Consider the following 56,844-nt stretch of genomic DNA (forward strand, 5'->3'; position numbering starts at 1 on the left):
AAACGGCTTTGATCACCGGGGATACTCCTAACGCTGAACGTGACCGTATTATTATGGAATTTAAGCAGCGCCGACTAAAGTATTTAGTCAATGTATCGGTGCTCACCACCGGGTTTGATGCGCCTCATGTTGATTTTATTGCTATTTTACGCCCGACAGAGTCGGTTAGTTTATACCAACAAATTGTTGGTCGAGGCCTGCGTTTAAGCGAAGGGAAAACCGAGTGTTTGGTAATTGATTATGCAGGTAATGGCTTTGACTTATTTTACCCCGAAGTAGGAAGTAAAAAAGGCGATAGTGATAACGAGCCTGTACAAGTACTTTGCCCGGGTTGTGGTTTTGCCAATATATTTTGGGGAAAAACCGATACACAAGGTAAAGTGATTGAGCATTTTGGCCGTCGCTGCCAAGGTTTACTTGAAGATGATGATGGCTCAAAAGAGCAATGTGATTACCGTTTTCGCTTTAAAGAATGTGAAGCGTGTGGTGCGCAAAATGATATTGCCGCACGTCAGTGCCAATCTTGCCATGAGGTAATGGCTGATCCTGATGATAAACTACGTGCTGCATTAAATTTAAAAGATGCATTGGTATTACGTTGCAGTGGTTTAAGTGTTGTTAGCCTTGCAAATAACGAACATATTATTAAAGTTACTTATTATGATGAAGATGGTGCTAGTTGCGATGAAATTTATGATTTCTCAAAGTCCGGCGCCCGTTATGCGTTTAATAAACAATTTGCTCAGCGTACTGCTAATGGTCAAACACCCACAGAATATAAGTCAGCTGGACAAGTTATTGCTGGACAGATGCAGCTTGTTGCACCGGATTTTGTTATTGCTAGAAAGAGTAAAAAATATGGCTGGAAGGTTGCCGATAAACTATTTGATTATCAAGGTAACTTCAGAAAGGCAAATCAGCTAAGCTATTAATAAGCTTAACTGATTTTAGATTTAGGCGTCGTCGCCATCCATTAATCCCCAGCCATCACCATAACCGTTATAGCCATTTGCAATACTTTCTAAATATTGCTCTGTTTGGCCAAGTAAAGTGTGATCTGGCACCATCTCGACCTGAGTTACCACTTCCCAAATACCCGTGTCTGTGCATTGCACTAATTCGGTGGCAGGGGAGAGTTCATCTTCGGCTATCGCGGTGGCAAACTTTTCGGCATCTACTTTTTGCTCAAATAAAATATAGAAATCAATTTTGTGCATCTGGGTCAAATCTATACCCGCAGCGGCGATTTCAGCTAAAAGTTGGCCATTGTCATCATCAGGAAAGTGCATTTAAAAACTCAATAAAATTATTTCAAATTAGTATCGACTATTGTAACCAAAATAAAGCACATAAGCGTACTAATTTTCACATTTGAGTTACTGCGTGAAGTGACTTCAATATGGTACTATTTCAATAATTATCGGTAAATTGTTTTTAAGTAAGGAAATTACTTGCCTAGTTGGATATTAACTCGCTTTGCGGTTGTTTTATTTTTATTGTTTTCGTTTCATGTATTTGCAGCTGCGCAAGTGGTAACTAGTTATGAAATTAATGGTATTAAGGGCGATCTTGAAAAAAACGTTGCGCTGTACTTAAAACAATTAGAAGGTGACATTGCAACCAGTACTTTGTTAAGTCATGCAAAAAAACAAGTGGCGAGTAGTTTAAAAGCACTTGGTTATTATAAACCGACCATTAAGTTAAATTATAATAATGAAACACAAACCTTAGTGGCCACTATTGAGCGCGGACCTGTAACACGAATTGCAGACGTACGTATTACTGTCCAAGGTGATGGTAAAGATGACCCTCTACTCAAGCATAGCATCAGCACTATTAATTTAAATCAAGGGGATATTTTAAATCACAGTAACTATGATGCGGCGCGTAAAAAAATTGAAGGGCAATTGCTTGAGTTAGGATATTTTGATGTTAAATGGCTAGCACACCAACTCGCAATTTCATTAAAGAATAACAGTGCTGAAGTGATCCTAACGATCGACACCGGTGTTCGTTATCAATTTGGTGAGTTAGTTTTAGGTGAAGAAACTCGAGCTGAAAAATACATCCGTTCTATTGCAAAATTTCAGCAAGGTGAAGCTTATAAAGCAACCTTGGTATCTGAGTATAACTTAGCGCTTTCAACCACTCCTTATTTTGCCAGCGTACGTGTTTACGCTGATATTTCTAATCGTGCAAATAAGCAAGTGCCTATTAGGGTTGACGTGCTACACAAACCTGCCAATAGTTATGAAATAGGCGGCGGCTACAGTACAGATCTGGGGCCCAAAGTGCGTTTTAAATGGTCTAAGCCTTGGATCACTGAAAATGGCCACTACCTTGAAAGTAACTTAAATGTGTCACAGCGTCAGCAAGATATTTCACTTGGTTACACTGTCCCTGTTGATGATCCAAATGATGACTTATGGCGTTTTTCTGTTGGTTACAAGTTAGAAGATGAGTTAACTAACGACGTATACAGTAAAATTCTCACAGGGCAACTACAACGGCAATGGTTGACCAATGATAACTGGGTTCGTACCGCTTTTTTACGCCGCGATCGTGAAACATACCGAATTGGCGATACAGAGCAAAGCTCAAAAATGTTAATGCCCGGGCTCAGTTACGCTAAAAAAGTTACCGAGGGAGGCACAACACCATCATCAGGATATCAATGGCTGGTGTCGGCAGAGTTTGGCTTAAAGGACATGTTTTCAACCACTAATATCGTCAGAATGCAGATACAAAATGCTTGGTTGCAAACATACCTTGACCGACATCTGATTTTTTTAAAAGCAAATATTGGTGCAATGTTGGTTGATGGTATTGATAACGTACCATTTTCACTGCGTTTTTATGCTGGTGGTGATCAAAGCGTACGTGGTTTTGCATATCAATCAATATCACCTGAAGATGAAGCCGGTCGTTTGATTGGTGGTAAATATCTAATTACAGGTACTGTTGAATATAATTACCAGTTTGCAGAAAGTTGGCGAGCAGCCTTATTTGTAGACAGCGGTACAGCGACCAATGACTTTACTGACCGTGTAGAAGTGGGGGCTGGGTTTGGTATTCGTTATTTAACACCAGTAGGCCCTGTGAGAATTGATCACGCGTGGGGACTCACTAAAGAAAGTAACAGTACACGATTAAGTATTACCATAGGGCCTGAAATTTAATGTCAAGAATGAAAAAAATCATCACCGCACTCACAGTGTTTCTTGCCTCGGTATTCGTGCTGGTATTTTGTTTATTATTTACAGCACCGGGTAATCAGTTGATTGCCTATACCGCAAACAAACTAGTCGATGGCTTACACATAGATATTAACAATGGCCGTTTTTTATATAACGATTCATTTGATGTGCGGTTTCAACAAGGTGGCTTAGATTTTAATGCTAAAAACTTAAAACTCGATCTATATTGGTGGGGATGTGAAGGTATTTGCATCGAAAATATAAGTGCGCAGAGCATGGCACTGGTATTGCCCGATACTTCACAAAATTTAGCTGATGATGAAGCGACTGTTCCAGAGCAGCCAGTTGCCAGTAGTACTGATGAAATCAGTTTACCGATAGCAATTTCGATTAAACGTATCGCAATTGCATCGTTTAAGCTTGCTCATCCCAGCGCTGATGTCACAGTGACAAAATTTGCGCTGTCAGCCTCGGCAGAGCAATCCCTGGTGACGTTAAAATCACTCTCAATTGCTCAAGTTGATGTGCTGCTCAAAGAGACTCAATCACCTCCTAGCGAACCACTAACTGCACTTGCGGCGTTACCTGACATCCATTTTAGCTCGCCGCTTGCAGCAACACTTGAGCAATTATTGGTATCGAAAGTAACGATTGTACAGGGTGAGCAAAGTCATGAAATTACAGATATTAAAGGTGCTTTCTCAATTGCAAAAAACCAACTGATATTACCTTCATTCAGTGCTGACTATTTGCAATGGCATTTGAGTAGCCAATTAAAAGCCTCCTTAGTTGATGATACGCCGGTTACGGCAAAAATAACTATTAACAATCCAGAGCATCAGCTCAGTTTGGCTGTGGATGGTGATTTACACGATTTGCAACTAGATGTAGTCACCCAAGGGCAATATCCGCTAAGTGCAAAAATAAACGCAGATTTAAAAACGATAAACTTTCCTTTTTCAGTCAATGCAAATATTACTCAGTGGCAGCTTGAAGTAGATAACAACGCTTTAGAGATTAGTGATGTGCAGTTAGCCGGCAAAGGTAATGCTGATGATTATAAGTTACAGCTAATAGCACAAAGTCAGTTGGCGGCATACCCTAAGGTACAGTTAAAATCCTCTCTTAAAGGTGGCCTAACCCAGATCCACGTCGATGACTTGTCATTGTTAGCGAACGAGAGTAAAGCCACTATTACAGCTTCTGCGCGTTGGGATAAAGGTATTCATAGTGAGTTTTCAGGGCAATTAACTCATTTGAAAGCCCAGTACCTAACAGATGCGCTAACAAGTGATCTTTCAGGGCAATTTAACGGTGTTTTCAGTGCTAAGCAGCAGCAATGGCAGCTGAAAATGACCAATACTCAGCTAGCTGGTACGCTGAACGATATACCATTTAGCTTTGCCTCAGACTTTGATTTAAATAACTCACTGTATGCAAGCATTGACAAGTTTGAGCTTGCCAGTGGTGAGAATAAACTCACATTATCTGGTGATATTACTAAGCAGTGGAATATTAAAGGGCTGTTACATTTAAATAAAGCGCAGCAAAATGAACTCGAATTTACCGGTGTTGGTGAAGGTAAGCTTGCTATAACTGGGCAACGGTTGGAGCCGATAGTCAATCTAGATGTTGGCATCAGTCATTTAAGCTTTGCTGATATTGCGATTGAACATCTAGCGCTCAAAACAGACTTTAATTATGCCGCTGATTGGCAAACCAATGTGAGTTTAAAACTCACCGATGCGAGCGTATCTGGGCGTCATATCAACAGTTTTACTATAGCAGCTGCAGGTGATAAAGCTGATCATCAACTGCAACTTAATTTAGATGCCGCTGACGGAGAAGCTGAATTTGAAGTTGCTGGTAAATTTATTAATCAAGTATGGCAAGGCCGTGTCAGTGATGTATTACTTACTGATAATGTTATTCGTGTTAGCACACAACCGGCGGTTGCAATTGAATTTAATATCGACAATGGCGATTTTTCGGTGCAGCAACATTGCTGGAAAAGTGACAATAGCAAACTTTGCGTTGAGCAGCTTAGCCAAACTAACCAACAAGGTCAGTTTAAAGCGCAACTGGATAATTTTGATCTAGCCGAAATAAAACATTTATTACCTGAGAATATTATTACCGAAGGGGGCTTGAACGGCCAACTAAATGCGAATTGGCAAAACGCTCAATTACAAACTTTAACAGCAGCAATTAGCTCACATGATTTGGCGGCTACGCTTATAAATGAAGATAAACGCTATCGTTTACCAATAGAAACGTTTTCGCTTAACGCCACCGCGGGTCAACAAAATGCACAATTGCAGGCTCGTCTAAGCTCTAGTGTGATTGGTGATATCAGTGCTGACCTCAATGCTGAAGATTTAACTGGTCAGCAATTGCTTCGTGGTCAACTTATGATTGATAAGATTTTATTAACCGATTTACAGCCTTTTATGGGTACTCTAGAGCAATTAAAAGGCAGTATCAGCGGGCAAATTGCGTTAGCTGGCACGCTCAGTGCGCCATTGTTAAATGGTGAACTTGAGATTGCCGACGTGAATTTACAAGGCGAGCAACTTCCAGTCGCGATTGTGGATTCAAATATTAGTATCGCATTTGATAAAACCAAAGCGACCTTAGAGGGTCAGTTAAAAGATGCTGAAGGCGGTGACTTAGCACTGACCGGTGATATTGATTGGCAAGGGACTCAGCCTGCAGTTAACTTAGCGGTACTTGGTGAGCAGTTTTATGTGCGTGCGCAGCAAGGAGTGATTTTTAAGATCTCCCCAGACTTAAAAATAAGTTTAGTTGATCATGCTTTTAAACTAGCAGGGCAAGTGGTTGTCCCGTATGGTCGAATAGAAATCGAAGAGTTACCAGAAGGCGCTGTGCGAGTCAGTGATGATGAGATTATTATTGATAAGCAGACTAAGCAAACGCAAGCTGTGCCTTTTGATTACGATATAAACTTAAAGCTAATTGTTGAAAACGATGTGCGTATAAAATCTTTTGGTTTGGAGTCAAAAATTGAAGGTGATTTAGCGATTAAAATGGATCAACAAACGCCAATGATCACCACCGGTGAATTGAATTTACGACAAGGGACATATCGTTCATTTGGTCAAGATTTGATAATTCGCACCGGGCAAATTGGTTTTAGTGGCCCAATTGATAAGCCGTACTTAAATATTAAAGCGATCCGTAATCCAGCCAATACAGCTAATGATGTTATTGCCGGGATCACTTTAACAGGCAATATCGACCAGCCTGTATTCAAAGTGTTTTCAGAGCCAGCAATGGATCAAGCACAATCACTCGCTTACTTGTTAAATGGTCAACCATTAGGTGAAGGTGATAGCTCAACCGATGCGATGTTAACTCAGTTGTTGCTATCGCAAGGGGTGAGCCGCAGCGAAGGAATGGTTTCTAAAGTTGGTGAAACGTTTGGTTTATCTGATGTGAGTTTGAGCTCTAAGGGGAGCGGCGAGGAAACCAAAGTTGAAATTTCGGGTTACGTTGCGCCAGGCATTCAAGTGAAATACAGTGTGGGGATTTTTGACTCCCTTAGTGAAGTGGCTGTACGCTATCAGTTACTGTCGCAGTTATACATTGAAATCACCAGTGGCCTATATCAAAATGTTGATATTCTTTATAAATTCGATTTAGATTAATGGTCATGATGCATTGAGAGCCTATATTTTAGCTTATTTATTTTGTTTTTTTAGTGGCTTAGCTAACACGCAATTAAGTGTTAGCTAAGCCGAAGGTCATCCTTATCCTGCTGAGTTACTCGCACTGGTATTAAGTAAGTCTGCTATCACTATTGCGCAAGCTAATTTAAAAAATCGTCTAATTGTTCAGCTTCGCAATCCCTTATTGCCGCGCAGTGCTCCGATTCAGCAACAACAATTTTGGCTTGATAAAAAAGCCTTAACCCAATAATGTAGCACCACTAATAATAAAAAAAGTTGTGGGATATGTTGAAAAAATCATGCTTAGCTGCGGTTGCGTTAATCTTGAGTCAAACAAGCGTGGCAAACACGGTTGAACAACTAACAGTCAGTGATGTAATGAGTAATGTAAGCGCATCAGAATGGCGAATGGTAGATGCTGATAATATCATTAAAATTACTCTACCTTCGGGCGCGGCGTATATTGAACTTAATCCATTACTTGCACCAAAACACACACAGAATATAAAAAAACTTGCTCGTGAAGGCTTTTATAGAGGTTTGAGTGTTTACCGTTTTGTGGAAGGTTTTGTAGCCCAAGGCGGTGATGCCAGTGGTAAAAAAGTAATTAACACTGCAAGTAAAGCAGTACCTGCTGAGTTTTATTTAGCGACTAAAACGGCACTTAAAATTACCGAACTGGATAGAGAAGATGGTTACGCTGCAATCACGGGGTTTTTAAATGGCTTTGCAGTGGCACAAAATGAAGCGCAAACCCAAACTTGGCAAGTACATTGTAACGGTATATTTGCGATGGCAAGGGATAATGATATTAACAGCGGTGGCACTGAGTTTTATGTCACATTAGGTCATGGACCTCGTTACTTAGATAGAAATATTACCGTATTTGGCCGAGTGCTAGAAGGCATGGCTCATTTTAATCTGCTCTCACGCATAGAAACAGCTGGAGAGAAATTTAATCCAATAACGGATCTGCAAGTTTTAGCTGATATAAGCAAAGAGGACCGCAGTCAATTTAAGGTGCTAAAAACAGATTCTAATAGTTTTAAAATGTTGATTAAAGCGCGTCAAAATCGCAGTGAAACATGGTTTGTAGAAACGCCTAATTATGTTGATGTCTGCGGTATGTCAATACCAACTAAAAGAGTTAGTGAGCTAGAAAGTTAGCGAGTTGAAAATTAACCCCGAGCGGGCTCGGGGTTCTATACAATAAAATGGTTATTATTGGCGGTTTATTTTCACGTTAAATGGTATTGTATCGTGATCTGTGGATCTATATGGGTTGATATCAAGGCCACCACGGCGGGTGTAACGGGCATAAACTTCAAGCTTGGTAATCTTCAATTGCGTGATTAAGTCACAATAAATACGCTCAACACATTGCTCATGAAACTCATTATGAGTACGAAAAGAAATCAAATACCGCAATAAAGACTCTTTACATACTTGCTCACCGGTATAGCGAATAATAATACTCGCCCAGTCAGGTTGTGAGGTGATCAAGCAATTAGATTTTAATAAGTGACTGTGCAGTGTTTCAGTCACTGTATTTGTCGCGACCGCTTGTAAAGAGTTAGCATGTAAATGGTAGTTATCAATTTCAATGTCTAAGTCGTCAATGCACTCACCAGGCAACGGCGTACAGGGTAAACAGTTATAATCACTCGGGCTGTACAAAGTAACATTGACGGGCTTTGATATTGCTGTCGATAGATCCGCAGTTAGAATAGCCTGTACGTCATCAATTGAATCAAAACGGCTTTGATTAAAGCTATTTAAATATAACTTAAAAGACTTTGATTCAATGATATGGCTACTTTGACAAGGAAATTCAAAGGTGGCCACGGCAACCACAGGTTTACCTTTTGCGTTTAACCACGACAGCTCATAGCCAGTCCAAAGATCTTGACCCTTAAAGGGCAAGGCACTTTCATCAATGTTTAAATCATCGCGGTTAAGTTTACGTGCGATCGGAAACAATAAGCTCGGTGTGTAGGTATCTACATACTCGGTTGATTGGCCAAGTACGCTGCCTTTTAGTTCAGGTGAATTGCTGTAATCTGTCATGTTACGTCTTTTATAGTTACAATAGCGCCATTATACCTAAAGCTTATGAGTTTCACAGTATGAGTATTGCTACAGAATTAGAACAACTTCATCAACGATTTGCCCAGCGCCAGTTAGAGCAGACAGATTCATTACCATGTATTGAGCACGACAGTGATTGGTCAAGCCCTTGTGAGGTTGGCAGTGCGGATGCAAATGGTATGATCCAATGGCAGGCGACGCGTCGCAGTCCTACAGGCTCTTTAACTGATTTAGCAGCAGCCCTTGAGGTTGAATTTCCAGAAGCACTGAATGAGTATTATGGCGCGTTTTTCGCAGGAGCAATTACTGCCAAAATAAACCAACATAGCGTGGAGTTACTGCAAGCTTGGAATGAAGATGACTTTGATTTACTGCAGCAAAATATAACCGGGCATGTATTGATGAAGCGTAAGCTTAAGCAAGAGCCAACGGTATTTATAGGCTTAACGGATCAAGACGATTTATTAGTATCAGTATTAATTTCTTCAGGTGAAGTATGTTTGGAGTATGTCGGAAAGAAACCGCATCATACCTTAGCGGCTAATCTTGGAGAGTTTATTGCAGCACTTGAAATATAACAATGCTAAAAAAGGGAACTGCAGTTCCCTTTTGTTTTATTACTGAAAATCCCACGATATATTAGACACTAAACCACATGGTTCACATCTAAAATCAAATAAGCCAAACCATGATTCAGGTAACTTCCACTCGTTATTACAGCCTGGGCATTTACGTTCAAGCTCAGATGCTTTGTCTTTGCCACCAACCCGATACAAATAATAATAAACTGGCTTTTTAGTTAAAAAGCTAACACGTTTGGCAATATCTTTACCGCGACGAGAAAGATCGCTATCAATGTTTGATATTTCATCTAATGCAGGAAATTCACAACGCGTTGCACCATTAATTTGAATTTGGTCGCAAGCTTGCCAGTCTTCTTGCCATTTTATTAAAGTTTTATAATCACCATTGGCAATCGCGGGTATTTTAAACAACGGAACGGGTAAAAAATCATCACCGCAATACAGCGGACTACATGTATGCACATAGGTTGTATATAAAATATAGCTGGACGGCTCATGACACTCATCTGCACCATTAGAGTGAATATCTTGCCCGATCACTTTTACTTTTGGTGCCAGCAATCCAGCACTATGTAATTTATCAATGCTGTGTTTTACAAATGGACTGTTGTTGAGCGGGTGCATTGCATCATCAGTGGGACACATAACACGCGTTACAAAGTAGCCATCTTTTAATACTGTTGGGAATTCTTCTCCCATTATTTGCCCATTAAAGCGCAGTGCATTAACTAAGCGGTTTATCGCTTGTTCGGCATTTTCAAGGGTCGTATCTTGGTAACAATCAAACGTTAAATCAACAACAAACATGATGGATCTCTAATTTATTATTTTTCAAGTAGTGCCAGTAAGCGGTCTAGTTTTGCTTCGATGCGATCAAGTTGACTAGAGTTGTCTACAGTCTCACTTTTTTGCTGAGGTTGTTTTGCTAAATTATGGATAGAATCAGGGTTATTTTTATATTGGCTAACAGCAGCAATAATAACAGGCAATGGAATAGGTTGTGTCAGTTTACTTTTAGTTAAAGCTACAGTAGGAATTTTGCCTTCATCAAGAAGGGCTTTAATTGCATCAAAAACAACAGCATTCATTCGATTTTTAAACTCTTTAAAGTAAGGCATAGCACTAACATGTGCTGCGCCGGGTATAATAACAGGTGGTTGGCCGTAGCCAAATACTTTTACTGCTGACGTAAACGTACATCCAGTTCGTCAATCACTTCACTCCAATCACCATCTTCTGCTAATGATTCAGCAATAAAATGTTGTTGTGCTTGATCCCAAAAAGGGGCGTCTTGTAATAATGTTGTGGCAGGTAATGAATGAGCAGCAATGAAAGTGTCAATTTCAGTCTCTGAGCTTGGTAAGCCGAGTTGTTTGAATAATGTATTGATATCGTGTTTAGTGGTATCCATGTCATGCTCCTTGATGGTAACAGTTATAGGACTTTATGATGGGTTGTTAGAGTTTAACACCCGCTGAATTTGCCTTTTAACGCAGATAGGAATATACCTATAGTTGTTGATGTACAAAAAATCAAAATAATAAAAAGGACTAGCTATGACAGTTGAGACTGAAAATGAGACATTTCGAGTTCAATATATCGCTGCAGAAGACATCAGTATTGCTGCGAGCTTAATCTATCAAGCTTATCATGATGATCCGCTATTGCAACCAATGCTCAATTATAGTGAGGCGAATAAAGCCGCTTATGAAAAAAAATTACGTGCTCTGATCCGTGAAGAGCTCAGTACTTTTTGGCAAGAAAAACAGCCGCTGATTGGTTTATATAAAAATGATCGTTTAAAAGCGGTTGCGTGTGTATTCGAATCATCAAGTCAGCTGCAAGCACAGCGCTATTGGCACTGGCGTTTAAAGTTAATGCTTAGTGCTGGCTATTTACAAACAAATCAATTAATTGAAAAAGAGCAAACGATCCGTAATGCGCTCGCAGCACAAGGAAACTACTATTTTTTAGCCTTTATTGCAGTTGATCCTCATTTTCATGGTGAAGGCCTCGGCCGTCATCTACTACGTGGCTTGAATGATTTAGTTAGCGGTAATCCAGCTGCATCGGGTATGGCTGTATTTGTAACCCAAGAGAAACATACCGCGTTTTTTGCCAGTGAAGGTTTTGTGCACTTACAACAACTGACTTTTAACAATGTACAAGGTGAACTGCTATTTAAATCAGCTCAATAGCATTGATTTAAGATAAAGCGCCATAATGGAAATGTCACTGTGAGAGATATCTTACATTATCGTGCGCTTAAGCCTTTTATATCGCTGTGATCATGATTGATTTCATCGTAACAAACTGTTTTATAGTAAAAAAATTGTTTTTGCAAATTTGTTACATGAAAATTATTATTATTTATAACTACCGCTGAGTCCACTTTGCTTTAAACTTTACTTTGTCAAGACGACACAGACTCAATGAATGAGCTGCTGCCAAGGAAACGGATTATGGCAATTAAGCAAGATGCTTAGCAGGAAGCAAATGGACAAGTTAACACGGATGCAAGGATGAGTTAGGACACTGCGAGGATGCAGTACATTAGCGGAGCTAATGATAAGGATAGCCCAAAGGATTATATTACAGGAAGTAATAGGAGCGTTTGGAAACGCAGGACGGCCAGGTAGGCAAAGAGGATAACACTAGGATGTGTAGGATATTGCATAGATGCAATGTGAGGGTGTATTTGGATATATACCCGTTCAGGGGATAGATAAAAATGGTAGCTTCGGCGTAGGTATGGATGCCTTATTATGGACGAAGTCAGATTGGGGCGTAACTATATGTTACGCCTTAGTTTTTTATAGTTAACGTGAAATGATTAAATATCAGTGTGCGCTGCAAACTCGCTAACTCGCTAACTCGCAAACTTGCTAACTCACTAACTCACTAACTCACTAACTCACTACTAAATCTTATGCGGCGGCACTAAAACGCTTTTCAGCATTTCATTTTCCATAAATAACACCCCTTGATAAACGCTTTCACCATCACTGGAAAATTCAAAAATAAACTCGCTTTTGATACCAGGTTTGCCGCTTTTTAAAAGGCCAAAGCGGCGTTTAGTGCAGGCGACACTCATTAATTGCACTTGTAGCTGGTCGCTTTGACGTTTTGCGTGTGCGTTGGCAGCTTCAGCAACTTTACGATTAAGCCAAAAAAGATAAATTACACCACCAATGATAATGAATGTCCATAAACTTGCCATTTACGAGAATAACCTTCCAATTGCTCGCGCGAGAGTTTCGCTGCGATTTTCTTTACGAAGTAAACCTAATAAGTGTGGTCGAATACTCGGTATTGCAACTAAGTCAGCAAAAATACTTGGGAAAAGCTCTTCAATTTGCTGATGATGGGCGCAATTGTCCATAAAAATATGTAACCGCTCAGGATCAGTGAGCAAGTTAAAACAACGTCCAGCTATGGTCAGTAAAACATCCGATTCTGTGGCAATTTCTGAATCTAAAATAGTATCCACTAATTGTGCCGTAAGTGTTTGCGCTTGTGCTTTTGACATTGCACGTAGGGCACAACACAGTGCTAAGGTATCTTTTTGCGCAATGGCTTGCTGGGCGTAGCTTAACAATTGTTGACTAAATACCGGCGGTATTTCAACATGTTCAAGCATTGCGCTGAGCGGTTGTAATACTTCAGCTGGCACTTGCTCCCACGCTTGTTGTAATGACGCTAGATTTTTATCGCTATCTAAGCGTAATGCAAAATCAGCAATCCCCTGTACTGCAACACTTTGCCAATTATCAAACCCTAGTTTGCCACTAAAATACAGTTGGGTGTACTCATAATATTGTGAGGCAGGTTGTTTTAATAACACTTTTAACTGTGCATTAAATGCAGCTAGTTTATTTGCGTTAGGTGTAAACACATACGGGTTATTATCAAGTTTCCCGTCAGCTTGCTCGCCGGTCAAATCATTGCCAAGTGCTTCTATCACCATATTGGCAAAGTGATCGCGACTGGCGCATACCAGTTTGCTTTGCTCATCAACTGGAAACTTTAAAAACCACACGTAGGGCTCGCTACTGGCTTTGCGATCCCAAAACTGAATAGCTAACCATGCATGGCCTGCGAGCGGAAAAGGATAGGGGATCTGTGCTTGCTCAATGGCTAAAAATTGCTTTTTATCTAGCTTGGTAATATGTCTGCCAATATCAAAAACGCGCCAATTTGTGCCTGCGCCATCAAGTAATTGCCCTAAGGTTGCGATCTGCTCGGTCATAATTATCCACTGATTTTTTACTGCAAAATTCGTTAAATTATACGCCATAGCAGGCCATGTTGGAACAGGGTATAATCAAGCAATGATAATCAACAAGGGTGGTTATGTACCAACAGACCCAAACTTACTTAACGCAACTCGAAGACTTATTAAAACAGCATCAACTTTGGCAAAATACTCCAATTGATCCGCAAGCGTTAAACTCAACAGTGCCATTTTGTCACGATACTATGGCGTTTGAGCAGTGGTTACAATTTGTATTTATTGAAAAAATGCAAATGTTAGTCGCTCAACAGCAGCCGTTACCGAGTAATTTTGCCATCGCGCCAATGGCTGAACTCATGTTAGCGCAAAAAAGTGGTGGTGCAGCTGTGATGCAATTATTAGCTCAGCTTGATAAGTTATTAGGAAGAGAAGTAATAGTGAATGAACGTCCAGCCCCCGTTGAGTTTGGCGAGCTTGAAATTTTGTACCGTGATGAAAACTATATCGCAATTAATAAGCCTTCGGGTTTATTAGTACACCGATCATTTTTAGATAAACACGAAACACAATTTGCGATGCAGATGTTGCGCGATCAAATTGGCCAGCATGTGTTCCCTGTGCATCGTTTAGATAGGCCAACATCAGGTGTGTTACTGTTTGCATTGAGCTCTGAAGCTGCACGGGACATTAATCAGTTATTTATTGATAATCAAATCTCGAAACGTTATCTCGCGTTAGTGCGTGGTTTTGCGCCTGAGTCGGTGTTTTTAGATAAACCACTGAAAGAACAGCTGGATAAAATTGCGGATAAGTTTGCTGATCAAAATAAAGCCCCACAAGAGGCACAAACTCAGTTTAACTGCTTGCAGCAAGCAACGTTACCGATACCAATTGATAAATACCCAACAGTGCGCTATTCGCTGGTGGAGTGCTTTCCTAAAACTGGTCGTAAGCATCAAATCCGCCGTCACTTAAAACATTTATCACTGCCTATTATTGGTGATGTTAATCATGGTGATAATCAGCATAACCAATTTTTTAGAGAGCATTTTGCATTACGTCGATTAATGTTATTTGCAACTGAGCTTAATTTTGTGCACCCTTATACTCAACAACAAATCAATATTAAAGCGCCGCTAGGTGAAGCAATGCTCACTATTTGTCAACAGCTTGGCTGGCCACATCAAGAGAAGGATTATTAATGGCAACTATTAGCATATTTGTAGGCAGTGTTTATGGTGGTGCCGAGCGTTTAAGTGACGACGTTATTGACGCAATAGAACAAGCAGGGCACAGCGTAAATTTAGTTGATCAACCAACCATTGCAGATATTCAGCAAGCCACACATATTTTAGTGATCACCTCGACCACCGGACAAGGTGATATTCCTGACAACCTTGCTGGTTTTTTTAACGAGTTGAATAGCACTTTTCCTATGTTAACTGCTAAGCCATACGGTATTATCGCCATGGGCGACCGAAGTTATGGTGATACGTTTTGTGGCGCAGGGCGAAGTTTTGATGAGTTATTTCGTGACTTACAAGCACAACCCATCGGTCATCGTTTAGAAATCGATGCCTGTGAAGATTTTGAACCTTGGCCAGTAACTCAGCCATGGCTCCAAGAGTGGTTAGCTAAGTTACCTCAGTAGATAATAAAAAAGAGCGAAAACGCTCTTTTTTATTATCTGTATTACTTCGTTTAGGTGCTTTTCACATCCACTTTAAGCTTTAACTTTTGTCCTGGTTGTAAGTATTTTTGTCCTGATAAGTCATTCCATTTGATAATATCGTTGACTGTTAAATTAAACTTCGCTGCGATGCGAGCCAGAGAGTCACCACGGCGAACTTTATAGGTGATTGTTCGATTGGTACTGGCTAACGCCGCCTGAGGGGTCTTAGGGCTCTGATAAACCGTTAACTTTTGTCCTAAACGTAACACACTATTCTTTTTAAGTTTATTCCAGCTAGCGAGTTCATTAATGGTTACATCGTACTCTCGGCTTATATCCCATAAAGTATCGCCATTTTTAACCGTATGCGAGAGCTTCTTTTGACTATTGTTATTCACCGCCATACGCATTTGCTTTGGTAAGTGTTTGCTATTGATTGCGCCATCGCTTAACGGCACTAATAATTGCTGACCAATACGAATGGTATTTGACTTTAGTTTATTGAGTGATTTGATAGCACTGGTGCTGGTGGCAAACTTTTTCGCAATCACCGATAAACTGTCACCGCTTGCGACAATATATTGTTGCCAACGCAGACGATCTTTCATCGCTGTTTTAGCTAATAATTGTTGAAACTGCTCAACTTTATCTGTTGGTAATAATAAAAAGTGAGGACCATTTGGATCCGTTGCCCAGCGATTAAAACCTGGATTTAAACGATATAATTCAGTCAGGCTAATATCAGCCATATCCGCGGCCAGTGCTAAATCAATTTGTGAACCTACATCAACCGCTTCAACAACTTGTGCATTGATAATCGGGTTCCACTTTATCCCAAAGTCATCTTGGCGTTTTAATAAGTCTGATAATGCTAATAGTTTTGGTACGTAGGTGGTGGTTTCACTGGGTAAATCAAGAGACCAAAAATCAGTAGGCAAGTGCTTTTTACGGTTCTTTTTTATGGCGCGTAATAAACGCCCTTCACCTGAGTTATAGGCCGCGATGGCGTTGAGCCAATCACCCTCTAAGGTTTTATGTAAATAAGATAGATAATCAAGCGCCGCACGGGTTGATTGTACAATGTCACGACGACCGTCGTACCACCAGTTTTGCTTTAAATCAAAACGCTCACCAGTTTGTGGCATAAATTGCCAAATACCTGATGCACTGCGGTATGAGTAGCCAAATGGATCAAAGGCACTTTCAACAATCGGCAGCAATGCAATTTCGATTGGCATATCGCGTTTTTCAATTTCTTCTACAATAAAATGTAGATAAGGCTCAGCACGTTTTGAAATACGGTCTAAATAAGCTTGGTGTCTTGCGTAGTAATTACGCTCAGTGACGACAGGGCGATTTTGCGGGACTTCAATCGATAGTTGATAACGAATACGCTCCCATACATCATCAAAAATAGGTGCTTCATCTACATCATTTACTTGGTGATATTGCGCATTGATCATCAACGCTTCGCTAATATCATTTGGGCTTGCGCCTTCAAGTTGCGATTGTTCTGGGTGATTAGCAACTAGGTCATCAGGTTGTGTTGATGTTAATGTTTGACATCCACTTAGCACTAGTGCTAAGGCTAAAACAAGGGGGGATTTATTCATAAATACCAATGCATCAGGTAAAAAACTCGGCGAATACTACCTGTAATGAGATAACATTGCCACTTTTTGACTATCTAAAATCGTAATAATCAACTATCTAAAAATTTAATTGCTTGATTATTATAAGATTGTTTTTTTAAAAATGGTCTTTCCAGATTCTAAGACCTGCAAAGTTTTGCCAAGGTTCATTATTTTGTAAGGTGTTTTTTGTACTCGGATTATATGTTTCAGGTAAGCGCTTTAGTATTCCAGTAATATCAGTTCGCATAAATGGGTTTATTTTTAGCTCTAATGCGAGTGTACTTGGTAAGGTAATTTGATTATTTTGACGCTGAATATCTACCCACTGTGCGTACTCAATTAAATCGCGGTTGCTAGGTTCCACCGCCAACGCAAAAGCTAAATTTGACTGCGTGTATTCATGGGTACAATAAATTTCACATTCAGGCGGTAATTTTTTTAATTTATCAAAAGAGTGCTGCATTTGCTCAGCGGTTCCTTCAAATAAACGCCCACAGCCACCGCTAAATAAAGTATCACCTGTAAAAGCAAGCACAGGATTAGTGTAACAAATATGATCTAAGGTATGTCCAGGTGTTGTTATGATGGTAAATTCCGTACCAAGTACGGTTATCTTATCCGCGTCCATTAATGGTTTTGTGATCCCTTTAAATGGACTATTGTGTGGGCCGTATACATCAATACCCGCAAATTTTTCACATAAAGCGGCTACGCCATCAGTATGATCATAATGATGATGGGTAACTAAAATACCCGCTAAGGTCAAACCTGCTTGGTTTAAATAAGTTAACACTGGTTCAGCTTGACCTGGGTCAACTACCCATGCTTGCGAACTTGTAGGGTCGCTAAGGCACCAAATGTAATTATCAGAAAAGGCTTTAATTGCTTTGACTTGCACCATGTGACATTGCTCTATAAAGTGACGATATCAAACAGTATAACGAGCTCAGCGTATGAAACCAGCCCTTAGTTTTCAAGAAGGACCCAAACCACTGTCGTGGCAAGAGTTTCCTCATGGTGACTATTTACGTAGTGATATAGAACGTAAAATGGCCAAGTGGTTACCGCGAATGTTTGGCTATCACATGTTAAAACTCGGTAATCTCAGTGGCGAACTTAATACCAGTAAAAGTACCATTAAACACCAAGTCTGCGTAGCAGAGTCAGGACCATTTACAGGTGTTGTTGCCGATATAGATGAACTCCCTTTTTACGAGCACAGTGTTGATGCCTGTATATTAAGCCATTGCTTAGAGTATCACACCGATCCGCATCATATATTACGTGAAGCACACCGCACCTTAATACCAGGTGGCTATATGGTGATCACCGGGTTTAACCCATTTAGTTTATGTGGACTGGCGCAATTGTTGCCCTTTAGCGGTCAAAAGTTGCCATGGACGGGACGCTTTTTCACTCCCGCACGAGTAAAAGATTGGCTTAACCTATTAGGTTTTGAAATAGTCAGTGATGAACGTTTTATTTATTCGTCATTAGCACGAGGCAACCGTTTATCGCGGTTTGCGCCATGGCGACGTTTTACCAAGCAATATCTAAAACCCATGGGAAGTGTGTATATGTTGGTCGCTCGTAAACGAGTTGCGCCTTTGACACCCATAAAGCCTAAATGGCACGCTCGTCCACAGTTTGCTCCAGTAAAAGGAGCTGGTTTACGGCAAACCTCAAAGCAACACTGTGAGCGGAAGCGTTAAATAACGCTGACTGTTTTGCTGTGCTTTTGGTAATTGGCCTGCGCGAATATTCATTTGTATTGCTGGGTGCAATAATTTAGGTGCACTGAGTGTTGCATCACGGGCGCTACGGGTTGTTATGTAATCTTGCTCAGAGGCTTGTAGATGAATATTACTGGTGCGCTGCTCGAGTACCGATGTTTTGTTGGCAAGCGGGCGATCACCCGGCTGATAGTCGTGGCACATCCATAAAATAGTTTCATCGGGCAGGGCTAAAATACGTTGCAGTGACTGATAAAGCGTTTTGGCACTGCCACCTGGGAAATCACAGCGTGCAGTACCGCTATCGGGCATAAAAAATGTGTCACCAACAAACAAGTTGCCTTCAATTAAATAACACACACTGTCTGGAGTATGACCTGGTGTCGCTAATACAGTAACCTTGTGTGCGCCCAGTGCAAAATGCTCGTTATCAGTAAATAGCTGTTCAAATGGGCTGCCATCACATGGCATATCAATATTATACAGGCGGCTAAAATGCTCCTGCACTTGTATTATTTTTTTACCGGTTGCTAACTTGCAAGGATGATATGTCGCAAGTTGCTGCTTTATATAACTGGCGGCAGTAATGTGATCTGCATGGGCGTGGCTTTCTAAAACCCACTCAAGAATAAGTTGGTTATCGTTTATATGGGCAATGATCTCGTCGGCGGTTTGAAAACTTAACGTACCGCTAGCAGCATCAAAGTCAGCAGGGACATCGATCAACATGGCAGATTTAGTGGTTTGGCAAGACACTAAATAAGTAAAGGTAGCACTTTGCTGATGAAAAAAAGACTCGATCGAGATTGCCATTTAACAACTCCATTATTTAATATATCCAAATCTTATATCATATAACTAAGTTGTTAAATGGTTTATGATGAATTACCTACTAATATTATTCAGGGTTGTAACCTTCATCGACTAATAAATCTTTACTGCCAGCGGCATCACGCGCCAAATCATCAACAATTTCATTGTATTTATTGCCGCTATGACCTTTTACCCACTTCCAAGTCACATTATGACGGGCGCAGGCTGCATCAAGACGCTGCCATAAATCGACATTTTTAACTGGTTTTTTAGCAGCCGTTTTCCAGCCTCGCTTCTTCCAGTTAGCAAGCCATGATTCAATACCTTGTTTCACGTATTGGCTGTCGGTGGTGAGATTTATCTCACACGGGCGGTTTAAACTCTCAAGAGCAACAATTGCTGCGAGCATTTCCATTCGATTATTGGTGGTGAGGGTATAGCCTTGGCTTAATTTTTTTTCGTGGTCATTATAAAACATAAAAATACCATAACCGCCGGGGCCCGGATTACCTAAACATGAGCCATCGGTGTAAATCTCTACGGTTTTTTGCACTGTTTTCCCTTGATCTTATGTACAATAAAGTGATTATAGAAAGATACCAGAGTCAGGCTAAATTCGATATGGCACGTAGACAAATAGTTTTAGATACAGAAACCACCGGCATCGACCCTAAACAAGGGCATCGTATTATTGAAATTGGCTGTGTGGAATTAGTGAATCGTCGTTTAACCGGCAATAACTTTCACGTTTATATCAACCCACAGCGCAAAAGTGACGAAGAAGCCATTGATGTTCATGGTATCACTAATGAGTTTTTACGTGATAAACCGTTATTCCATCAAATAGCTCAAGAGTTTCTCGACTATATTAAAGGGGCGGAGCTGGTAATTCATAATGCGCCGTTCGATGTCGGTCATATGGATAATGAATTTGCGTTGCTCAATCAAGGTTACCAAAAAACCCATGATTACTGCCAAGTTCTCGACACCCTCAAAATGGCGCGTGACTTGCATCCAGGACAGAAGAATAACTTAGATGCGTTATGCCGGCGTTATGATGTAGATAACGCTAAGCGTACCTTACACGGCGCACTACTGGATTCTGAGATCTTAGCTGACGTTTATTTAGCGATGACGGGGGGGCAGGTAAAGCTCAATCTTAATCAAAATAAAAATCAAGGCAGTGAGCAACAACAAAAAGAACTGCGTCGTTTAGATTCAAACCGTCCACCGCTGGTGGTCTTACAAGCCAATAATGATGAGCAACTCGCTCACGAAGAGCGATTAAATATAGTCAACGAAGCCGGTGGTCAATGTATATGGCGCGCCGAATAAGGCAAAACATGAGAAGCATAATGTTAGTTGTGTGTTTGGTTATGATGTTACCAAACACCAGCAGTGCAACAAATGAAGATAAAATAACCTTACTGCAGCGCGATGGGCGGCAAAATGAAATTCCTTTACTGGAAAATCGTTTTCGTATTGATTATAAAGTTGACGAAATCACCTTATTATTTTTTCGCAAGCCCGGTGCACCAGCAGTGGTATTGGTAAAACCCGATGGCAGTAAATATTATGCAACCTCGGCGAGAAAAGATGACAACCTACAATGGTTTGATGAGCTAAGTTATGATCTGATTACTATTAAGCAGCCAATGCCTGGGCCTTGGCAGGTCGTTGGTAGTATTTTGCCGAAAAGCCGGATTGTGGTGTTAGGAGAAGTAGAATTACAAGCCGAACCATTACCCCCATTACTGTTTCGTGGCGAAACAGTTAAAATTACAGGGCAAATACTAAATGATGGTGAGCCGATTCAAGTGGGCTTGTTTCGGGATGTGGTCAGTTTAAATGTTGACTTTATTAGCACCAATAACAGTGACTTTGCAAACTTTGGCGCTGGCACTCAGAATGTTGCTGAATTTAAAGACGATGGCCGTGGTTTCGATGAGCGCCCTAAAGATGGTATTTTTACCGGTGAATTTAAATTAGTTTTCCCAGCCGGACAATGGCGACCAGAGCTATATATTGAAACCCCATTATTAAAGCGCACCGTGGTGCAAGATCTTATCGAAGTTAAAGAACCCCCCTTTAGTTATGAAATCGCCTTAGCCGAAGATGACCTGCAAGAACATCAATTAACCATTACCCTCGATAACCAAATAGTGCAACCAGATACGGTATTGATCCAAGGTAAAATTTATTACCCCAATAATGAAGAGCAAATGTTTACGCTTGATGCTAAAAACAGTTTGACCCGTCAGCTGACGATTAAAAATTATGATTGGGGGCGATACAGTATTGAACTGTCTGTTTTTGGTACTAATGTTAATGGGCGCGAATTTATGGCGACTTTACCGACCTATAAATTTGAAATAGAACGACCAATAGAAGTGGTGCCTGAATTACCAGAACCAATTATTACCCCAGCACAGCAACAAGAAATAGAAAGAGTTGCTAAGGAAGCCGAATCAATGGCAACAATTACATTTATTAGTTTAATTGTTGGCGGGAATTTACTGGTTTTGCTGTTGGGTTGGTTAGCAATTCGTGTATTTGTGCAGAAAAAATCAATCATGCCGAAAATCAACTTACCATTTTTGAAGAAAAAAACAGCAGTTGAAAATGAGCCGCAAAGTAATGAAAAAAAAGAACTCGACAAAAATGGTTCAAAAAGTGATAGATCCGGTGAAATTTTAAACCTTTCGATGTCAGATGACTAAAAAACCTGTAAAAAAACAAAAAAGCCCTTGACGAAGTAGGGGTTGGTTCGTATTATTCACGCCGCTGTCAGGGGAGACTCAGACAGCAACGAAAATGTGGAGTGGTAGTTCAGTTGGTTAGAATACCGGCCTGTCACGCCGGGGGTCGCGGGTTCGAGTCCCGTCCACTCCGCCAATTTTCGACAATTTGTAAGTAGATGCTGGAGTGGTAGTTCAGTTGGTTAGAATACCGGCCTGTCACGCCGGGGGTCGCGGGTTCGAGTCCCGTCCACTCCGCCAACACTTACACAACATATGGTTGTAAAACATATTCTTATTATGGAGTGGTAGTTCAGTTGGTTAGAATACCGGCCTGTCACGCCGGGGGTCGCGGGTTCGAGTCCCGTCCACTCCGCCAATAAGAAAAAATAACAGTTTAAATATGCGCTGGAGTGGTAGTTCAGTTGGTTAGAATACCGGCCTGTCACGCCGGGGGTCGCGGGTTCGAGTCCCGTCCACTCCGCCAACTATTTAAACAATGTTATATTACAAAATTTGTATGCTGGAGTGGTAGTTCAGTTGGTTAGAATACCGGCCTGTCACGCCGGGGGTCGCGGGTTCGAGTCCCGTCCACTCCGCCAACAAATTAAGTAATAACAAGTATAATGATATCTCTGCGGAGTGGTAGTTCAGTTGGTTAGAATACCGGCCTGTCACGCCGGGGGTCGCGGGTTCGAGTCCCGTCCACTCCGCCACTTGATATCAGTAATAAAATTAGTAAGTGCATTACCCCATGCACATACCACTGCGGAGTGGTAGTTCAGTTGGTTAGAATACCGGCCTGTCACGCCGGGGGTCGCGGGTTCGAGTCCCGTCCACTCCGCCACTTGTTATTTCCTCAATAACAAGCTTATAAAATCCTTATATAAATCTTTGCATAAAACACCTTTTTCTATCAGCTACCTTATCTGAACTTGACAAAGTACATAAAAAAACCTGCAATCTTGATCAGAATTACAGGCTTATAATTAAACTTCTAGTCAGCTTTAATATTAGCCTTGTGGGCCAAAGCTTTCTTTTAAGTAGGTATCTAAAAAGTTTAGATACGCGTTGGAGGCACTGATACGGTTTTCTTTTTTGCTAAAACCATGACCTTCATCGTCAAATAATACATATTCGACCGGTACGCCATTGGCTTTCACTGCGGCAACTAACTCATCACTTTCTATCTGTAATACGCGCGGATCGTTGGCGCCTTGGATAACCATTAACGGTTTGGTGATATTCTTAGCATGGAATAGCGGTGAGATTGCACGATGACGCTCGCCGTCCGTTGCAGGGTCGCCCATTTCATCGTACAACGCTTTTTTAAAGCTTTCCCACCACGGTGGAATTGAGTTGAGCGTTCTTACCCAGTTGGTGACACCAAAAATATTAATGCCCACTTTGAATTCTTCAGGCTCAAAAGCAAGCGCTGCTGCGGTCATGAAGCCACCGTAGCTGCCACCTATGATACCGATTTTTTCTGCATCGACCCAATCTAAACTTTGTAAGTGTTTTTTACCGTAAACAATGTCTTGTAAGTCGTCGGTGCCGTGTTTTTTATCATCTAAATGAAAAAAGGTTTTACCATAGCCTGAACTGCCACGGTTATTAACCGCAAAAATAGCATAGCCATGATTGACTAAATGTTGTTGCATTGCACTGTAACCAGTGCGGCTTTGGCCACCTGGGCCACCGTGCACCCAAATTAGCGCTGGCACTTTATTATTGCTACTGGCTTGCTTGGGTTTATAAAGTACGCCGGGTATCTCTAAACCGTCAAAGCTTTTAAAGCGCACTATGGTACTTTCAACTAAATCATTTTGATCTATCTCTTTGCTTAAAGTATTACTTAATTGCTGTGCCTTATCACTACCCACTTGCCAGACAAACAGGTTACTTGGCGAGGTATCTGAATTTAAGTAAAACGCCATGCTTTTTTCATCTGCAGAAAAGTTAACACCACGTAAGTTACCTGCGGGTAACTGAGGCATCGCAATCTCTTTGTCTGACTGGGTATCAATCACCGTGACTTTAGTGCTGGCATCGGCATTGACACCGCTGACTTGATAACGCCCTGATTTAGAAAAATAAATGAAGCTGACATCCCAATTATCTTTTAATACAGGGCTATGCTCCTCTGAGGCCAGCTCATAACGCCACACTTGTGAAAACTCGCCTTTAGCATCCGTTGAGTAGTATAAGTATTTACTATCAACAGAGAAGGTTTCAGGCGTGTATTGAGCTGGTGTATTGTGTTTTGAAATTAGCTGTGGTTTGAGGGTCTTTTTATAGGTATCGAGAATAAATGTGTCGCTGTCTTTATTGGTGTTGTTTTTAGAGAGTGCGATATAGCGGCCATCGGGGCTGATTGCTCCGACATCTAAACCAAGCGTATTTTGATAAACCGGGGTGATTTTATAGGTTTTACTATCAACGCGGTATAAGTCCATAAATTTAGCATCGCGCTGGTTACTAGTAATAAAAAACTCGCTGCTATTTTCTGTAAATCCTGCAAAGCTTGCGCGGGTTTCATCGCCGGGGGTTAAATCTGTTATTGACCCGTCAAGTTCACGGACGTAGACGTGAAAGCGCTCATTGCCGCCAGAATCTTTGGTAAAGAGGACCCTTTCATCATTTGGGAAGTAACGGACAGGGTAGGTGCTATCCTGAAAATTGGTTAAGCGGGTTTTGTTGCCTGTTTTTGCATCTACTTCATACAAGCTGTAAATACCACTTTCATCAGAGCTTACCAGTACTTTATCGCCATTGGGTGAAAAGCTACTGCCCATAATTGCGGTCGTATCAAAGAAGGTTTTAGCATTATAGGTGCTAACTTGCTGAGTTTGCTGCGACTGTACTGTGGTGACGGCTGTTGTTGAGGTTGATTGGCTACAACCGCTCAAGGCAATATTGATTGCACAGGCGAGTGCGGCAAATTGCAATTTTTTGTTCATAGTACATTCCTTGGTTTATTGTTATCTAATCATATTTTTACCGGTTTTAGTGTTGCCCTAACCCTATTTTAACGCAAGTTTTTAGCTGATTTTAACTGCAACAAAGTGTTACAAAGCCTGTATCGTTAAAAATACAGCCTACGTTATAATACTCACTCATATAAAAGGCTCTCTCATATAAAAGGAAAGTGATGATTGAAGTTAGTGGTTTACACAAGCAATTTTCCCAAAACATCCTATATAAAGATTATCGCATCAGCTTTACAGCACCGAGAGTATGTATTGAAGCGCCGAACGGTCAAGGTAAAACCACGCTGCTAATGATGCTTGCTGGACTTGAGCAACCACAAAGTGGACAGATATTATTTGCAGGCAAGGTGTTGTCTGAGCCTTATAAACAGGTAGCAATTGCCAGTGATCGCATCGCGCTGCCTGAGTTTTTAACCGCGAAACAAATTATCAATTTAACGGTTAGCAGTTTAGGCTGCGATTGGCCGACAGCGCTTATCAGCGGCTTTAATTTTTCAGATTTTTTAGCGACTCGTTTTGATGCGTTGTCATCGGGTAATCAAAAAAAGTGCCAATTAATTTTAGCGTTAATGCGCGGTGCGCCGTATTTGTTACTAGATGAGCCCAGTGCGGCACTTGATCAAGCCAGCATTATATATTTACTTGGTTTACTAGATAATTATTTAGCAGATAAAGCGCATGGGCAAATCATTATCACTTGCCATGAGCCGGCGCCGTTTATCGAGCATGGCTTTGAGTGTGTCCCCTTATGAGCAAGCTAGGTATTAAGCTTGAGATTGCACAATATCGCTCATTTATGCAGTATCGTTATCAGGCCTATAAAATTGAGCTGGCACAACTACTACAGCAACTTAAAAACTTCGGCTTATTATTTTTAGTGGTACTTGGCTCAGCCATGCTTGGAATGATTTTGCTGTTATTTTTAGGTCTGGGCAAAATCATCGACAGCATAGATGCGCCGCAATATGGCGCTCAAATGGCGTGGCTGTATCTATTACTGCAAAGCGTGATGCTCAGTGCAATGAAATCAGCCATTCAAAATAGTCAGCAGCGGCTCTTTCAACGCACTATTGTAAGGTCAAACTGGCTTAAGTTAATGGATATAAAACTATTACTTTTAAGCAATGGCTGGTTGCTAGCAAGTGCTGTAATTGCGCTGGATTTAAACTATTCACAGTGGCTACGAGCACCCCACTTTGTGCTGTTTATGTTACTGCAGTTTAGCCTCGGTGTACTGTGTTTGTACAAGCCAAGAGCATTAATATATGGCTTAGTATTCACTGCTATTTTAGTCTTGCTACCGATTAATATAGCGCCGTTAGCCTATCACTGTGGCTTTATTATATTATTTGCGCTGAGCATGTTGTTGCCAGCATTTTCGCTGAGCGACCGATTATCGGTCAATGCATTGTTTACTTTTTGGCTGAGCTTTTTTATGCAACATAGCAGGGTACTAGTATGGCGAGTGGCTTTATTGTTGTGTGTATTTATGGCAATCACTACTTTGCTCAATGAGCGTGCTGATTTAGAGGCTATATTTAACGTGATAGCCGCCGCTTTTATGGTGTTGTTTACCAGCTCACTGCAATTTGATTGTGGCAAGCTACATGATAAGTACCAGCTATTTTTTCAAGCAAATAACCAATCGCGGCTGTTTTTTATCAGCCAATTTATGCCAAGTTGCTTGTTCTTTTTGATAATACTTAGCAGCTATCTGTTGTTTGTCGCTCAAATAGAGTGGCTATTGCTAAGCCTGAGTGTTGGCTGGAGTACATTACAATTATATATAGCACAAAAAAAACCAGCGCATTATGCGCTGGTTTGGATGATCACAACAGGCGTGCTGTTGGCTGTGTTAACTTAATATGTTAAGCAGCATTCGCCTTTTTTGCCGTGTTATTACGTGCGGCTTTGCCTGCTAATAAATCTGCAGGGTCAAAGTCGTCAACGTTAATAACATCTAAACGTGCTTTTTCAACGCTTGCCAGCTGATCAGCCTCTGCTTGCGTTAAAATACCCGCTTCAAGTCCCATCTGAGCAACTTTATCAAGCTGGAAGAAAGGCAGTTTAACGCCTTTTTCACGACATACCTTATCAAATAAAGGTTCAACAGCTAGCACGTCTTTAAGCGTTTGCTCTTGACGACCAACTAAGTTAAGTGGTTCATTTGTTAAGTATACGTAGCTTGCTAAACGGTTACGTGTTTCGCTAGGTACTTGTAAAATTTGTGCTAATTTATGCTCAAGTTTATCAGTCGGTTTACGAACTGGACGACCGAACGGGAACAACATCAACTTAAGTGCTGCACGAAGCGGAGCTGATGGCATATTGTTAATTAAATCAGCAAGTGCACGTTGGCAGTGGTAAAGGTGATCTTGACAGCTCCATTGTACAAGCGGTAAATCTTCTTTTTTACGGCCTTCATCGTTATAACGTTTCAGCGTTGCAGACACTAAATAAAGGTAACTAAGCAAATCACCTAAACGAGCGGAAATACGCTCTTTACGTTTTAGTGAGCCACCAAATACAGCCATGCTAATGTCAGACATCAATGCAAGTGACGCACTAAAGCGCGACGCAGTACGGTAAAACTCAGCTGTTTCGTCTTTAAATGGTGTAGTTGCAAAACGGGCTCCGGTAAAGCTCATCCACTTAGTACGTACAAGGTTAGACATAGTAAAGCCGATGTGGCCCATTAATGCTTTATCAAATACCGCTAGCGCTTCTTCACGATCTTCGATTGCGCAGGCACCCAATTCAGTCAGTACAAATGGATGGCAGCGAATGGCACCTTGACCGTAAATAATCATATTACGGGTCAAGATATTTGCACCTTCAACAGTGATGGCAATTGGTGCACCTTGATAGCCACGACCTAAATAGTTATTTGGCCCAAGCATAATACCTTTACCGCCGTGAACATCCATTGCATGGTTGGTTGAATCACGCATTTGCTCGGTTAAATGGTATTTAATGATTGCCGAAACAACCGATGGCTTTTCGCCTAAATCAACCGCACCAGTTGACATGCTAACAGCCGCATCTGAGCTGTACGCATAACCTGCTAGTTTTGCTAGCGACTCTTCAACACCTTCCATTTGGCCAATAGGTAAACGGAATTGACGACGAATACGGCTGTATGCACCACTTGCAAGTGCAATTGTTTTAATACCACCCGTTGAGTTTGACGGCAATGTAATAGCACGACCAACCGATAAACATTCAACCAGCATGCGCCAGCCTTGGCCGGCCATTTCTGGTCCACCAATAATGTAATCAAGCGGTACGAAAATGTCTTTACCACGAGTAGGACCATTCTGAAATGGTACATTTAGCGGGAAATGACGACGACCAATTTCAACACCTGGCATGTCTGTAGGAATAAGTGCACAAGTAATACCTGGCTCTTTAACATCGCTTAGTAGACCATCTGGGTCTTGTAGTTTAAACGCCAGACCTAATACTGTCGCAACAGGCGCTAGCGTAATATAACGTTTGTTCCATGTTAGGCTAAGACCAATGACTTCTTCGCCTTCCCACATACCTTTACATACCACACCATAATCTGGAATGGCGCTGGCATCAGAGCCTGCTTCTGGTGAAGTTAAGGCAAAGCATGGGATCTCTTGACCACTAGCAAGGCGAGGTAAGTAATGATCTTTTTGTTCTTTAGTACCATAGTGCTGTAACAATTCGCCCGGACCTAATGAATTAGGAACGCCTACAATTGATGAAAGCAGGGTAGATTTACTGGTTAACTTTTGCAGTACACACGATTGTGCAAAGGCAGAAAATTGCAGGCCGCCATATTCTTTTTTAATGATCATGGCAAAGAATTTATTATCTTTTAGGTATTGCCAAACATCTTGTGGTAAATCGGTTAACTCATGAGTTGCTTCCCAGTCGTCCAACATACTACATACCACCTCAACTGGACCATCGATAAAGGCTTGCTCTTCGATTGTCAATTTAGGCATTGGGTATTGGTGTAATTTGTTCCAATCAGGACGGCCGCAAAAAAGATCGGCTTCCCACCATGTTGTACCCGCATCAATGGCTGATTTTTCAGTTTCAGACATAGTTGGAGTAACTTTTTTAAACATGGCAAAAATAGGTTTAATAATATATTGCTGACGAATGCCAGTAACAGACAATGGCACTGCAATGATCAAGAAGATCAACCAGCTAATTGCGCCAAATGCACCTGCAAAGGTACCAATGACAAGTGTTGCGATGGAAACGCCAAGGGCAGTATTCCAGCTCGCTCTGTGGTAACTCGCGATGCTGAGCAGCACGATTAAACCAAGTGTAAATATGAGTGTCATGTATTCAATCCTTAATAGAGGTCAGACCACCTTTAGTTAGAGTAGCGCTAGAGTGAATAATTATCAAGTAGCTTAGTGAAAATATCAGTGACTGTTATTTTGTAATCTGTGCACATCAGCATACGGATAAATGTGTGATTCGTCAGTATGATTTATTTGAGAAAAAATTAAGCTGTTTTCTTGCTTGCCTTGCCCTTGCTTATGTTTAACAATGCCGCTAAGGCCTAAGTTACGGGTTTACGCTTTTTAAAAAGCAGTATTTTAAAAGTATAAAAATTTTTGAAAGGTTAATTTATTTTATGTGTGAGTTGCTTGGCATGTCGGCGAATGTGCCTACAGATATTTGTTTTAGTTTTTCAGGGCTGTTAGAGCGCGGTGGTAACACAGGTCCGCATAAAGATGGCTGGGGCATTACTTTTTATGAAGGGAAGGGGTGTCGTACTTTTAAAGATCCTGAGCCTAGCTGTCAGTCTGAAATTGCCAAGTTAGTAAAGGCCTATCCCATTAAAAGTGTCTCGGTGATTAGCCATATTCGCCAAGGTAATCGTGGCCGTGTCTGTCTTGAAAATACGCATCCTTTTACCCGTGAGTTGTGGGGCAGGGAGCTGACCTACGCGCATAATGGTCAGCTTTCGAATTATCATGATTTAAAACCTGAATATTATCGGCCAGTGGGTAATACCGACAGTGAATTGGCGTTTTGTTGGTTACTCGATCAAATTCGTGAAAAATACCCTAAACGTCCAGCTAATATGGCGTCAGTGTTTCGTTATGCGGCAAAGCTTGCACACACTTTACGTGAAAAAGGTGTGTTTAATATGTTGCTGACTGATGGTGTGTATGTGTTAGCGTATTGTACTAATAATTTGCATTGGATCACCCGCCGTGCGCCGTTCGGTAAGGCTACGTTAATTGATGCAGATATGGTGGTAGATTTTCAACAAGAAACTACGCCAAATGATGTCGTAACGGTGATCGCTACTCGGCCACTGACCAACGATGAGCGTTGGCAAAAAATGGAACCAGGTGAATTTGCGTTGTTTAAAATGGGTGAGTTAATTTAGCCGTCAGTTTTAACGTTTGAACTTAATTAATGTGGTTATAAGCTGAAAAGCCCAAGTTATGATCGTCACACTTGAGCCTTTCGTCTTGCAAGCAATTTATTCCGGTGTTATTTCGTTTTTAACTTCTTCAGGTAATGCAACTGGGCTGGTTACCGTGAACGACTTAAGTTGTACTTCAAATTGTTCTACGCCTTTTTCGCCTTTCCACATCCTAACTAGCATGTAATCCATTTCAGGGGCGAACCATGCAAGCGCTTGGCGTTTATCATTATCATATAAGCGTTTTACTTTGATCGCTTCGATATTACCGATTGGTAGGGAAATAGTCTCTTTACCAACGACTTCAAAGTTATACTCACGACAGTTGCCTTTTTTATCAACTAGCTGGTACGAAAAGCTGGTTTTACCCATTTTTAATTCTTCGCGCACTTGTACTTGATATGAAATTGAGTCTTGAAATTGCTCAGACCACTCACATTCAATGGGGTATTTACTTTCACTGCTGTTTACGATTTTTTTAGTGTGGTCAAATTGCAGTGTATATTCTTTATCCGGGCCTGTGCCTGTGCGGATCATGCTATAACTTACAGGCGTGACTTTTTTGTCGCTGAAAGTAAAATTTGATGTCTCTTTACGTGAATCTGAGAATATCATCCACTCAATATCACTGTGGTAGCTAACTTGGTAACTGTTATCTGCTAGTTTTTTTAATGTGCGGACGCCTTGACCATGGTTTTCGCCTTTGCGCAAAATATCATAGTTAGCTTCAAATTGAGTAAGTTCACCAGCAATTAAACTAGTAGGAAGTAATAAAGTGCCCGCACACAATAGCAAGGCACTTAGTTTTTTATTCTGGGTAGTGCGCGCCGTGTGCAGGAAGTTGTTTTTTGTCAAGAACTGCATAATCTGCTTCCATAGTAAGTCGTTGTTCACTGAACCACTTGACCACCAAAGGGTAAATTATATGCTCTTGTGCATGCACGCGTTTTGCTAATGTGTCAGCAGTATCATCTGCCAGCACGGGTACTTTGGCTTGAAGAATGACAGGACCACCGTCTAACTCTTCAGTAACAAAGTGCACACTTACGCCATGAATGTCATCTTTTGCATCAATTGCTCTTTGGTGGGTATTCAGCCCCTGGTACTTAGGCAACAAAGAAGGATGAATGTTCAACATTTTTCCTTTAAATTTTTGCACTAAGTTAGGAGTAAGAATACGCATAAACCCAGCTAATACAACTAGATTTGGTGCAAAAGAATCAATAACGTTCATTAATTGCGCATCGTAGGCTTCGCGCGAGTCAAAATCTTTATGGCTGAGCACTGCTGTTGCAATGCCCGCTTGCTTTGCTCGCTCAAGGCCATAAGCGTCTGCTTTATTACTAATAACAGCCGCTATGTTTGCATTTATCTCGCCGTTATTACAGGCGTCAATGATGGCTTGTAAATTAGAGCCACTACCTGAAATTAAGACTACTAGACGAGCAGGGGCCATTAATCACGGCCGCCTAGGATTTCTACTTGCTCTTCGCCAGCTTTAGCATCATGGATCTCACCAAGGTGCCAAGCATTTTCGCCAAGCTCTTTTAAGATGCTTAAGCTTTGCTCAAGTTTGTCAGCAGGCACAACCAATACCATACCTACACCACAGTTAAATGTGCGGTACATTTCGTGGGTGGTGATGTTACCGTTTTCTTGTAACCAATTGAAAATACCAGGCCACTGCCAGCTATCACCTTTAACTACTGCTTTTGCAGACTCAGGTAATACGCGTGGGATATTTTCCCAAAAGCCGCCGCCAGTAATATGCGAAAGAGCATGAACATCTACTTGCTTGAACAGCTCAAGTAATGGTTTAACGTAAATACGTGTTGGTTCAAGCAGAGTTTCGCCTAATGTTTTACCTTCAAATTCAGCACTTGTATCAGCATTTGATACTTCAAGTACTTTACGAATTAATGAGAAGCCATTTGAATGCGGGCCGCTTGATGCAAGCGCGATTAGTTGATCACCAGCAGCTACTTTTGTGCCATCGATGATATTTGCTTTTTCAACTACGCCAGTACAAAAACCAGCCATGTCGTAATCTTCGCCTTCGTACATACCTGGCATTTCAGCAGTTTCGCCACCAATTAATGCACAGCCAGAGATCTCACAGCCTTTACCAATGCCTGTTACTACGTCTGCGGCAGTATCAACATCAAGTTTGCCTGTTGCATAATAATCTAGGAAAAATAATGGCTCAGCACCTTGAACGATAAGGTCATTTACACACATAGCAACTAAATCGATACCTACAGTATCGTGTTTTTTAAGGTCGATAGCTAAGCGTAACTTAGTACCAACACCATCAGTGCCTGCAACAAGTACTGGTTGCTTATAACCAGCTGGGATTTCGCAAAGTGCGCCAAAGCCACCAATTCCGCCCATAACTTCAGGACGACGGGTTTTTTTAACTACGCCTTTAATACGCTCAACAAGTGCGTTACCGGCATCGATATCTACGCCCGCGTCTTTATAACTTAGAGACTGTTTTTGTTCGCTCACAGGATTTCCTCAAAAAAGTTGCATGGTTTTGCATGTGTATGCTTAGAAACGCGCGTATTTTACAACAATTGCAAGGGCGCGGCTAGTTCAAATATGAGTTTACTATTATTGACAAGGACACTTGTCCGTATAATGACACAATAGATTTAGGTCGCAGGTGCTAGGTAGTTCCTAGCACCTAAAACCTAGTTCCTTTAGTATTAAGCCTTTGCAGTCAAAATTGCACGCAACGGCGCTGGGTAACCTTCAATGGTTTTACTAGTATCGTTTGGATCTAAAAAGTCGATCAGGGACTCGTTTTCCATCCAATCTGATTTACGTTGTTCTTCAAGCGTTGTAATAGCGCAGTCTTTCACTTGCACATCTTTAAAACCAACACGTTCCATCCAGAGTTTTAGCGCTGCCGTGCTCGGAATAAACCACACGTTACGCATCTTCGCATAGCGGTCAGTGGGCACGAGTACTGTGTTTTCATCGCCTTCAATGACTAAGGTTTCAAGCACTAATTCACCACCTGGGCGAAGCTGCGCTTTTAATTGTGCTAAAAAGTCGATAGGGGAACGACGATGATAAAGCACACCCATCGAAAACACCGTATCAAAGGCTTTTAACTCAGGCAGGGCTTCAACACCTAGCGGTAATAAATGCACGTTTTCATCTGGGTTAAAGTGTTTGATGGCTTGAAACTGGCATAAAAATAAATCAGACGGATCAATGCCAACCACAAACACAGCGCCTTCACCGCGCATCCGCCATAAGTGATAGCCAGAGCCACAGCCGATGTCTAAAACCGTGCGGCCTTTTAGCGGCTCAATGTGCGGTAATAAACGGTCCCACTTCCAATCGCTGCGCCATTCAGTATCAATTTCAATACCGTGTAGGCTGAAAGGGCCTTTACGCCATGGCATCATTCGTTTTAATAAGTGTGTAACTTGTTTTTGTTCGCCGTCGGTCATTTCGCCTGGGGCACCAATTTCAACTTTGTCGATAATATTGACGTGTTTGGTCGCCACTTCAGGCAAGTTTTTTAACACTTTCTGCCATTTTGGTAAATCACCGTGACTTGCCTCTAATTGCCAGTGTTTTAATTGGCTAGGTAGCGTTTCCAGCCAGTGACTTAGCGGGCTTTGTGCGATTGCGGCGTAAAATTGGTTAAACCATTGAGACATTGAATTACTCTTTATATTTGTTACTTGATTGCTACCAGTGAGCAAAAATTAAAACATTGATACCACACTTGGGTTTGGCTAAAGCCAATATCGGTAAGTCGAGAAAGGTGAGCATTTAAAGTATCTGGGCGCATTACATTCTCAATGGCGGTACGTTTTTGGCTAATTTCTAATTCAGAATAACCATTGTGGCGTTTAAAATCGTGGTGCAAGTCAATCAGCAAGTTATCGCATTGCTCGTTCTCGCCTTTGATTTTTTCGCTTAACAGTAATACACCACCGGGTTTTAAATTCGCGTATATTTTTTCAAGCACGGCTTGGCGCTGTGCGGGTGGAATAAACTGTAAAGTAAAGTTCATGGCGACCACTGACGCGTTTTCAATATTTAGCTCATTAATATCACCAAGCGTGACTGTAACAGGCACTTCTGAGCGAAAGCCGTGCAAATGTAATTTACAGCGCTCAACCATGGCTTGAGAATTATCAACGGCAATAATATGGCAATTATCAGTGCGGATATTACGGCGCATGCTTAATGTTACTGCGCCAAGGGAACAGCCCAAATCATAAAGGTTTGAATTGCTTTGCGCATATTCACCGGCCAATTTACCCATCGTACTAACAATGGTTGCATAACCCGGCACTGAGCGCTGGATCATATCTGGGAAAACTTCTACTACATGTTGGTCAAAGCTAAAGTCTTTAACCGCTTGCTCAGTGGCATAAATGCTGTCTTTTATGTTCACACAAACAGTCTCTTGAAAAATAATAGGGCTATTTTAGCATTTTATGCTGGATAGTCAGTGATAATTTCAGTAGCTTGGCTAGAATAATGAATAACAAGTAGAAAAAGAGAAGTTTATGAGCAAAAGTAAAGTGATCAGCACAGATGATATATTGGCAACCCTTTGCCATTCTGTAACGAGTGTATTGTCATCGGCAAGTGGTAATAGTATTAGCTACTCAGCAATGGTACAAAAAATAACCCGCACCTGTATGCGTCCTGATATCGGTTGTTTTGTGTTATTTGATGGCGGATTTACAGGACTGGTAATTACTAATTTCACCTCGCAAGCGGCGATGGAGATTTATCATGATTACATGCGTAATATGGGGATGCCTGAAGAAGAACTAGCTCATAGCCACTTATCGGACGACGTATCAAATGTACTCGGTGAATTGATGAACCAAATCGTTGGTGATTTTACTTCAAAGGTACGCGAGCAGTTACATACTTCAATTACCCAAAATCAACCGAAGATGATGGCCATCAATAAGCAAGTACAGATTTCGGTCGATACTACGATGGATAGACCGCAAGCACGGCGCGTGACATTTACCACCAGTAAACAAAATATCTTTTATTTAGAATTAGCAATGGATAAAACTGAGTTTATCAAATTGCACGATTTTGATATTGCTGAAGCTATTGACCCAGATGACATCATTGAAAACGAAGCAAAGCATAAAGCAGAAAAACAAAAAGCTGCTGATGATGCTGCTAAAGCAAGTGATTTAGATGACGACTTTATGGCAAAACTTGGTTTATAAAGCTACCAAGCTTTAAAACTTTAAGCTTTAAATAACACAATAAAAGCGCGAGTTTACCTTGCGCTTTTTGGTTTGTGGGGAGTTGGTTGCTTTAAGGGATTACTGATAAACCTCGTTGCAATATAAGAAGTAAGCAATGTTAGCGATAATGAGTTAAATGTAACTTTCTTATACCTTCAAGAATTAATGTGATGACCGCAAGCAAAATAGCTATGTACGTAAGCCAATCCTTTTGGTTGATAGTCTCGCCTAAAAGAATCGCCACTATTAATAGCAGCACAGGCTCAACATAAACGAGTAAACCAAAAAGGCTTAAATTTAAATAGGGGGCAGATAGGGATTGAAACGAAAGCGCTAGAGCACTAATCCCCCCAAGTCCTACTACTAAATAAAGCAATGTTAAATTTACGGTTAACTCCGTGACAACTTGTCCATTGGCAAAGATAAAATAACAGGCTATAGGAAGGCTCAAGAGCATATCAACCCATGTGCAACCAATGTTATTAGTGTTGGTTTTTTTTCGTAGCCAAAAATAAATAGGGTAACCTATGCATACAACCCAAACCGGCCACAAAAATGATTGAGAAACAATTAATAGATTTAAAATAGCTATGAGAGCAAATAAACATGCTACTTTTTGATGCGGGGTTAAACGCTCTTGAAAAGCAAGCCGTCCGATAAATACCATAGTAATTGGCATGATAAAGTAGCCTAATGAAACCGCTAAACCATATCCATTTACGGGTGCCCACATGAATAGCCATAATTGTACACCAACTAAAAAAGATGAAAGGAGCCGTGTTAGCCAAAAATACTTTTCATATCGCACCCTCGTATATATGCCCAGTACTAGTGGCCAGTAACCTTTTAGTAGAATAAAAACAGTTAAAAATGGCACCGTAAATAAAACCCGCCAACCATATGTTTCTTGACCTTGAAGTTCATTTAACAGTGAAGTGTAAGCAAACATTAGTGCAAAAAGTGCTGATGAAATTATATTTAAAGTAACTCCCAATGAAGTTTTAGTAGAGTTTTGCATAGTCGGTATATAGAAGAGATTAGGTGTGTATATTTTATTTCAATACCATTGATAAATGGGCTCTAAAAAAGTACTGTTTGCGAGAAAATTTATCACCTTGAGATATTATGAAACTAGATCGCTATGACTATGCACTTTTAGAATTAGTCCAGAAAGATTGCCAAACTCCACTTCGAAAACTGGCTGAAGCGGTACATCTATCAACCGCCTCGGTGCAGCGCCGTATCCATAAACTCAGGGAAAATGGTTATATTGTATCAAATGTGGCGATTTTAGACCCCGATAAGCTAAATCAAGTTATCACTATTTTAGTAGAAGTGGAGGTTAACAGGACACATATTTCTGAGCTTGAGCTACTAAAGCAACGTTTTTCAGGTCCTGAAGTGCAGCAATGCTATTATGTTACGGGTGCAGCCGATTTTGTACTGATATTAGTTGTGCCTAATATGCAGCGCTTTCAAGAGATTTGTGATAAGTTTTTTCATGAGAACGATAATATCAAATCATTTAGAACCACCGTTGTACTAGAACGCGTTAAATCGAGTTTAAATGTGCTTTAAATACACTTGTGGTGACAATCAATTATTTTATGATGGAATGATTTATATTTTTGAATAACTGACTCAAAATATTTTTGTTCAGATAGTGGATGATAATCTGCAATTGCCTAGCGTATAACCCAAGTGGTTTATAAAACCACTTGGGTTATAGCAATTGAGTGTTTAGCGGATAATCATTTGCTCACGCTCAGGGCCCACAGACACCATACTTACAGGTACTCCCATCAGTGCTTCGATGCGTTCTACATAATGCTGCGCTGCAGCAGGCAGACTGTCGAATGTACGACAACCGGTAATATCTTCATCCCACGCTGGCATGCTTTCATAGATTGGCGTTAAAGCCGCTGTTTGTGGCCAAATAGGGTTCTCGCTGTGATCGCCTGCATAACCAACGCAGATTTTTAAATCTTTCATGCCAGATAGGCAATCAATTTTGGTTAAAGCGATTTCAGTGGCTGCTTGTAATTCAACACCGTTACGGGTGGCAACTGCATCAAAATAACCCATATCACGTGGGCGGCCAGTCACTGCGCCATATTCGTTCGCGCTTTCACGAAAATTGTCTTGCTCTGCCATGGCGGTAACGAGTGTACCTGTACCAACAGATGAGCTAAATGATTTAGCCACAGCGATAACACGCTCAGGGCGCAAAGCTGGCAGCCCGCTGCCAATTCCTGCATAGGCAGCTGTCACGTTTGATGATGTAGTATACGGGTATTCGCCGTAAACTAAATCGCGGCCTGCGCCTAGTTGCGCTTCAAACAATAAGTTGGCATCTTGCTTTTGCAGTGCTTTTAAAGGCTCTGTTACATTACAAATAAATTCACGCCAAGGAGCGCTGACAGCTAATAACCACTCAGTCATTTGTTCAGCTGTTTGTGAAAAATCACAGCTTGGGTAAAGGGCTTTTAGCTGTGGCATTTTCCAATCCAGCATAAATTGAATACGCTCTAATAAAACGTCTGGCTGATTTAACCAGCCAACTAAAATGCCTTTTTTCATTACTCGGTCGCCGTATGCAGGTGCAATTCCTTGACGAGTAGAGCCGTAAGCAGCATCGCCTAAGCGCACTTCTTCGAGGGTATCTTCAAGGGCGTGTAATGGTAAGCATAACGTTGCACGATCAGAAATACATAATTTTACATCAACACCGGCGGCGTTAACTTCGGCTATTTCTTCGCTTAATGCCGCAGGGCTTATCACCATGCCTGGGCCTAGTACTGCAATACAATCAGGATTAAAAATACCGCTTGGTAATTGGTGTAGTTTAAACGTACCAAAGTCATTCACAACGGTATGTCCGGCGTTATTACCACCTTGAAAGCGAATGCTCGCAGATGCGTTCTCAGCTAGAAAATCGACGATACGGCCTTTGCCTTCATCACCCCAGTTTGCACCTACAACAACAATTGACGGCATAATTTAATCTCCAAATTGATTGAACGAATATGGTATGCGCTCTATTAAAATAAGAGAAATTAATTATAATTATTATCTTGATAAGAATTTCATATCGATTTCACACCATTAAGGTCATAAAGATGCTAGATATTCACTGGTTAAAAACCTTTGTCACATTGGCTGAGTTAAAGCACTTTGGTAAAACAGCCAATGCGCTGCATATGACACAGCCAAATGTTAGCTTGCATATTAAGCAGTTAGAAAAAACGACACGGGTTAAACTGATAGAACGTAATCCCTTTAGTTTGACCCAAGCAGGTTTACGGCTATTAGAGTCTGGACAAAAAACCTTATGGGAATTACAGGTTTGCCAATCTGACTTAAATGCGATTAATGATCTCAGCCAAGGCACACTGACAATTGCCGCCAGTGATATAATTTCTCGTTTATTGTTGATTGAGCCTTTTCAGCTTTTTAAGCGCCAGTTTCCTGGCATTGACTTTACTTTGCTCAATACAACGTCTTCTCAAGCGTCAGCATTGGTTAAAAGTGCTGAAGCTGATTTAGGGTTTGTGATTGCCCAAAAAGAAAGTGAGCCGCTGCATTTTACGCAATTACAGCAGATAAAATGGTGTGCATTAGGTAATCATTTAAAGTTATGGCAGCAAGCCAAAAACGATAACAATGTTACACTGACTGAGCCGCCAACATTAATCTTACTCGGCCATGATACGCGAACTCGAGACTTGCTCGATAGTGCCTTGCCATCTTTAAACTTACCAAATTACCGGGTGATGGAAGTGGGCAGTGTGGATGCGCAAATTGATTGGGCTGAAGCGGGGTTTGGCGTTGCCATCGTGCCAGAGTTTTCCCTGCGCAGTAAAGCAAATCTAACTACCACAGTGACCGCATTACCGCAATTTCCAACTACCAGTTTAGGTTATATAGTGAGGCAAAATCAGGTACTTTCAAAAGCGATAAAGCAATTGCTACATTGGGTCAATGAAGAGATCTCCCGTACTCATCTTGCATAGTATTTATATGTTCACTGTTCGGTTATGTACTTTGTGATTCAGTTATTTTTATGTGTAAGGGTTTTTACCTTCAGCTACTAATACACAAAAAATCCGTAAATCTAATTCGAGTTGATGGTAGCTTGGCTCCATGTGGCAGCACAGGGCGTAAAAGCTTTTGTTGTGGTCTTTTTCCTTAAAGTGGGCGAGCTCGTGTACTACTAAAGCTTTGAGTAACTCCTCTGGTGCACGCAGTAAATCACTGTTGATGGCTAAATCGTGCTTGCGGGTTTTACCTTGCATACGATACGTATGAGTACCTAGCGCGTTAGTGACCATATCGCCTTGTTTTTTAAACGCGGCGCGGCCAAACGGTGGCGCATTTTTTAAATAGCGCTTTTTAAGCTCAGTGGCGTATGCGTATAACGACTTGTCACTGGTAATATTATGGGAGCTGGGGTATTTTTTAGTTAAATACGCGCCGTGTTTATCATTTTCAATAAGCTGCATTACTTGCGTTACAATTTGCTCTGGATAGCCGCTAAAATAGCGTTTAAAATCACTCATTCAATACTTCTTTGTAGTTAATTAATTTTCAACGCGAGTCAAAAAAGGCTGGCTTGACTGGCTTCTTTTTCACCAGTGAAAGGGTTTAGCACGGGGTGCTGGTAACCTAAATCTTGGCAAAACTCGCGTGCTAATAATGGTGCTTGGCGGTTATCTGCAGTATGAAAAAATACATACGGGTGCTTACCCTCATCAAGCCATTGTTTTACTTTTTTAAGCCACGGTTGGTAATAGCTTTTATAGTCATGATCTAAATCGGCAATCACAAAGCGGGCCATAGGTTGATTGCCTGTTGCAATGGCATGCACGGGTAAATGGGGCTTTTTTTGTTGGGCATCGATGAGTGCTTCAGTGTTCGGCTTAACTGCAAATAATGCGCGGGTGTCCATTGAGATACGGTTGACATTGTTTGCTATTAATAGCTGATTAAAGGCAATTTCGGCTGCGCCTTTCTTAAAAAATTCGGGGTGGCGAACTTCAACGCCGTAGTTTAAACCTGTCGGGAGCTTGGCAATAAACTGTGCTAATAACGGCAGTTGTTTGGGGCTAAAACTACTTGGTAGCTGCAACATGATTTGCCCAACATGAGACAATATTGGCTCGAATAAATTAAACCATGCAGTGAGTTCGTCATCGATATGAGTAAGCTGTAATTCATGACTAAAGCGTCGATGGAATTTAAAAGTAAATTTAAAGTCATTGCCGACAGCATCACGCCAGCGATTTAATGATTCAACACTAGGATCGGCATAAAAGCTGGTATTGCCTTCGACTGAATTAAACACCTGTGCGTATTCGTGCAACATATCGGCATTTTTGCAGTGACTTGATAATAAATTGCCTTTCCACGCGGTACTTGACCACTGCGGACACCCTAAATACAACATAAAACGGTTAACTGATTGTGTGTTTTGGCTAGTATACCAAATCTATAAATTGAAAGCATAGTAGCTGCTGCCGAGCTCGCATTTTCAAGTAACTTGGGTATAATGCTCCCCCTAAAATGATTTATAAATAGTGGCTTATTCTCCCTCAAAAACAGCAATTCTTAGGGGAAGCGGCTATTCGTCTTTACACTGACAGGAAAACTATGCGCTCTATATACTGCGGACAGCTAAATAAAACTCACGTAGATCAAGAAGTTGAACTATGTGGTTGGATCAACAAACGACGTGACCTTGGTGGACTTATCTTTGTCGATTTACGCGATAGAGAAGGTTTAGTACAAGTTGTATTCGATCCTGAAGTTGAAGGCTTAATGGATACCGCGAATACATTACGTCAAGAATTTTGCGTACAATTAAAAGGTGTAGTTCGCGCACGTCCTGACAGCCAAATCAACAAAGATATGGCAACTGGTGAAGTTGAAATTTTAGGCACAGGCCTTACTATCATCAACCGTTCAGAGCCATTACCACTTGATTTTAATCAGGTAAACTCTGAAGAGCGTCGCTTAAAATACCGTTACTTAGACCTTCGCCGTTTAGAAATGAGTGACCGTATTAAACTACGCGCTAAAGCTAGCAGCTTTGTGCGTCGTTTCTTAGATGAAAATAATTTCTTAGATATCGAAACGCCAGTACTTACAAAAGCTACTCCAGAAGGAGCGCGCGATTATTTAGTACCGAGCCGTGTTCACAAAGGCAGTTTTTACGCATTACCGCAGTCTCCGCAGTTGTTCAAGCAATTGTTGATGATGTCGGGTTTTGACCGTTACTACCAAATTGTTAAATGTTTCCGTGATGAAGATTTACGTGCTGACCGTCAGCCTGAGTTTACTCAAATCGATATAGAGACCTCGTTCATGAGCTCTGCTCAGGTACGTGGTATCACAGAAAAAATGATCCGCGAAATGTGGCAGCAATTGCTAGACGTGGATTTAGGCGAGTTCCCAATCATGCCTTACGCTGAGGCAATGAGCTTGTATGGTTCTGACAAGCCTGATTTACGTAACCCAATGACATTAATTGACGTTGCCGATTTAGTGAAAGACGTCGAGTTTAAAGTTTTTTCTGGTCCTGCCAATGATGAAAAAGGCCGTGTTGCTGTATTAACAGTACCAGGCGGTGCATCACTTTCGCGTAAGCAACTAGATGACTACACTAAATTCATCGGTATTTATGGCGCGAAAGGGCTTGCGTGGATGAAAGTAAACGACCGCGGTGCAGGCGCTGAAGGCGTGCAATCGCCAATCGCTAAGTTCTTAAATGAAGAGGTGATCAACGAACTTCTTGCACGCACTAACGCACAAACTGGCGACATCATTTTATTCGGTGCTGATAAACGCAACACAGTAAACGAAGCTATGGGCGCGCTACGTATTAAGATTGGCCTTGATTTAGAGATCACTAATCTAAATAGCTGGGCTCCACTTTGGGTTGTTGACTTCCCAATGTTTGAAGAAGACGACGAAGGTACATTGCATGCTGTTCATCACCCATTTACAGCACCAAAAGATGTAAATGCAAGCGAACTTGAAGCAAACCCAGCAGCGGCTATTTCAGATGCATACGATATGGTACTAAATGGCTACGAAGTAGGTGGTGGTTCGGTACGTATTCATAATACAGATATGCAAGAAGCAGCGTTTAGAATCCTAGGTATTGATGCACAAGAGCAGCAAGACAAGTTTGGTTTCTTACTTGAAGCGTTAAAATACGGTACGCCACCACATGCTGGTTTAGCGTTCGGTTTAGACCGTTTAGCAATGCTACTGTGTGGTACTGATAATATTCGTGACGTGATTGCTTTCCCTAAAACAACCCAAGCGTCGTGTTTGTTAACTAACGCACCAAGTAAAGCAAATGCAGATTCGCTTACAGAGCTTGCTATTAGCGTTGTTGAAAAAGCTGAAAAATCAGCAGAATAAGTGATTAATTAGCACTTAATCTTACTATTGATTTAAAACCCTTAAGTGTAGGCTTAAGGGTTTTTTTATGGTGTAATCAAAATGGTTTAATAAAAATATATTAAGGATAGTAAATGAGTATTAGTGCAACTTTGCTTGGTGAGTTCTTGGCTTTGATATTTATAGTATGCATCCCATTTTTTACGTGGATAAGTTATCGTCTTGGTAAAAGAAAAACAACAACACCGGTTATTGTTGCTGTAATTGGTGGGCTATTAGCGATTATTCCTATTTTTGGGTTGATCTATATCGCAGTTCTTGCTTTGAAAAACGATTTAGAGGTTAAGCATTCGAGTGTTTAAAGAGTTCGATTATTTCGATCAGCAATTTTCAAAATGTGTTGCCAGCGCGCAGCGCTTTAGTGACATTGAGTTTGAACAGTGCCAGTTTATTGAATGTGATTTTAGTCATAGTCAATTTAGTAATTGTCGTTTTATTGAGTGTGAATTTATTAACTGTAATTTAAGCGATTTAAATTGGGGTTATAGTTCGTTAGAAGAAGTCAGCTTTGTTGATTGTAAGCTCAACAGTATTCAATGGGCGCAGGTCAATTGGCCACAATTGTCACTTACTTCATCGGTGAGTTTTAAAAATTGCCAACTTAGTCATAGCTCGTTTTATGAGTTACAGTTAAAAGGCTTGATCATGACGGACTGTTTTGCCAAAGATGTTGATTTTAGACAGGCTAATTTAGCTACCAGTGATTTTAGTAACACTGATTTTAGAGATAGCCTGTTTCAGCAAACAAACTTGAGTAAAGTAAACTTTGTCGGTGCGATGCATTTTAATATTGATATTAAAAATAATAATGTCAGTCGGGCTAAGTTTGAGCGCTTTGCAGCGTTAAACTTACTCAGCGGACTAGATATCGAGCTGGTGGATTAGCCGTTATGACACGGCTAATCTAATGCTTAATTAGCAGGCAGGGCCATTTTTATTTCGTGCGCTGGCAAGTGCGCGGGCAATTTCAAGTAATGCAGGGGAAATATCACTGGCGCCATCTTTGATGAGTTTTGATACATCACCTGATGAATACAAACTATCGCGTGGTGATTTAATGCCTAATTCACGCACAAAATCTTTAGTCTTGCCGGTGCTGCCTGTTTCGATAAATTTGAAAATAATACGCTCGTTATTATTTTTTGGCTCTGTTTCTAGCGTTTCGATTTCATCTTGATACGCTTCAATTCTGCTTTGTAAAATATCGATACGCTGTTCGATGCTGTTGTATGATTTCATGGATAGGTTCTTTTCTAAATAGACGTTAGGACAATACGACTATTATCGCATAAATTTATAATAATTATTTTTTTCTTTAAAACTCTTCTGCTGTTTTAGGTACCTCGTTTTATTGCAATTAATATTCAAAAGCTTAAAGTACTTTATAATTTAAATAAAATAAGTCGAGCAAATTAATGCCACCACCTTTTAAGTACCTTGTGAGCTTCTTTTTTCTCATAGTCAGTGTAGCCGCCAGTTCCGCAACAAACAGCGAAATGATTGTTGATAAAGCGCGTGACCGCGCGATTCCGATCAGTATTTCATTACCAGCATATAACGAGCATTGTAGCCAACAAACAAAATGCCCTGTGGTATTTATTAATGCCGGATATGGTATTGCGCATACTGACTATCAGTTTGCGGCTGATATATTTACAGCTAAGGGCTATTTAACCATTGCTGTAGCCCATGAATTAGACAGCGATCCTGCGCTCAACCGCACGCCACCTTATATGGCCACTCGTATGGAAAACTGGCATCGTGGTGTGGTCACTCTAAAATTTTTAGTGACCGAGTTGAGCTCTCGCTACCCAGAGTATGATTTTACGCGGTTAACGTTATTTGGCCATTCTAATGGCGGTGATATAGCCGCGCTTTACGCGGCGATTTATCCCAAGCAAGTGAGTCAAATTATTACGCTTGATCATCGGCGTATGTTGTTACCTCGCAATAAAAACATTCGGGTTTTAACGCTTCGTGGCAGTGATTACCCTGCGGATAATCAGGTATTACTCAATGAAGATGAATTAGCACAGTATCCGGTTACACAGATTTCGATAAAAAATTCACGCCATAATGATATGTATGATGGTGGACCTATGTGGCTGGTGGATAGAATGGGTAAAGAACTCAGTCAGTTTTTAGCGGCAAAGCTTAGGGGGCGTGTTGATACTTTTGAATATAGCACAAGCAATTAAATATTTTTAGTTTAATAAAAAGATATGCTTTGGACAAAATGGTGGTTGAGCATAGAGACCACCAAAGTGATTTCATATTTTTTGATATTTATACCAGTTAGCCTTCAGGTGTAGCAAACTGTTGTATTGGCCGCTCTTTTATCTCCATATCGGTAGTAGGAATCGTTAACAGAGAGTAATTCGTTCTTATAGTGATAATATCTACAAATTTGTCATTAATAAAAAGATTTACAAACGGTGTAATTGTCCCAACTAAATATCTTTTTTTTGGGTCCAAAGCAAACTTTTCTTCCATACCTTTTAGTTCAATAAACTTGACTTCTAGTGGCTCGAATTCTAATGATGATAATTGCTTATGGGCACGTCGTCGCTCTAGCATTGGCTGCTCAGGGACACTTGCACCAGAATTTTTTGTTTTTATTGAATAATATTCATCCGCTTCATATATATACATTGAGTTTAAGTCGATACCCTGCTCGTTGAAAGCTAGCGAGCTTAGCGTCACTCGATACGGGGTTGTGTTAGCTAGTCTTATGTTAGTTATACATCTAGTATCTATATGACAAAAAGTATAAGAAGAGGTGGCGATAGGGCTTTCAATAATCTCTTCAGAATGAGTGAATGCAGAGTAACTAATTAAACAAAATATAATATTTATAAAAATTTTCATTGGGCCACTCGAACTGCATTTTCAAAAAGATATGATGAATATAGCAAGGTATCTCTGTCTTTGTCAGTTTGGTTTTTCCGTGCGTTCTGAGCAATAAAACTAAGCTCTTGCATAGCTGTTCTGGCATTATACGTTGTATCTTCAGAGGTCCAGACTGCGTGACTAAACTCATGAACGATAGTATCAACTTTTCTGTCAGTACCCACGTCAAAAAAACTTTTACCAAACCCTATAATACCATATCTATCATAATAGGTAGCATCGCCAAACCCTGCGCATTTATAAAGTTTTTGCGGGGTCAAATGCATAGAACCGATAAGGTTAATTGTTTTCCGTGCTTGGCGAATTAAAAAAGTTCGTGTTGCTTCAAAGTTTGTAGGATTTACAAAGCCATATTGCTTCATAATCGATTCGAATTTGTCTTTTTGTCTTTTATCTGCGTTAGATGGGTTATGTAATATATTGATAAAAGTAGTTAATGCTTTGGGAGTAATTAACATAGCTATTTCAATTTTTTTTAGCTCAGATAGAGTTAACTCAATACCGGTTTTATTTGTTACTTCATAAATTGAAAAGTTATTGCGTGTGTAATGAGTGTTTTTGTTCATACCTATCCTTGGCTATATATTATTCTGTGTATCTTACTCACTTTGTACCTAATATTCAATTGTGTTGAAAGAGAAATACAGAACCATAATTTTACAGAATATTTGTTTGTGTTAGTGATTTTGGGTTTCATCACTAGCGTTTTTTATGACAGGGATCGCACTCTAAAAACATTGATATAGGGAAATTATACTAACTTTAGCATAGCTGTTTTTTTGCTTTATCAATTCTTTTTTGAGAAATTATGTTAGCAGTTACATAATGCCTTATTGCCTTCATATTTCTTATCTGTGGCGTAAATAGCTATGTAAGCAGTGATGTTATTCTTGATGAAGCTCGCGGTCGTATCATCCCAATCATTATTGAACTCCCAGCACCTAGCGCTCACTGTAGCCAACAAACAAAATGCCCTGTGGTATTTATTAATGCCGGATATGGTATTGCGCATACTGACTATCAGTTTGCGGCTGATATATTTACAGCTAAGGGCTATTTAACCATTGCTGTAGCCCATGAATTAGACAGCGATCCTGCGCTCAACCGCACGCCACCTTATATGGCCACTCGTATGGAAAACTGGCATCGTGGTGTGGTCACTCTTAAATTTTTAGTGACCGAGTTGGGCCCTCGCTACCCAGAGTATGATTTTACGCGGTTCACGTTATTTGGTCATTCTAATGGCGGTGATATAGCTGCGCTTTACGCGGCGATTTATCCCAAGCAAGTGAGTCAAATTATTACGCTTGATCATCGGCGTATGTTGTTATCTCGCAATAAGAACATTCGGGTTTTAACGTTACGTGGCAGTGATTACCCTGCGGATAATCAGGTATTACTCAATGAAGATGAATTAGCACAGTATCCGGTTACGCAGATTTCGATAGAGAACTCACGCCATAATGATATGTATGATGGCGGACCTAAATGGTTAGTAGAGCGGATGAGTAAAGAAATCAAAGCGTTTGTTGCAAACTAAAATAATAAAACTTAGCGCGTAAACATATTAAGTTGCCACTCTTACGCGCTTGATAGTTATTTTACCAGCTCACTTACAATCAGTGGGTTGTTATGCAGGGTTTTATGCACAGGACATTTGTCGGCAATTTCTAATAGGCGCTGGCGCTGAGCGTCACTTAAATCGCCCACCAGGGTGATTTTACGAGTGATGGCTTCGAGTTTGTCGGTTTGCTCGCAGTTATCGCAATCGGCGTGATAATCACGGCTGTGGTCCAGTTCTACCTTTATGTGTTCAAGTGGCAAGTTTTTACGACTTGCATACATACGTAAAGTCATCGCGGTGCATGCACCAAGTCCAGCAAGTAAGTGGTGATAAGGGTCTGGGCCTAAATTATTACCGCCAACACTTAGTGGTTCATCGGCAAGCCAAGTATGATCCTTGGTACTTACATGCTGAGTAAAGACATGATCTTTCTCTTCAACTAATACATTGCCGCTGCTAAGTTTGGCACTGTACTGGTTTTTATCAAAATCCACATAACGTTTTGCCCATGATGCTATAACGTCTGCTGCGTAATCTGCATCGTCTTTGTTAGTGAGTAAGTGGTCGGCGTTATCTAGGCTAATAAAGCTTTTTGGATGTTTAGCAGCGGCGTAAATCTTTTCAGCTTCGTTAATACTTACCGCGGCATCAATAGGGGAGTGCATAACTAATAAAGCACGTTTTAATTTACTGATATGGCTGCGGTCGTAATTGGCAATGTCGTCCACAAACTGTTTTTTAATGGTAAATTCTCGCCCTGCTAAATTTACCTTGGCTTCGCCCTTGCTATTAATTTCATCAAGATGAGCGGCAAAGTTATGCGCTACATGTTGCGCATCTGATGGTGCGCCTATGGTGGTAATGGCTTGTACTTCAGCAATGTGTTCGGCAGCTGCTAGTACCGCTGCGCCCCCTAAACTATGACCGATTAATAATTGTGGCGCTTTAAAGTGTTCACGTAAGTGATCTGCCGCGGCAATTAAATCTTGGATATTTGATGAGAAATTACTGTTGGCAAAATCACCGTCGCTATTACCAAGGCCAGTAAAATCAAAGCGTAATACCGCAATACCTTGTTGAGTGAGTGCTCGGCTAATTCGACTTGCTGCGGCTATATCTTTACCACAGGTAAAACAATGGGCAAACAAGGCATAAAATTTAATATCACTGGCGGGTGTTTCAAGCTGACCGGCGAGTGTTAAATCACCACTTTTGAACGAAATTTTTTGGCGCATAGGTTACCTTTGCTTAATGAAAGAGGTTAGTGAAGAATAGACCATTAAAGTGCGTTTATAATTACAGTTGTTTTGGCGTTTTATCCACAATAACAACATTTTGATTTGCATCAAGTAATAAACGCTTACCCAGCTAAAGAGGACATAAGTCCTTATGTTTTTTTGCCCGTTTTATTATGCTCGCGAAGCGCTACAATGGAGCAACTGCTATGATTAGCAAAGGCTTTTAACAACTTAATTCATTGGATACGAACATGCAATTACCTACCGTTGATTATAAAGCGAGCGATGCGGCCGCTCAATTTGTTGAGTCTCTTAGAAATACGGGCTTTGGTGTATTAAAAAACCACCCAATTCCACAGTCTCTTGTTGAATCAATTTATAAAAATTGGCAGGATTTTTTTAATTCTGAACAAAAACATGAATTCTTATTCTCTAAAGACACTCAAGATGGCTACTTTCCGCCTTCGGTATCAGAAGTTGCAAAAGGCTTTACAGTTAAAGACATTAAAGAATACTTTCATGTTTATCCAAAAGGCCGTGTACCAGCGCAGTTAGAAGCAGATATTCGCGAATATTATCGTTTAGCCAATGAATTTGCTGCGACATTGTTAAGCTGGGTGCAAGCTGAAGCACCAGCGGATGTGCGTGCTAAGTTTTCAATCGATTTAAAAGATATGATTGCTGATTCAGAGCAAACATTATTACGTATATTACATTACCCGCCGATGACAGGTGATGAAGAACCTGGCGCTATTCGTGCTGCTGCACATGGTGATATTAATTTATTAACGGTATTACCTGCTTCAAATGAGCCAGGCTTGCAAGTACAAAAAACAGATGGCGGTTGGTTAGATGTGCCATGCGATTTTGGCAGTTTAATTATTAACATTGGCGACATGTTGCAAGAAGCGTCAGGTGGTTATTTTCCGTCGACTATTCACCGTGTTATTAACCCTACTGGCAAAGCGTCATCTAAGTCACGTATTTCTTTGCCGTTATTTTTGCACCCGCGTCCAGATGTGGTGTTATCAGCGCGTTATACTGCTGACAGTTACTTACAAGAGCGTCTGCGTGAGTTAGGTGTTAAATAGCATCACTCAAGTGATGATAGCTTTTCAACAGCGGCCACAGTGCCGCTTTTTTGTTTTTTAAGGTTGTGTTTTTTTAGTGAGTTATAGTGTGATGTGGCTAGTTAAATTTGGCTGACGCTATTTCAAACGTGAATATACCATGCATTATTGCGTACGATCGGTATAATGCGCCATTGGCCGATTGGGCCTTAAAATTATTGAGAGAAAATATGAGTTTTGATGGGTTAGGTTTATCACAGTCTTTAGTTAATGCGGTTTTAGAAAAGGGCTATGAAACGCCAACACCAATTCAGGCTCAAGCCATTCCAGCGATCATTGAAGGTCGTGATGTTATGGCTGCAGCGCAAACTGGTACAGGTAAAACAGCGGGTTTCACTTTACCGTTAATTGAGCGCTTATCAACAGGCCAAAAAGCCAAGGTTAACCAAGTTCGTGCTTTAATTTTAACTCCAACCCGTGAGCTGGCATTACAAGTAAGCGAGAACGTTGAAGAGTATGCTAAGCATTCTAATATCAGTTCTTTTGTTGTGTACGGTGGTGTTAAAATTAATCCGCAAATGATGCGTTTACGCAAAGGCGTAGATATTTTAGTTGCCACTCCGGGTCGTTTAATGGATTTGCATAACCAAAATGCCTTGAAGTTCGATAACCTCGAAGTGTTGGTGCTTGATGAAGCTGACCGTATGCTTGATATGGGCTTTATTCATGACATTAAACGTATCATCAGCAAGTTACCGGCTAAACGTCAAAACTTGATGTTCTCAGCGACGTTCTCAGACGATATTAGAGCGCTTGCGAAAGGGCTTATTAATGATCCGGTTGAAATTTCAGTCGCTGCAAAAAATACCACGGCAAAAAGTGTTACCCAATGCGTTTATGCGGTAGATAAAGCACGTAAAACCGCCTTGTTAAGTCATTTAATTCGTACTAATGATTGGCAACAAGTGTTGGTATTTAGCCGCACTAAACATGGTGCAAACCGTTTAGTAAAGCAGTTAGAGCGCGATGATATTGTTGGCGCTGCAATTCATGGTAATAAATCTCAAGGCGCGCGTGTTAAAGCGCTTGAAGGCTTTAAAAGTGGCGAAGTACGCGTACTTGTGGCAACGGATATTGTTGCCCGTGGTTTAGACATTGTTGAACTGCCACATGTAGTTAACTATGATTTGCCTAATGTGTATGAAGATTATGTGCATCGTATTGGTCGTACCGGCCGTGCGGGTGCATCTGGCGACGCAATTTCATTTGTAACACCGGAAGATGCTGATGACTTATACGGTATTGAACGTTTTATCGGTGAATTGATCCCACGTGCAAAAGAAGCTGGTTTTGAGCCAACAAAAGGAGTGCCTGAAAGAGAGCTTGATGCACGACCTATCAAACCTAAAAAGCCTAAAAAAGCGGGTCAGCCTTTTTCTAAACCTAAGTCTGATAGCAAAAAGCCAAATAATAACGGCGGTAATGGCACCGGCCCACGCCGTGGTGGCTCAGGTAAAAAACCTACTGCTAAAGCCGCTGGTGAGCAAACACAAAACCCATGGGCTAAGCGTCAATCTGTTGGTGGCAGTGGTCAACGTCGTCGCTCTGGTAATGATGGCGTGAGTAACACGTAATAATATTTTGATAAAAAACGCGCCTAAGCTGGCGCGTTTTTTTATGCTTTTTATTTCTATAATGCTTTAAGATAATTAACTGCTAAGCCAATAAATAAGGTGACGGTGACACTTAAAAGTGTACCGAGCATAACATATTCGGTGAGTTTTTTATCTTTACTGGCACGTAAGTCGCCAAAGCGAAATACCGATTTTGCTGCTAATAAAAAGCCAACGCCAGCCAACTGATCTAGCAAAATAAATGTAAGCATTAATACTCGCTCAAGCATGCCAATACTTTGCCCCGCTGCTGGTAAACTTCCTGTGGAGCTAAACCCGGTAGTGAGACGCTCTAACATCATACGAATGAACACAGCACTGGGACTCAATACCAGTAAATAGCCACATAGCACCCATAATGTAGTGGGGGTTATCAGCCATTGCCAAATGCTGGTAATAAATTCACTGTTGTCGCTCAACCACACAGTCAGTAGTAGTATCACGACAAGATGAGCAAGTTGATCAATGATAAATGGCACAACTCCTTTGTTTGAATATGATTTTGCTAAATCAATTAAGTAGTGGGTCACGATAACAATAGCTGTGGCAATACCGATACGCGAGAGCTCTTGCCAGCCAAAACTAAACTCCCACCAGCTGACAATTGCTGCCGTAGTTAGACCGTGCACTAGCACATGCAAGTACAGTTTTTTAGCACGAAAGTGACGTGTATTACGGTTATTAACCCAACTCATTGGCTGCCAATAAAAATCAGCTAAAATATGACCGATAAATAATGCAACTAATAACAACATAAAACTCATTTTTTTACTCCTATCACGGCATTAGCAATGGCCTGCTCTGCATAGTCTAAAAAACGCTCGATCAACTGATAATGTGCAAGATTAAGTAACTTGGTCACATTCTCACGGCTGGTTTTTAATTGTTTAGCAAGTTCACTATGTTGATTGTTTTCTGCGGTTAAATAGACATATAAGGCATTCGCTTGTTTGTGTGTCATTTTGCTCAGGAGCACGTCAATAAAAGCTAGATTAAGGGTTAAGCCATCATTTTTGAGTTCATCAATACTGCTAAGAGTAAAGCGTTGGTTATGGATTTCGTCAAGACCGCGCCCCGATAATGTAAATGCAGAGCCTGTTGCTGTTTTAATATCGGCTCTAGCATTATCTATTTCACCAATGGCAAGGCTTTGGCGAATTTCATAGCCGGTGGCTTTAAGATGTAAGTAAAGCAGCACTGCGACACGGCATACTTGGGGTGGTTGATTTATTTGCACCTGAAAAGCATCGCCTCGATAAATAATACTTTGTCCTAGATGGCGTTGAGTAATTGCTCGCAAACTTTGGTCGAGCTGGTAGAGCATCGCATCGTAGTCGTGCTTTGGAATATGTTGTGATTTGATCACATCACCGCTGATCACCGCAATCATAAATGTCCTTGATTTAAGTTACATAAAGAAAAGTAACCAATTTTGGTTACATGCTTCAATGTAACTAATTTAGGTTACTTGTAAGCTAAATGCAAGGGCTTGAAATTAATCAGGGTATGCTACAGTAGTGTGATTAATTTAAAAGGGATAACGCATGAGTCAAGAAATACATAGTACAACGGCGAAAAAGCCGAGAGTGGGGATTTTTGTCGATGTCCAAAATATTTATTACACCTGTCGAGAGAGCTACCGAAAAAACTTTGATTACAATGCCTTTTGGGCAAAAATCAGTGATGACTATGATATAGACTGCGCGATTGCATATGCAATTTATCGCGGGGACGAAAAGCAATCTCAATTTCAAAATATTCTTCGTGCGATTGGTTTTGAGGTAAAGCTAAAACCATTTATTCAGCGTAAAGATGGCAGCGCAAAAGGCGATTGGGACGTCGGCATCACCATCGACATGCTAGAACAAGGTAAAAACCTCGACAAAGTTATTTTACTCTCCGGCGACGGGGATTTTGCCTTATTACTGGGTCATTTACAGCATCATTATAATGTACCGTGTGACGTCTATGGCGCTGATAGACTGACGGCTGATGCATTAAAACAAAGTGCGGCACAGTTTTTTTGCATTGATGATTCCCTGTTACTTTGAAACTAATGTATTAAAAACATAACATCATGTTAAAAATATTTGACATGATGTGAGCCCACTCTTATAGTCATTAATGTTAAGTATACTTAACATCAAATTTATTATTATAAGGGGGTGATATGAGTTATACACAAAAATCGCGGTTACTTGAGATGTGCATAACGATGGTTGTGTTGTTTAATTACTTGCAGTCAGTATTATCAATGACGCCAGAAGCTCAGATGGATCCGTTATTAGCAAGTGGCTTGTTGATATCACTTACGATACAAACCGTTGTAATGCTTATTGTGATGCACATTATCTTAGCGATATTTAATACTAAATATGCGGATCAAGCGAAAGATGAACGCGAACAGGCTATTGCCTTAAAAGCAAAAAGTGTTGCACTACTTATTTTACAATTAGGCGTTGTGAACGCGGTGTTTGCAATGCTGATTGACCCACATTTTGGGTTTGCAATTAGTCCGGTTCACCAGTTAGTAATCGCAGCGTTGGTGAGCGAGATAATCGGCGCTGGGGCCGAAGCATGGCTATTATATAGAGGTTAGAATGGCAAAGTTAGCGATTACTAACACGATCCGTGCATTACGGTTTCAGCATAATGAAATGACGCAGCAGCAATTAGCTGAAGTCGTTGGGGTGACGCGTCAAACAATTGCCGCAATTGAAGCGGCAAGGTATTCACCGTCGCTGGAGGTCGCTTTTAAGATCGCGATTGTTTTTAATCTACCACTAGAAAAAATATTCCAATATCGACAGTGAATCTTTACTAAATTATTATTTTTGGTAAACTGGATGCATATTCTGCATTTTTATTTATGTTTTTTGGCCATTTAAGTTATGAAAATAGTGTTATAAATCACCATTTTTGTTGTTTTTTTAGGTAATAATGTCATTTTTAAACCTTATTATTACGTTAAAAGATAGTCGACACTAATTTAATTGATATTAATTATTTATTTAATTCAGTTAATTAGAGATAAATGTGGGATATGTGAGATTTTTTATAAAAAACTTAATGACAACGCTGTCATTTGTTGTGTAACATTAATTCAACATGGGTTGAGGGTGAATCGCATTAAGATAATAAAAAAACATGCGATTAATACAAATATAAAACGAAGGTTAGAGGTCGTTAAATGATGGCTAAGAGTGCGAATGAGGACCAATTGTATATTGGTATCGACGGTGGCGGAACTAAGTGCCGTGCAACTATATACTCTGTGCAAAACGGGGTATTAGGAACAGGTTTAGGTGGCCCTGCGAATCCATTACATGGGTTGGAGCGCACATTAGAGTCAATAATGGTATCTACACAATTGGCGATGCGCGATGCAGGTTTGCCATTAGAGTCGATTCATCAAGTGTATGCCGGTTTAGGATTGGCGGGTGTTAATTTACCGAACTTATATGAAAAAATAACAGAGTGGGAGCACCCATTTAAACAAATGTTTTTAACTACTGACTTACATACGGCGTGTATCGGGGCTCATGAAGGCGGTGATGGTGCTGTGATAATCACGGGTACTGGTTCATGTGGTTTTTCATATGTAAAAGGGCAGTCGGTGAATTACGGCGGTCATGGTTTTGCACTTGGCGATAAAGGCAGTGGCGCATGGATGGGCTTAGAGGCAATTAAAGCGGTGTTAATGGAGCTAGATGGTTTAGGTCCTCACACGATAATGACGCCAGTGGTTAAAGAGCATTTTAATGTCACCACAGCAATGGGCATTGCAGAGCAAATGGCCGGACAACCGTCAAGTAGCTATGCAAAACTTGCTCGCTATGTATTTGATGCAGCACACCAAGGCGATCAAATCGCTTTAGCCATTGTAAAAGACGGAGCGCAATACGTGAGTCAGTTAGCGCATCGTTTATTAGAGAACAATCCTCCGCGTTTATCTATGATCGGTGGTCTTGCAGAGCCTTTAAATCAATGGCTTGACCCAGCAATTGCAAAACTCGTTGAAGTACCAAAGCAACCGCCTGAAATGGGCGCAATTTATTTTGCACAGCAATCAGTATTAGAGCAAGACCAAAAGGTAGCACTGTAATGAAAACCTTCTATCGCGCGACACGTTTATTCACGGCTGAAAAATTTCTAGATAATGCATTATTCAGCGTTGAAAATGGCGTTTTTCATCTTGAAACTTCCACCACAGGCAGTGTTATTGAGCTAGATGGTTTAGTTGCGCCAGGCTTTATCGATGTACAAGTTAATGGCGGTGGCGGGGCATTTTTTAATGCTGAGCAAAGCACACAATGCTTAGATCGTATCGCAAAAGCGCATGGTCAATTTGGTACAACGGCACTGATGCCAACACTTATCACCGATAAAGTTGAAACCATGCAAGCAGCTGCTGATGCAACAGCAAAAGCAATATGCGAAGGGGTCGCGGGTGTATTAGGTATTCACTTTGAAGGTCCGCATTTGTCTTTTCCAAAAAAAGGCACACACAGTGAGCAGTTTATTCGCCCAATTAGCGAACAAGAATTTGCCATTTATGCGCGTCAAGATTTAGGTATCAAAATGGTTACCTTAGCGCCAGAAAATGTCAGCATTGCTGATATTGAGCGCTTAGTGGCGTGTGGTGTAAAAGTATCACTAGGTCACACTAATGCTGACTATACAACGACAATGGCGGCACTCAATGCTGGCGCCGATGGGTTTACACATTTATATAACGCGATGTCGCCGTTTACATCGCGTGAACCAGGCGTGGTTGGCGCTGCGCTTTGGCATGATAACAGCTGGTGTGGCTTAATTGTTGATGGGCATCATGTACATCCATTGTCTGCACAATTAGCTATTCGCACCAAAC

Annotated in this window: 57 protein-coding genes, 7 tRNA genes and 1 pseudogene (2 of these 65 running past the window's edge); 37 read left to right on the plus strand and 28 right to left on the minus strand. The window is 40.9% G+C overall.

What is annotated here, in order from left to right; all coding sequences use genetic code 11:
- Window positions 1-932, plus strand: partial view of a DNA repair helicase RadD gene (radD, locus tag PSR9079_RS19415; RefSeq protein WP_149982917.1) — the 3' portion only. It extends 826 nt beyond the left edge of the window; only the last 932 of its 1,758 coding nucleotides appear in the window; the start codon falls outside the window, past its left edge; it ends in the stop codon at window positions 930-932.
- 21 nt (window positions 933-953) lie between these two features.
- Here radD and PSR9079_RS19420 read toward each other — a convergent pair whose 3' ends face one another.
- On the minus strand, window positions 954-1,289 hold the full coding sequence (locus tag PSR9079_RS19420) for a ribonuclease E inhibitor RraB (RefSeq protein ID WP_149982918.1): 336 nt from the start codon (window positions 1,287-1,289) through the stop codon (window positions 954-956).
- A gap of 207 nt (window positions 1,290-1,496) precedes the next feature.
- Here PSR9079_RS19420 and PSR9079_RS19425 point away from each other — a divergent pair, with 207 nt between their 5' ends.
- From PSR9079_RS19425 to PSR9079_RS19435, 3 genes are all read left to right on the plus strand, one after another.
- Window positions 1,497-3,179 carry an autotransporter assembly complex protein TamA gene (locus PSR9079_RS19425; RefSeq protein ID WP_246175615.1) on the plus strand — a complete coding sequence of 561 codons (1,683 nt, stop codon included), beginning with the start codon at window positions 1,497-1,499 and terminating at the stop codon, window positions 3,177-3,179.
- Window positions 3,179-6,865 (plus strand): autotransporter assembly complex protein TamB, encoded by a 3,687-nt coding sequence (gene tamB, locus PSR9079_RS19430; protein ID WP_149982920.1) that lies wholly within the window; start codon window positions 3,179-3,181, stop codon window positions 6,863-6,865. The genes PSR9079_RS19425 and tamB overlap by 1 nt, the downstream gene beginning before the upstream one ends.
- A gap of 306 nt (window positions 6,866-7,171) precedes the next feature.
- Window positions 7,172-8,053 carry a peptidylprolyl isomerase gene (locus tag PSR9079_RS19435; protein WP_149982921.1) on the plus strand — a complete coding sequence of 294 codons (882 nt, stop codon included), beginning with the start codon at window positions 7,172-7,174 and terminating at the stop codon, window positions 8,051-8,053.
- Between the two features lie 54 nt (window positions 8,054-8,107).
- Here the strand turns inward: PSR9079_RS19435 and queF are convergent, their stop codons facing one another.
- Entirely contained in the window at window positions 8,108-8,953 is an 846-nt protein-coding gene (gene queF, locus PSR9079_RS19440) for an NADPH-dependent 7-cyano-7-deazaguanine reductase QueF (RefSeq protein WP_149982922.1), read from the minus strand.
- A 59-nt stretch (window positions 8,954-9,012) separates the two neighbouring features.
- Between queF and syd the strand changes: the two genes are divergently transcribed.
- On the plus strand, window positions 9,013-9,552 hold the full coding sequence (syd, locus tag PSR9079_RS19445; protein WP_149982923.1) for a SecY-interacting protein: 540 nt from the start codon (window positions 9,013-9,015) through the stop codon (window positions 9,550-9,552).
- Window positions 9,553-9,591: 39 nt separating this feature from the next.
- On the opposite strand, the gene PSR9079_RS19450 is transcribed toward syd, so the two are convergent.
- The 3 genes from PSR9079_RS19450 to PSR9079_RS19460 form a co-directional block, all read right to left on the minus strand.
- Window positions 9,592-10,365 carry a Zn-ribbon-containing protein gene (locus tag PSR9079_RS19450; RefSeq protein WP_149982924.1) on the minus strand — a complete coding sequence of 258 codons (774 nt, stop codon included), beginning with the start codon at window positions 10,363-10,365 and terminating at the stop codon, window positions 9,592-9,594.
- A gap of 17 nt (window positions 10,366-10,382) precedes the next feature.
- Window positions 10,383-10,646, minus strand: a complete 264-nt coding sequence (locus tag PSR9079_RS19455) for a hypothetical protein (RefSeq protein WP_149982925.1) — start codon at window positions 10,644-10,646, stop codon at window positions 10,383-10,385.
- Between the two features lie 89 nt (window positions 10,647-10,735).
- Window positions 10,736-10,969, minus strand: a complete 234-nt coding sequence (locus PSR9079_RS19460) for a DUF2789 domain-containing protein (protein WP_149982926.1) — start codon at window positions 10,967-10,969, stop codon at window positions 10,736-10,738.
- 145 nt (window positions 10,970-11,114) lie between these two features.
- Here PSR9079_RS19460 and PSR9079_RS19465 point away from each other — a divergent pair, with 145 nt between their 5' ends.
- Window positions 11,115-11,756 carry a GNAT family protein gene (locus tag PSR9079_RS19465; RefSeq protein WP_149982927.1) on the plus strand — a complete coding sequence of 214 codons (642 nt, stop codon included), beginning with the start codon at window positions 11,115-11,117 and terminating at the stop codon, window positions 11,754-11,756.
- A 722-nt stretch (window positions 11,757-12,478) separates the two neighbouring features.
- Here PSR9079_RS19465 and PSR9079_RS19470 read toward each other — a convergent pair.
- A complete protein-coding gene (locus PSR9079_RS19470) occupies window positions 12,479-12,778 on the minus strand; it encodes a DUF3301 domain-containing protein (RefSeq protein ID WP_145241637.1) in 300 nt (99 codons plus the stop codon).
- Window positions 12,779-13,807: a DUF3549 family protein gene (locus PSR9079_RS19475; protein ID WP_149982928.1), complete on the minus strand. Its 1,029-nt coding sequence runs from the start codon at window positions 13,805-13,807 to the stop codon at window positions 12,779-12,781.
- 104 nt (window positions 13,808-13,911) lie between these two features.
- Between PSR9079_RS19475 and PSR9079_RS24075 the strand changes: the two are divergent.
- The 3 genes and pseudogenes from PSR9079_RS24075 to PSR9079_RS19485 form a co-directional block, all read left to right on the plus strand.
- Window positions 13,912-14,199 (plus strand): annotated as a pseudogene (locus tag PSR9079_RS24075) (YqcC family protein); the annotation flags it as partial.
- Between the two features lie 30 nt (window positions 14,200-14,229).
- Window positions 14,230-14,994 carry a tRNA pseudouridine(65) synthase TruC gene (gene truC, locus PSR9079_RS19480; protein WP_246175618.1) on the plus strand — a complete coding sequence of 255 codons (765 nt, stop codon included), beginning with the start codon at window positions 14,230-14,232 and terminating at the stop codon, window positions 14,992-14,994.
- Complete coding sequence (locus PSR9079_RS19485) at window positions 14,994-15,443, plus strand: flavodoxin (RefSeq protein WP_149982930.1); 450 nt, start codon at window positions 14,994-14,996, stop codon at window positions 15,441-15,443. The genes truC and PSR9079_RS19485 overlap by 1 nt, the downstream gene beginning before the upstream one ends.
- A gap of 50 nt (window positions 15,444-15,493) precedes the next feature.
- Here PSR9079_RS19485 and PSR9079_RS19490 read toward each other — a convergent pair whose 3' ends face one another.
- Both PSR9079_RS19490 and gloB read right to left on the minus strand, forming a co-directional pair.
- A complete protein-coding gene (locus PSR9079_RS19490) occupies window positions 15,494-17,077 on the minus strand; it encodes a lytic transglycosylase (RefSeq protein ID WP_149982931.1) in 1,584 nt (527 codons plus the stop codon).
- 136 nt (window positions 17,078-17,213) lie between these two features.
- Complete coding sequence (gloB, locus tag PSR9079_RS19495) at window positions 17,214-17,999, minus strand: hydroxyacylglutathione hydrolase (RefSeq protein ID WP_149982932.1); 786 nt, start codon at window positions 17,997-17,999, stop codon at window positions 17,214-17,216.
- Between the two features lie 52 nt (window positions 18,000-18,051).
- Here gloB and PSR9079_RS19500 point away from each other — a divergent pair, with 52 nt between their 5' ends.
- A complete protein-coding gene (locus tag PSR9079_RS19500) occupies window positions 18,052-18,810 on the plus strand; it encodes a class I SAM-dependent methyltransferase (protein ID WP_145241649.1) in 759 nt (252 codons plus the stop codon).
- Here PSR9079_RS19500 and PSR9079_RS19505 read toward each other — a convergent pair.
- A complete protein-coding gene (locus PSR9079_RS19505) occupies window positions 18,781-19,644 on the minus strand; it encodes an MBL fold metallo-hydrolase (RefSeq protein ID WP_149982933.1) in 864 nt (287 codons plus the stop codon). The two genes, PSR9079_RS19500 and PSR9079_RS19505, sit on opposite strands and share 30 nt — an antisense overlap.
- 85 nt (window positions 19,645-19,729) lie before the next feature.
- Window positions 19,730-20,197, minus strand: coding sequence for a ribonuclease HI (gene rnhA / locus PSR9079_RS19510; protein ID WP_145241653.1), 468 nt, complete (start codon window positions 20,195-20,197; stop codon window positions 19,730-19,732).
- Window positions 20,198-20,265: 68 nt separating this feature from the next.
- Here rnhA and dnaQ point away from each other — a divergent pair, with 68 nt between their 5' ends.
- The 9 genes from dnaQ to PSR9079_RS19555 all read left to right on the plus strand — a co-directional run bounded on the left by dnaQ (window position 20,266) and on the right by PSR9079_RS19555 (window position 23,229).
- Window positions 20,266-20,979 (plus strand): DNA polymerase III subunit epsilon, encoded by a 714-nt coding sequence (dnaQ, locus tag PSR9079_RS19515; RefSeq protein ID WP_149982934.1) that lies wholly within the window; start codon window positions 20,266-20,268, stop codon window positions 20,977-20,979.
- Between the two features lie 8 nt (window positions 20,980-20,987).
- Window positions 20,988-22,364, plus strand: a complete 1,377-nt coding sequence (locus PSR9079_RS19520) for a TIGR03503 family protein (RefSeq protein WP_149982935.1) — start codon at window positions 20,988-20,990, stop codon at window positions 22,362-22,364.
- Between the two features lie 98 nt (window positions 22,365-22,462).
- Window positions 22,463-22,539, plus strand: a tRNA-Asp gene (locus PSR9079_RS19525).
- A 27-nt stretch (window positions 22,540-22,566) separates the two neighbouring features.
- Window positions 22,567-22,643 (plus strand) — tRNA-Asp (locus PSR9079_RS19530).
- Window positions 22,644-22,684: 41 nt separating this feature from the next.
- Window positions 22,685-22,761: transfer RNA gene (locus tag PSR9079_RS19535), tRNA-Asp, on the plus strand.
- A 31-nt stretch (window positions 22,762-22,792) separates the two neighbouring features.
- Window positions 22,793-22,869: transfer RNA gene (locus PSR9079_RS19540), tRNA-Asp, on the plus strand.
- A gap of 38 nt (window positions 22,870-22,907) precedes the next feature.
- Window positions 22,908-22,984: transfer RNA gene (locus PSR9079_RS19545), tRNA-Asp, on the plus strand.
- 37 nt (window positions 22,985-23,021) lie between these two features.
- Window positions 23,022-23,098 (plus strand) — tRNA-Asp (locus PSR9079_RS19550).
- A gap of 54 nt (window positions 23,099-23,152) precedes the next feature.
- Window positions 23,153-23,229: transfer RNA gene (locus tag PSR9079_RS19555), tRNA-Asp, on the plus strand.
- A 166-nt stretch (window positions 23,230-23,395) separates the two neighbouring features.
- Here the strand turns inward: PSR9079_RS19555 and PSR9079_RS19560 are convergent.
- Window positions 23,396-25,342, minus strand: coding sequence for a S9 family peptidase (locus PSR9079_RS19560; protein WP_149982936.1), 1,947 nt, complete (start codon window positions 25,340-25,342; stop codon window positions 23,396-23,398).
- Between the two features lie 191 nt (window positions 25,343-25,533).
- On the opposite strand from PSR9079_RS19560, the gene PSR9079_RS19565 reads away from it, so the two are divergent.
- Both PSR9079_RS19565 and PSR9079_RS19570 read left to right on the plus strand, forming a co-directional pair.
- On the plus strand, window positions 25,534-26,124 hold the full coding sequence (locus tag PSR9079_RS19565; RefSeq protein WP_149982937.1) for an ABC transporter ATP-binding protein: 591 nt from the start codon (window positions 25,534-25,536) through the stop codon (window positions 26,122-26,124).
- The gene (locus tag PSR9079_RS19570; RefSeq protein WP_149982938.1) at window positions 26,121-27,236 is read left to right on the plus strand and encodes a DUF6136 family protein; all 1,116 of its coding nucleotides are present in this window, start codon (window positions 26,121-26,123) and stop codon (window positions 27,234-27,236) included. Before PSR9079_RS19565 ends, PSR9079_RS19570 begins: the two co-directional genes overlap by 4 nt.
- A 4-nt stretch (window positions 27,237-27,240) precedes the next feature.
- Here the strand turns inward: PSR9079_RS19570 and fadE are convergent, their stop codons facing one another.
- A complete protein-coding gene (fadE, locus tag PSR9079_RS19575) occupies window positions 27,241-29,697 on the minus strand; it encodes an acyl-CoA dehydrogenase FadE (protein WP_149982939.1) in 2,457 nt (818 codons plus the stop codon).
- 299 nt (window positions 29,698-29,996) lie between these two features.
- Here fadE and PSR9079_RS19580 point away from each other — a divergent pair, with 299 nt between their 5' ends.
- Window positions 29,997-30,761, plus strand: coding sequence for a class II glutamine amidotransferase (locus tag PSR9079_RS19580; protein ID WP_149982940.1), 765 nt, complete (start codon window positions 29,997-29,999; stop codon window positions 30,759-30,761).
- Window positions 30,762-30,857: 96 nt separating this feature from the next.
- Here the strand turns inward: PSR9079_RS19580 and PSR9079_RS19585 are convergent, their stop codons facing one another.
- The 5 genes from PSR9079_RS19585 to cmoA all read right to left on the minus strand — a co-directional run bounded on the left by PSR9079_RS19585 (window position 30,858) and on the right by cmoA (window position 35,223).
- Entirely contained in the window at window positions 30,858-31,655 is a 798-nt protein-coding gene (locus PSR9079_RS19585) for a DUF3108 domain-containing protein (RefSeq protein WP_404675521.1), read from the minus strand.
- The gene (gene purN / locus PSR9079_RS19590; protein ID WP_145242362.1) at window positions 31,609-32,256 is read right to left on the minus strand and encodes a phosphoribosylglycinamide formyltransferase; all 648 of its coding nucleotides are present in this window, start codon (window positions 32,254-32,256) and stop codon (window positions 31,609-31,611) included. The genes PSR9079_RS19585 and purN overlap by 47 nt, the downstream gene beginning before the upstream one ends.
- Window positions 32,256-33,308, minus strand: coding sequence for a phosphoribosylformylglycinamidine cyclo-ligase (gene purM / locus PSR9079_RS19595; RefSeq protein WP_145242360.1), 1,053 nt, complete (start codon window positions 33,306-33,308; stop codon window positions 32,256-32,258). The genes purN and purM overlap by 1 nt, the downstream gene beginning before the upstream one ends.
- Before the next feature lie 200 nt (window positions 33,309-33,508).
- Entirely contained in the window at window positions 33,509-34,477 is a 969-nt protein-coding gene (cmoB, locus tag PSR9079_RS19600; RefSeq protein WP_149982941.1) for a tRNA 5-methoxyuridine(34)/uridine 5-oxyacetic acid(34) synthase CmoB, read from the minus strand.
- A 20-nt stretch (window positions 34,478-34,497) separates the two neighbouring features.
- On the minus strand, window positions 34,498-35,223 hold the full coding sequence (gene cmoA, locus PSR9079_RS19605; protein ID WP_145242356.1) for a carboxy-S-adenosyl-L-methionine synthase CmoA: 726 nt from the start codon (window positions 35,221-35,223) through the stop codon (window positions 34,498-34,500).
- A gap of 115 nt (window positions 35,224-35,338) precedes the next feature.
- On the opposite strand from cmoA, the gene PSR9079_RS19610 reads away from it, so the two are divergent.
- On the plus strand, window positions 35,339-36,028 hold the full coding sequence (locus PSR9079_RS19610) for a DUF3334 family protein (RefSeq protein WP_149982942.1): 690 nt from the start codon (window positions 35,339-35,341) through the stop codon (window positions 36,026-36,028).
- A gap of 139 nt (window positions 36,029-36,167) precedes the next feature.
- Here PSR9079_RS19610 and rarD read toward each other — a convergent pair whose 3' ends face one another.
- Window positions 36,168-37,067 carry an EamA family transporter RarD gene (gene rarD, locus PSR9079_RS19615; protein WP_149982943.1) on the minus strand — a complete coding sequence of 300 codons (900 nt, stop codon included), beginning with the start codon at window positions 37,065-37,067 and terminating at the stop codon, window positions 36,168-36,170.
- A gap of 107 nt (window positions 37,068-37,174) precedes the next feature.
- On the opposite strand from rarD, the gene PSR9079_RS19620 reads away from it, so the two are divergent.
- The gene (locus PSR9079_RS19620) at window positions 37,175-37,627 is read left to right on the plus strand and encodes an Lrp/AsnC family transcriptional regulator (protein WP_149982944.1); all 453 of its coding nucleotides are present in this window, start codon (window positions 37,175-37,177) and stop codon (window positions 37,625-37,627) included.
- Between the two features lie 162 nt (window positions 37,628-37,789).
- Here the strand turns inward: PSR9079_RS19620 and PSR9079_RS19625 are convergent, their stop codons facing one another.
- Window positions 37,790-39,046, minus strand: a complete 1,257-nt coding sequence (locus tag PSR9079_RS19625; RefSeq protein WP_149982945.1) for an adenylosuccinate synthase — start codon at window positions 39,044-39,046, stop codon at window positions 37,790-37,792.
- A gap of 122 nt (window positions 39,047-39,168) precedes the next feature.
- On the opposite strand from PSR9079_RS19625, the gene PSR9079_RS19630 reads away from it, so the two are divergent.
- Window positions 39,169-40,062 (plus strand): LysR family transcriptional regulator, encoded by an 894-nt coding sequence (locus tag PSR9079_RS19630; protein WP_145242350.1) that lies wholly within the window; start codon window positions 39,169-39,171, stop codon window positions 40,060-40,062.
- Between the two features lie 48 nt (window positions 40,063-40,110).
- On the opposite strand, the gene PSR9079_RS19635 is transcribed toward PSR9079_RS19630, so the two are convergent.
- Together PSR9079_RS19635 and PSR9079_RS19640 are read right to left on the minus strand one after the other, a co-directional pair.
- Window positions 40,111-40,608, minus strand: a complete 498-nt coding sequence (locus PSR9079_RS19635) for a M48 metallopeptidase family protein (protein ID WP_149982946.1) — start codon at window positions 40,606-40,608, stop codon at window positions 40,111-40,113.
- A 38-nt stretch (window positions 40,609-40,646) separates the two neighbouring features.
- Complete coding sequence (locus PSR9079_RS19640; protein ID WP_149982947.1) at window positions 40,647-41,495, minus strand: DUF72 domain-containing protein; 849 nt, start codon at window positions 41,493-41,495, stop codon at window positions 40,647-40,649.
- A 203-nt stretch (window positions 41,496-41,698) separates the two neighbouring features.
- On the opposite strand from PSR9079_RS19640, the gene aspS reads away from it, so the two are divergent.
- The 3 genes from aspS (at window position 41,699) to PSR9079_RS19655 (ending at window position 44,401) form a co-directional block, all read left to right on the plus strand.
- Window positions 41,699-43,477: an aspartate--tRNA ligase gene (gene aspS, locus PSR9079_RS19645; protein ID WP_145242380.1), complete on the plus strand. Its 1,779-nt coding sequence runs from the start codon at window positions 41,699-41,701 to the stop codon at window positions 43,475-43,477.
- 113 nt (window positions 43,478-43,590) lie between these two features.
- Window positions 43,591-43,818, plus strand: coding sequence for a hypothetical protein (locus PSR9079_RS19650; protein ID WP_149982948.1), 228 nt, complete (start codon window positions 43,591-43,593; stop codon window positions 43,816-43,818).
- Window positions 43,811-44,401 carry a pentapeptide repeat-containing protein gene (locus PSR9079_RS19655; RefSeq protein ID WP_149982949.1) on the plus strand — a complete coding sequence of 197 codons (591 nt, stop codon included), beginning with the start codon at window positions 43,811-43,813 and terminating at the stop codon, window positions 44,399-44,401. The genes PSR9079_RS19650 and PSR9079_RS19655 overlap by 8 nt, the downstream gene beginning before the upstream one ends.
- A gap of 30 nt (window positions 44,402-44,431) precedes the next feature.
- Here the strand turns inward: PSR9079_RS19655 and PSR9079_RS19660 are convergent, their stop codons facing one another.
- Window positions 44,432-44,755: a hypothetical protein gene (locus PSR9079_RS19660; RefSeq protein WP_145242342.1), complete on the minus strand. Its 324-nt coding sequence runs from the start codon at window positions 44,753-44,755 to the stop codon at window positions 44,432-44,434.
- Between the two features lie 176 nt (window positions 44,756-44,931).
- Here PSR9079_RS19660 and PSR9079_RS19665 point away from each other — a divergent pair, with 176 nt between their 5' ends.
- A complete protein-coding gene (locus tag PSR9079_RS19665) occupies window positions 44,932-45,714 on the plus strand; it encodes an alpha/beta hydrolase (RefSeq protein WP_149982950.1) in 783 nt (260 codons plus the stop codon).
- A 97-nt stretch (window positions 45,715-45,811) separates the two neighbouring features.
- On the opposite strand, the gene PSR9079_RS19670 is transcribed toward PSR9079_RS19665, so the two are convergent.
- Together PSR9079_RS19670 and PSR9079_RS19675 are read right to left on the minus strand one after the other, a co-directional pair.
- A complete protein-coding gene (locus PSR9079_RS19670) occupies window positions 45,812-46,384 on the minus strand; it encodes a hypothetical protein (RefSeq protein WP_149982951.1) in 573 nt (190 codons plus the stop codon).
- Entirely contained in the window at window positions 46,381-46,992 is a 612-nt protein-coding gene (locus tag PSR9079_RS19675; RefSeq protein WP_149982952.1) for a M35 family metalloendopeptidase, read from the minus strand. Before PSR9079_RS19675 ends, PSR9079_RS19670 begins: the two co-directional genes overlap by 4 nt.
- A gap of 266 nt (window positions 46,993-47,258) precedes the next feature.
- Between PSR9079_RS19675 and PSR9079_RS19680 the strand changes: the two genes are divergently transcribed.
- Window positions 47,259-47,966, plus strand: a complete 708-nt coding sequence (locus PSR9079_RS19680) for an alpha/beta fold hydrolase (protein ID WP_149982953.1) — start codon at window positions 47,259-47,261, stop codon at window positions 47,964-47,966.
- A gap of 56 nt (window positions 47,967-48,022) precedes the next feature.
- Here the strand turns inward: PSR9079_RS19680 and PSR9079_RS19685 are convergent, their stop codons facing one another.
- Window positions 48,023-49,225 (minus strand): bifunctional alpha/beta hydrolase/OsmC family protein, encoded by a 1,203-nt coding sequence (locus PSR9079_RS19685; RefSeq protein WP_149982954.1) that lies wholly within the window; start codon window positions 49,223-49,225, stop codon window positions 48,023-48,025.
- Window positions 49,226-49,479: 254 nt separating this feature from the next.
- Between PSR9079_RS19685 and PSR9079_RS19690 the strand changes: the two genes are divergently transcribed.
- Both PSR9079_RS19690 and PSR9079_RS19695 read left to right on the plus strand, forming a co-directional pair.
- Entirely contained in the window at window positions 49,480-50,319 is an 840-nt protein-coding gene (locus PSR9079_RS19690) for an isopenicillin N synthase family dioxygenase (RefSeq protein WP_145242335.1), read from the plus strand.
- Window positions 50,320-50,528: 209 nt separating this feature from the next.
- Complete coding sequence (locus PSR9079_RS19695; RefSeq protein ID WP_145242333.1) at window positions 50,529-51,932, plus strand: DEAD/DEAH box helicase; 1,404 nt, start codon at window positions 50,529-50,531, stop codon at window positions 51,930-51,932.
- 56 nt (window positions 51,933-51,988) lie between these two features.
- On the opposite strand, the gene PSR9079_RS19700 is transcribed toward PSR9079_RS19695, so the two are convergent.
- On the minus strand, window positions 51,989-52,735 hold the full coding sequence (locus PSR9079_RS19700) for a DUF3307 domain-containing protein (protein WP_149982955.1): 747 nt from the start codon (window positions 52,733-52,735) through the stop codon (window positions 51,989-51,991).
- Window positions 52,732-53,361 carry a hypothetical protein gene (locus tag PSR9079_RS19705; protein WP_145242329.1) on the minus strand — a complete coding sequence of 210 codons (630 nt, stop codon included), beginning with the start codon at window positions 53,359-53,361 and terminating at the stop codon, window positions 52,732-52,734. The genes PSR9079_RS19700 and PSR9079_RS19705 overlap by 4 nt, the downstream gene beginning before the upstream one ends.
- Before the next feature lie 154 nt (window positions 53,362-53,515).
- Here PSR9079_RS19705 and PSR9079_RS19710 point away from each other — a divergent pair, with 154 nt between their 5' ends.
- The 5 genes from PSR9079_RS19710 to nagA all read left to right on the plus strand — a co-directional run.
- Complete coding sequence (locus PSR9079_RS19710; RefSeq protein WP_179959226.1) at window positions 53,516-54,022, plus strand: LabA-like NYN domain-containing protein; 507 nt, start codon at window positions 53,516-53,518, stop codon at window positions 54,020-54,022.
- 119 nt (window positions 54,023-54,141) lie between these two features.
- Window positions 54,142-54,570 (plus strand): hypothetical protein, encoded by a 429-nt coding sequence (locus PSR9079_RS19715; RefSeq protein ID WP_149982956.1) that lies wholly within the window; start codon window positions 54,142-54,144, stop codon window positions 54,568-54,570.
- A gap of 1 nt (window position 54,571) precedes the next feature.
- On the plus strand, window positions 54,572-54,784 hold the full coding sequence (locus PSR9079_RS19720; RefSeq protein WP_149982957.1) for a helix-turn-helix transcriptional regulator: 213 nt from the start codon (window positions 54,572-54,574) through the stop codon (window positions 54,782-54,784).
- Between the two features lie 377 nt (window positions 54,785-55,161).
- Window positions 55,162-56,076: an N-acetylglucosamine kinase gene (nagK, locus tag PSR9079_RS19725; RefSeq protein WP_149982958.1), complete on the plus strand. Its 915-nt coding sequence runs from the start codon at window positions 55,162-55,164 to the stop codon at window positions 56,074-56,076.
- Window positions 56,076-56,844 carry the 5' portion of an N-acetylglucosamine-6-phosphate deacetylase gene (nagA, locus tag PSR9079_RS19730; protein ID WP_145242321.1) on the plus strand. The gene runs 350 nt beyond the window's last position, so the window shows 769 of its 1,119 coding nt (coding positions 1-769); it begins with the start codon at window positions 56,076-56,078; its stop codon lies off the right edge, out of view. The genes nagK and nagA overlap by 1 nt, the downstream gene beginning before the upstream one ends.

The organism is Pseudoalteromonas rhizosphaerae (assembly GCF_902498845.1).
GTDB classification, from domain to species: domain Bacteria; phylum Pseudomonadota; class Gammaproteobacteria; order Enterobacterales; family Alteromonadaceae; genus Pseudoalteromonas; species Pseudoalteromonas rhizosphaerae.

Excerpts from the sequence above, each read along its gene's own strand:
- PSR9079_RS19490 (WP_149982931.1), bottom strand. The coding sequence starts at position 17,077 with ATGAATAAATCCCCCCTTGTTTTAGCCTTAGCACTAGTGCTAAGTGGA.
- PSR9079_RS19460 (WP_149982926.1), bottom strand. The coding sequence starts at position 10,969 with ATGGATACCACTAAACACGATATCAATACATTATTCAAACAACTCGGC.
- fadE (WP_149982939.1), bottom strand. The coding sequence starts at position 29,697 with ATGACACTCATATTTACACTTGGTTTAATCGTGCTGCTCAGCATCGCG.
- gloB (WP_149982932.1), bottom strand. The coding sequence starts at position 17,999 with ATGGTGCAAGTCAAAGCAATTAAAGCCTTTTCTGATAATTACATTTGG.
- PSR9079_RS19720 (WP_149982957.1), top strand. The coding sequence starts at position 54,572 with ATGGCAAAGTTAGCGATTACTAACACGATCCGTGCATTACGGTTTCAG.
- PSR9079_RS19475 (WP_149982928.1), bottom strand. The coding sequence starts at position 13,807 with ATGACCGAGCAGATCGCAACCTTAGGGCAATTACTTGATGGCGCAGGC.
- PSR9079_RS19670 (WP_149982951.1), bottom strand. The coding sequence starts at position 46,384 with ATGAAAATTTTTATAAATATTATATTTTGTTTAATTAGTTACTCTGCA.
- PSR9079_RS19420 (WP_149982918.1), bottom strand. The coding sequence starts at position 1,289 with ATGCACTTTCCTGATGATGACAATGGCCAACTTTTAGCTGAAATCGCC.
- nagK (WP_149982958.1), top strand. The coding sequence starts at position 55,162 with ATGATGGCTAAGAGTGCGAATGAGGACCAATTGTATATTGGTATCGAC.
- PSR9079_RS19705 (WP_145242329.1), bottom strand. The coding sequence starts at position 53,361 with ATGATTGCGGTGATCAGCGGTGATGTGATCAAATCACAACATATTCCA.
- purN (WP_145242362.1), bottom strand. The coding sequence starts at position 32,256 with ATGGCCCCTGCTCGTCTAGTAGTCTTAATTTCAGGTAGTGGCTCTAAT.
- PSR9079_RS19465 (WP_149982927.1), top strand. The coding sequence starts at position 11,115 with ATGACAGTTGAGACTGAAAATGAGACATTTCGAGTTCAATATATCGCT.
- PSR9079_RS19520 (WP_149982935.1), top strand. The coding sequence starts at position 20,988 with ATGAGAAGCATAATGTTAGTTGTGTGTTTGGTTATGATGTTACCAAAC.
- PSR9079_RS19635 (WP_149982946.1), bottom strand. The coding sequence starts at position 40,608 with ATGAGTGATTTTAAACGCTATTTTAGCGGCTATCCAGAGCAAATTGTA.
- PSR9079_RS19505 (WP_149982933.1), bottom strand. The coding sequence starts at position 19,644 with ATGGCAATCTCGATCGAGTCTTTTTTTCATCAGCAAAGTGCTACCTTT.
- PSR9079_RS19620 (WP_149982944.1), top strand. The coding sequence starts at position 37,175 with ATGAAACTAGATCGCTATGACTATGCACTTTTAGAATTAGTCCAGAAA.
- PSR9079_RS19450 (WP_149982924.1), bottom strand. The coding sequence starts at position 10,365 with ATGTTTGTTGTTGATTTAACGTTTGATTGTTACCAAGATACGACCCTT.
- PSR9079_RS19675 (WP_149982952.1), bottom strand. The coding sequence starts at position 46,992 with ATGAACAAAAACACTCATTACACACGCAATAACTTTTCAATTTATGAA.
- PSR9079_RS19570 (WP_149982938.1), top strand. The coding sequence starts at position 26,121 with ATGAGCAAGCTAGGTATTAAGCTTGAGATTGCACAATATCGCTCATTT.
- queF (WP_149982922.1), bottom strand. The coding sequence starts at position 8,953 with ATGACAGATTACAGCAATTCACCTGAACTAAAAGGCAGCGTACTTGGC.
- PSR9079_RS19690 (WP_145242335.1), top strand. The coding sequence starts at position 49,480 with ATGCAATTACCTACCGTTGATTATAAAGCGAGCGATGCGGCCGCTCAA.
- syd (WP_149982923.1), top strand. The coding sequence starts at position 9,013 with ATGAGTATTGCTACAGAATTAGAACAACTTCATCAACGATTTGCCCAG.
- PSR9079_RS19700 (WP_149982955.1), bottom strand. The coding sequence starts at position 52,735 with ATGAGTTTTATGTTGTTATTAGTTGCATTATTTATCGGTCATATTTTA.
- PSR9079_RS19685 (WP_149982954.1), bottom strand. The coding sequence starts at position 49,225 with ATGCGCCAAAAAATTTCGTTCAAAAGTGGTGATTTAACACTCGCCGGT.
- PSR9079_RS19650 (WP_149982948.1), top strand. The coding sequence starts at position 43,591 with ATGAGTATTAGTGCAACTTTGCTTGGTGAGTTCTTGGCTTTGATATTT.
- PSR9079_RS19500 (WP_145241649.1), top strand. The coding sequence starts at position 18,052 with ATGAAACCAGCCCTTAGTTTTCAAGAAGGACCCAAACCACTGTCGTGG.
- aspS (WP_145242380.1), top strand. The coding sequence starts at position 41,699 with ATGCGCTCTATATACTGCGGACAGCTAAATAAAACTCACGTAGATCAA.
- PSR9079_RS19695 (WP_145242333.1), top strand. The coding sequence starts at position 50,529 with ATGAGTTTTGATGGGTTAGGTTTATCACAGTCTTTAGTTAATGCGGTT.
- PSR9079_RS19565 (WP_149982937.1), top strand. The coding sequence starts at position 25,534 with ATGATTGAAGTTAGTGGTTTACACAAGCAATTTTCCCAAAACATCCTA.
- PSR9079_RS19455 (WP_149982925.1), bottom strand. The coding sequence starts at position 10,646 with ATGAATGCTGTTGTTTTTGATGCAATTAAAGCCCTTCTTGATGAAGGC.
- PSR9079_RS19560 (WP_149982936.1), bottom strand. The coding sequence starts at position 25,342 with ATGAACAAAAAATTGCAATTTGCCGCACTCGCCTGTGCAATCAATATT.
- PSR9079_RS19715 (WP_149982956.1), top strand. The coding sequence starts at position 54,142 with ATGAGTTATACACAAAAATCGCGGTTACTTGAGATGTGCATAACGATG.
- rarD (WP_149982943.1), bottom strand. The coding sequence starts at position 37,067 with ATGCAAAACTCTACTAAAACTTCATTGGGAGTTACTTTAAATATAATT.
- cmoB (WP_149982941.1), bottom strand. The coding sequence starts at position 34,477 with ATGTCTCAATGGTTTAACCAATTTTACGCCGCAATCGCACAAAGCCCG.
- PSR9079_RS19665 (WP_149982950.1), top strand. The coding sequence starts at position 44,932 with ATGCCACCACCTTTTAAGTACCTTGTGAGCTTCTTTTTTCTCATAGTC.
- PSR9079_RS19610 (WP_149982942.1), top strand. The coding sequence starts at position 35,339 with ATGAGCAAAAGTAAAGTGATCAGCACAGATGATATATTGGCAACCCTT.
- PSR9079_RS19710 (WP_179959226.1), top strand. The coding sequence starts at position 53,516 with ATGAGTCAAGAAATACATAGTACAACGGCGAAAAAGCCGAGAGTGGGG.
- PSR9079_RS19640 (WP_149982947.1), bottom strand. The coding sequence starts at position 41,495 with ATGTTGTATTTAGGGTGTCCGCAGTGGTCAAGTACCGCGTGGAAAGGC.
- PSR9079_RS19580 (WP_149982940.1), top strand. The coding sequence starts at position 29,997 with ATGTGTGAGTTGCTTGGCATGTCGGCGAATGTGCCTACAGATATTTGT.
- dnaQ (WP_149982934.1), top strand. The coding sequence starts at position 20,266 with ATGGCACGTAGACAAATAGTTTTAGATACAGAAACCACCGGCATCGAC.
- PSR9079_RS19485 (WP_149982930.1), top strand. The coding sequence starts at position 14,994 with ATGGCAACTATTAGCATATTTGTAGGCAGTGTTTATGGTGGTGCCGAG.
- PSR9079_RS19625 (WP_149982945.1), bottom strand. The coding sequence starts at position 39,046 with ATGCCGTCAATTGTTGTTGTAGGTGCAAACTGGGGTGATGAAGGCAAA.
- PSR9079_RS19630 (WP_145242350.1), top strand. The coding sequence starts at position 39,169 with ATGCTAGATATTCACTGGTTAAAAACCTTTGTCACATTGGCTGAGTTA.
- PSR9079_RS19435 (WP_149982921.1), top strand. The coding sequence starts at position 7,172 with ATGTTGAAAAAATCATGCTTAGCTGCGGTTGCGTTAATCTTGAGTCAA.
- tamB (WP_149982920.1), top strand. The coding sequence starts at position 3,179 with ATGTCAAGAATGAAAAAAATCATCACCGCACTCACAGTGTTTCTTGCC.
- PSR9079_RS19470 (WP_145241637.1), bottom strand. The coding sequence starts at position 12,778 with ATGGCAAGTTTATGGACATTCATTATCATTGGTGGTGTAATTTATCTT.
- PSR9079_RS19660 (WP_145242342.1), bottom strand. The coding sequence starts at position 44,755 with ATGAAATCATACAACAGCATCGAACAGCGTATCGATATTTTACAAAGC.